General features: G+C 70.7%; 54 protein-coding genes and 2 pseudogenes (1 of these 56 only partly in view). 29 read left to right on the top strand and 27 right to left on the bottom strand.

All coding sequences use genetic code 11. The annotated features are described in order from the left end of the window. Positions 1-77 precede the first annotated feature (77 nt). The 4 genes from AC1DS4_RS12735 to AC1DS4_RS12750 are packed head-to-tail and all read left to right on the top strand — an operon-like array spanning position 78 to position 4,388. A complete protein-coding gene (locus AC1DS4_RS12735) occupies positions 78-1,037 on the top strand; it encodes a carbohydrate ABC transporter permease (RefSeq protein WP_477633371.1) in 960 nt (319 codons plus the stop codon). A gap of 7 nt (positions 1,038-1,044) precedes the next feature. Further along, positions 1,045-1,977: a carbohydrate ABC transporter permease gene (locus AC1DS4_RS12740; RefSeq protein WP_477633372.1), complete on the top strand. Its 933-nt coding sequence runs from the start codon at positions 1,045-1,047 to the stop codon at positions 1,975-1,977. A gap of 2 nt (positions 1,978-1,979) precedes the next feature. Then, the gene (locus AC1DS4_RS12745) at positions 1,980-3,347 is read left to right on the top strand and encodes a GH1 family beta-glucosidase (RefSeq protein ID WP_477633373.1); all 1,368 of its coding nucleotides are present in this window, start codon (positions 1,980-1,982) and stop codon (positions 3,345-3,347) included. A gap of 18 nt (positions 3,348-3,365) precedes the next feature. After that, a complete protein-coding gene (locus AC1DS4_RS12750) occupies positions 3,366-4,388 on the top strand; it encodes a LacI family DNA-binding transcriptional regulator (RefSeq protein WP_477613267.1) in 1,023 nt (340 codons plus the stop codon). An 18-nt stretch (positions 4,389-4,406) separates the two neighbouring features. Here AC1DS4_RS12750 and AC1DS4_RS12755 read toward each other — a convergent pair whose 3' ends face one another. From AC1DS4_RS12755 to AC1DS4_RS12775, 5 genes are all read right to left on the bottom strand, one after another. Beyond that, on the bottom strand, positions 4,407-5,141 hold the full coding sequence (locus AC1DS4_RS12755; protein WP_477633374.1) for a DUF4191 domain-containing protein: 735 nt from the start codon (positions 5,139-5,141) through the stop codon (positions 4,407-4,409). A gap of 19 nt (positions 5,142-5,160) precedes the next feature. Continuing rightward, entirely contained in the window at positions 5,161-6,198 is a 1,038-nt protein-coding gene (gene lipA, locus AC1DS4_RS12760) for a lipoyl synthase (RefSeq protein ID WP_477623613.1), read from the bottom strand. Between the two features lie 170 nt (positions 6,199-6,368). Then, the gene (locus AC1DS4_RS12765; RefSeq protein WP_477613264.1) at positions 6,369-7,022 is read right to left on the bottom strand and encodes a DUF6198 family protein; all 654 of its coding nucleotides are present in this window, start codon (positions 7,020-7,022) and stop codon (positions 6,369-6,371) included. After that, positions 7,019-7,666: a lipoyl(octanoyl) transferase LipB gene (lipB, locus tag AC1DS4_RS12770; RefSeq protein ID WP_477623614.1), complete on the bottom strand. Its 648-nt coding sequence runs from the start codon at positions 7,664-7,666 to the stop codon at positions 7,019-7,021. The genes AC1DS4_RS12765 and lipB overlap by 4 nt, the downstream gene beginning before the upstream one ends. A 10-nt stretch (positions 7,667-7,676) precedes the next feature. Further along, positions 7,677-8,417, bottom strand: coding sequence for a Type 1 glutamine amidotransferase-like domain-containing protein (locus tag AC1DS4_RS12775; protein WP_477623615.1), 741 nt, complete (start codon positions 8,415-8,417; stop codon positions 7,677-7,679). A 69-nt stretch (positions 8,418-8,486) separates the two neighbouring features. Between AC1DS4_RS12775 and AC1DS4_RS12780 the strand changes: the two genes are divergently transcribed. After that, positions 8,487-10,016: a protein kinase domain-containing protein gene (locus tag AC1DS4_RS12780; protein ID WP_477623616.1), complete on the top strand. Its 1,530-nt coding sequence runs from the start codon at positions 8,487-8,489 to the stop codon at positions 10,014-10,016. Here the strand turns inward: AC1DS4_RS12780 and AC1DS4_RS12785 are convergent. The 3 genes from AC1DS4_RS12785 to lpdA are packed head-to-tail and all read right to left on the bottom strand — an operon-like array spanning position 10,013 to position 14,277. After that, positions 10,013-10,924, bottom strand: coding sequence for a TIGR01777 family oxidoreductase (locus AC1DS4_RS12785; RefSeq protein WP_477633375.1), 912 nt, complete (start codon positions 10,922-10,924; stop codon positions 10,013-10,015). The two genes, AC1DS4_RS12780 and AC1DS4_RS12785, sit on opposite strands and share 4 nt — an antisense overlap. Positions 10,925-10,950: 26 nt before the next feature. Continuing rightward, complete coding sequence (sucB, locus tag AC1DS4_RS12790; RefSeq protein WP_477623618.1) at positions 10,951-12,870, bottom strand: 2-oxoglutarate dehydrogenase, E2 component, dihydrolipoamide succinyltransferase; 1,920 nt, start codon at positions 12,868-12,870, stop codon at positions 10,951-10,953. A 15-nt stretch (positions 12,871-12,885) separates the two neighbouring features. Beyond that, a complete protein-coding gene (lpdA, locus tag AC1DS4_RS12795; protein WP_477623619.1) occupies positions 12,886-14,277 on the bottom strand; it encodes a dihydrolipoyl dehydrogenase in 1,392 nt (463 codons plus the stop codon). Positions 14,278-14,492: 215 nt separating this feature from the next. On the opposite strand from lpdA, the gene AC1DS4_RS12800 reads away from it, so the two are divergent. Beyond that, a complete protein-coding gene (locus AC1DS4_RS12800; RefSeq protein WP_477613258.1) occupies positions 14,493-14,828 on the top strand; it encodes a hypothetical protein in 336 nt (111 codons plus the stop codon). A 152-nt stretch (positions 14,829-14,980) separates the two neighbouring features. After that, complete coding sequence (locus tag AC1DS4_RS12805; RefSeq protein WP_477646054.1) at positions 14,981-15,133, top strand: DUF5302 domain-containing protein; 153 nt, start codon at positions 14,981-14,983, stop codon at positions 15,131-15,133. 39 nt (positions 15,134-15,172) lie between these two features. Here AC1DS4_RS12805 and AC1DS4_RS12810 read toward each other — a convergent pair. After that, positions 15,173-16,726: pseudogene (locus AC1DS4_RS12810) on the bottom strand (leucyl aminopeptidase); the annotation flags it as partial. Between AC1DS4_RS12810 and gcvT the strand changes: the two are divergent. The 3 genes from gcvT to AC1DS4_RS12825 are packed head-to-tail and all read left to right on the top strand — an operon-like array spanning position 16,699 to position 19,244. Continuing rightward, positions 16,699-17,805: a glycine cleavage system aminomethyltransferase GcvT gene (gene gcvT / locus AC1DS4_RS12815; RefSeq protein WP_477623621.1), complete on the top strand. Its 1,107-nt coding sequence runs from the start codon at positions 16,699-16,701 to the stop codon at positions 17,803-17,805. The pseudogene AC1DS4_RS12810 and the gene gcvT overlap by 28 nt on opposite strands. Before the next feature lie 35 nt (positions 17,806-17,840). Continuing rightward, positions 17,841-18,356, top strand: coding sequence for an OsmC family protein (locus AC1DS4_RS12820; RefSeq protein WP_477623622.1), 516 nt, complete (start codon positions 17,841-17,843; stop codon positions 18,354-18,356). A 9-nt stretch (positions 18,357-18,365) separates the two neighbouring features. Beyond that, positions 18,366-19,244, top strand: coding sequence for an LLM class flavin-dependent oxidoreductase (locus AC1DS4_RS12825; protein ID WP_477632286.1), 879 nt, complete (start codon positions 18,366-18,368; stop codon positions 19,242-19,244). On the opposite strand, the gene AC1DS4_RS12830 is transcribed toward AC1DS4_RS12825, so the two are convergent. Further along, positions 19,241-20,839 (bottom strand): ABC transporter ATP-binding protein, encoded by a 1,599-nt coding sequence (locus AC1DS4_RS12830; protein ID WP_477623624.1) that lies wholly within the window; start codon positions 20,837-20,839, stop codon positions 19,241-19,243. The genes AC1DS4_RS12825 and AC1DS4_RS12830 overlap by 4 nt on opposite strands. Before the next feature lie 23 nt (positions 20,840-20,862). Between AC1DS4_RS12830 and AC1DS4_RS12835 the strand changes: the two genes are divergently transcribed. Continuing rightward, positions 20,863-21,078: a hypothetical protein gene (locus AC1DS4_RS12835; protein WP_477613251.1), complete on the top strand. Its 216-nt coding sequence runs from the start codon at positions 20,863-20,865 to the stop codon at positions 21,076-21,078. 37 nt (positions 21,079-21,115) lie between these two features. Here AC1DS4_RS12835 and AC1DS4_RS12840 read toward each other — a convergent pair whose 3' ends face one another. Next, a complete protein-coding gene (locus AC1DS4_RS12840; protein ID WP_477613250.1) occupies positions 21,116-21,697 on the bottom strand; it encodes a DUF3043 domain-containing protein in 582 nt (193 codons plus the stop codon). Between the two features lie 95 nt (positions 21,698-21,792). On the opposite strand from AC1DS4_RS12840, the gene AC1DS4_RS12845 reads away from it, so the two are divergent. The 4 genes from AC1DS4_RS12845 (at position 21,793) to AC1DS4_RS12860 (ending at position 26,174) form a co-directional block, all read left to right on the top strand. Further along, a complete protein-coding gene (locus AC1DS4_RS12845) occupies positions 21,793-23,157 on the top strand; it encodes a M20/M25/M40 family metallo-hydrolase (protein WP_477632285.1) in 1,365 nt (454 codons plus the stop codon). Between the two features lie 32 nt (positions 23,158-23,189). Then, positions 23,190-24,443: a saccharopine dehydrogenase family protein gene (locus AC1DS4_RS12850; protein WP_477623626.1), complete on the top strand. Its 1,254-nt coding sequence runs from the start codon at positions 23,190-23,192 to the stop codon at positions 24,441-24,443. Between the two features lie 196 nt (positions 24,444-24,639). Then, positions 24,640-25,203: an RNA polymerase sigma factor gene (locus tag AC1DS4_RS12855; RefSeq protein WP_477623627.1), complete on the top strand. Its 564-nt coding sequence runs from the start codon at positions 24,640-24,642 to the stop codon at positions 25,201-25,203. After that, positions 25,200-26,174, top strand: a complete 975-nt coding sequence (locus AC1DS4_RS12860) for a hypothetical protein (RefSeq protein WP_477623628.1) — start codon at positions 25,200-25,202, stop codon at positions 26,172-26,174. The genes AC1DS4_RS12855 and AC1DS4_RS12860 overlap by 4 nt, the downstream gene beginning before the upstream one ends. Before the next feature lie 110 nt (positions 26,175-26,284). Here the strand turns inward: AC1DS4_RS12860 and nadA are convergent, their stop codons facing one another. Then, a complete protein-coding gene (gene nadA / locus AC1DS4_RS12865; protein ID WP_477623816.1) occupies positions 26,285-27,478 on the bottom strand; it encodes a quinolinate synthase NadA in 1,194 nt (397 codons plus the stop codon). Positions 27,479-27,554: 76 nt separating this feature from the next. Between nadA and AC1DS4_RS12870 the strand changes: the two genes are divergently transcribed. After that, positions 27,555-28,334 carry a maleylpyruvate isomerase N-terminal domain-containing protein gene (locus AC1DS4_RS12870; protein WP_477623629.1) on the top strand — a complete coding sequence of 260 codons (780 nt, stop codon included), beginning with the start codon at positions 27,555-27,557 and terminating at the stop codon, positions 28,332-28,334. 12 nt (positions 28,335-28,346) lie between these two features. On the opposite strand, the gene AC1DS4_RS12875 is transcribed toward AC1DS4_RS12870, so the two are convergent. Next, a complete protein-coding gene (locus tag AC1DS4_RS12875; RefSeq protein WP_477613245.1) occupies positions 28,347-28,568 on the bottom strand; it encodes a hypothetical protein in 222 nt (73 codons plus the stop codon). A gap of 139 nt (positions 28,569-28,707) precedes the next feature. On the opposite strand from AC1DS4_RS12875, the gene AC1DS4_RS12880 reads away from it, so the two are divergent. After that, complete coding sequence (locus AC1DS4_RS12880; protein ID WP_477632284.1) at positions 28,708-29,874, top strand: glycerate kinase family protein; 1,167 nt, start codon at positions 28,708-28,710, stop codon at positions 29,872-29,874. 96 nt (positions 29,875-29,970) lie between these two features. Further along, positions 29,971-30,363: an iron-sulfur cluster insertion protein ErpA gene (gene erpA / locus AC1DS4_RS12885; RefSeq protein ID WP_477613243.1), complete on the top strand. Its 393-nt coding sequence runs from the start codon at positions 29,971-29,973 to the stop codon at positions 30,361-30,363. 66 nt (positions 30,364-30,429) lie between these two features. On the opposite strand, the pseudogene AC1DS4_RS12890 reads toward erpA, so the two are convergent. Beyond that, positions 30,430-31,128: pseudogene (locus AC1DS4_RS12890) on the bottom strand (flavodoxin family protein); the annotation flags it as partial. Positions 31,129-31,200: 72 nt separating this feature from the next. On the opposite strand from AC1DS4_RS12890, the gene AC1DS4_RS12895 reads away from it, so the two are divergent. Together AC1DS4_RS12895 and aat are read left to right on the top strand one after the other, a co-directional pair. After that, a complete protein-coding gene (locus AC1DS4_RS12895) occupies positions 31,201-32,187 on the top strand; it encodes a carbohydrate kinase family protein (RefSeq protein WP_477623632.1) in 987 nt (328 codons plus the stop codon). A 10-nt stretch (positions 32,188-32,197) separates the two neighbouring features. Beyond that, complete coding sequence (aat, locus tag AC1DS4_RS12900; protein ID WP_477613240.1) at positions 32,198-32,887, top strand: leucyl/phenylalanyl-tRNA--protein transferase; 690 nt, start codon at positions 32,198-32,200, stop codon at positions 32,885-32,887. Positions 32,888-32,897: 10 nt separating this feature from the next. Here the strand turns inward: aat and AC1DS4_RS12905 are convergent, their stop codons facing one another. Further along, a complete protein-coding gene (locus tag AC1DS4_RS12905) occupies positions 32,898-33,155 on the bottom strand; it encodes a sulfurtransferase TusA family protein (protein ID WP_477623633.1) in 258 nt (85 codons plus the stop codon). Then, positions 33,152-34,345, bottom strand: a complete 1,194-nt coding sequence (locus AC1DS4_RS12910) for an aminotransferase class V-fold PLP-dependent enzyme (RefSeq protein WP_477623634.1) — start codon at positions 34,343-34,345, stop codon at positions 33,152-33,154. Before AC1DS4_RS12910 ends, AC1DS4_RS12905 begins: the two co-directional genes overlap by 4 nt. Before the next feature lie 62 nt (positions 34,346-34,407). Between AC1DS4_RS12910 and ctaC the strand changes: the two genes are divergently transcribed. The 5 genes from ctaC to AC1DS4_RS12935 all read left to right on the top strand — a co-directional run bounded on the left by ctaC (position 34,408) and on the right by AC1DS4_RS12935 (position 39,958). Then, on the top strand, positions 34,408-35,337 hold the full coding sequence (ctaC, locus tag AC1DS4_RS12915; RefSeq protein WP_477623635.1) for an aa3-type cytochrome oxidase subunit II: 930 nt from the start codon (positions 34,408-34,410) through the stop codon (positions 35,335-35,337). After that, the gene (ctaD, locus tag AC1DS4_RS12920) at positions 35,337-37,133 is read left to right on the top strand and encodes an aa3-type cytochrome oxidase subunit I (protein WP_477613236.1); all 1,797 of its coding nucleotides are present in this window, start codon (positions 35,337-35,339) and stop codon (positions 37,131-37,133) included. Before ctaC ends, ctaD begins: the two co-directional genes overlap by 1 nt. Positions 37,134-37,136: 3 nt before the next feature. Next, positions 37,137-37,538, top strand: a complete 402-nt coding sequence (locus AC1DS4_RS12925) for a cytochrome c oxidase subunit 4 (RefSeq protein ID WP_477613235.1) — start codon at positions 37,137-37,139, stop codon at positions 37,536-37,538. Positions 37,539-37,727: 189 nt separating this feature from the next. Further along, positions 37,728-38,960 carry a L,D-transpeptidase gene (locus AC1DS4_RS12930; protein WP_477613234.1) on the top strand — a complete coding sequence of 411 codons (1,233 nt, stop codon included), beginning with the start codon at positions 37,728-37,730 and terminating at the stop codon, positions 38,958-38,960. 182 nt (positions 38,961-39,142) lie between these two features. Next, a complete protein-coding gene (locus AC1DS4_RS12935) occupies positions 39,143-39,958 on the top strand; it encodes a DUF6299 family protein (protein ID WP_477613233.1) in 816 nt (271 codons plus the stop codon). Positions 39,959-40,034: 76 nt separating this feature from the next. On the opposite strand, the gene AC1DS4_RS12940 is transcribed toward AC1DS4_RS12935, so the two are convergent. From AC1DS4_RS12940 to ctaE, 5 genes are all read right to left on the bottom strand, one after another. Continuing rightward, positions 40,035-40,376, bottom strand: coding sequence for a metallopeptidase family protein (locus AC1DS4_RS12940; protein ID WP_477613436.1), 342 nt, complete (start codon positions 40,374-40,376; stop codon positions 40,035-40,037). 171 nt (positions 40,377-40,547) lie between these two features. Next, the gene (qcrB, locus tag AC1DS4_RS12945; RefSeq protein WP_477613232.1) at positions 40,548-42,314 is read right to left on the bottom strand and encodes a cytochrome bc1 complex cytochrome b subunit; all 1,767 of its coding nucleotides are present in this window, start codon (positions 42,312-42,314) and stop codon (positions 40,548-40,550) included. Beyond that, entirely contained in the window at positions 42,311-43,384 is a 1,074-nt protein-coding gene (qcrA, locus tag AC1DS4_RS12950) for a cytochrome bc1 complex Rieske iron-sulfur subunit (RefSeq protein WP_477613435.1), read from the bottom strand. The genes qcrB and qcrA overlap by 4 nt, the downstream gene beginning before the upstream one ends. Positions 43,385-43,589: 205 nt before the next feature. Then, positions 43,590-44,375, bottom strand: a complete 786-nt coding sequence (gene qcrC / locus AC1DS4_RS12955; protein ID WP_477613231.1) for a cytochrome bc1 complex diheme cytochrome c subunit — start codon at positions 44,373-44,375, stop codon at positions 43,590-43,592. 55 nt (positions 44,376-44,430) lie between these two features. Continuing rightward, positions 44,431-45,096: an aa3-type cytochrome oxidase subunit III gene (ctaE, locus tag AC1DS4_RS12960; protein WP_477613230.1), complete on the bottom strand. Its 666-nt coding sequence runs from the start codon at positions 45,094-45,096 to the stop codon at positions 44,431-44,433. Positions 45,097-45,192: 96 nt separating this feature from the next. Between ctaE and AC1DS4_RS12965 the strand changes: the two genes are divergently transcribed. Continuing rightward, positions 45,193-45,645: a response regulator gene (locus AC1DS4_RS12965; RefSeq protein WP_477613229.1), complete on the top strand. Its 453-nt coding sequence runs from the start codon at positions 45,193-45,195 to the stop codon at positions 45,643-45,645. Between the two features lie 5 nt (positions 45,646-45,650). Then, complete coding sequence (gene trpD / locus AC1DS4_RS12970) at positions 45,651-46,766, top strand: anthranilate phosphoribosyltransferase (protein ID WP_477613228.1); 1,116 nt, start codon at positions 45,651-45,653, stop codon at positions 46,764-46,766. Here trpD and AC1DS4_RS12975 read toward each other — a convergent pair whose 3' ends face one another. The 4 genes from AC1DS4_RS12975 to AC1DS4_RS12990 all read right to left on the bottom strand — a co-directional run bounded on the left by AC1DS4_RS12975 (position 46,767) and on the right by AC1DS4_RS12990 (position 53,077). Continuing rightward, a complete protein-coding gene (locus tag AC1DS4_RS12975) occupies positions 46,767-48,188 on the bottom strand; it encodes a pyridoxal phosphate-dependent decarboxylase family protein (RefSeq protein WP_477613227.1) in 1,422 nt (473 codons plus the stop codon). Positions 48,189-48,274: 86 nt separating this feature from the next. Beyond that, complete coding sequence (locus tag AC1DS4_RS12980; RefSeq protein WP_477613226.1) at positions 48,275-50,848, bottom strand: SCO7613 C-terminal domain-containing membrane protein; 2,574 nt, start codon at positions 50,846-50,848, stop codon at positions 48,275-48,277. A 157-nt stretch (positions 50,849-51,005) separates the two neighbouring features. Next, on the bottom strand, positions 51,006-51,290 hold the full coding sequence (locus tag AC1DS4_RS12985) for an Lrp/AsnC family transcriptional regulator (protein WP_477613225.1): 285 nt from the start codon (positions 51,288-51,290) through the stop codon (positions 51,006-51,008). A 53-nt stretch (positions 51,291-51,343) separates the two neighbouring features. Continuing rightward, the gene (locus tag AC1DS4_RS12990; RefSeq protein ID WP_477613224.1) at positions 51,344-53,077 is read right to left on the bottom strand and encodes a DEDD exonuclease domain-containing protein; all 1,734 of its coding nucleotides are present in this window, start codon (positions 53,075-53,077) and stop codon (positions 51,344-51,346) included. 175 nt (positions 53,078-53,252) lie between these two features. On the opposite strand from AC1DS4_RS12990, the gene AC1DS4_RS12995 reads away from it, so the two are divergent. Then, a complete protein-coding gene (locus tag AC1DS4_RS12995) occupies positions 53,253-53,474 on the top strand; it encodes a hypothetical protein (protein WP_477613223.1) in 222 nt (73 codons plus the stop codon). A gap of 20 nt (positions 53,475-53,494) precedes the next feature. Continuing rightward, entirely contained in the window at positions 53,495-54,835 is a 1,341-nt protein-coding gene (locus AC1DS4_RS13000; RefSeq protein ID WP_477613222.1) for a hypothetical protein, read from the top strand. Here AC1DS4_RS13000 and AC1DS4_RS13005 read toward each other — a convergent pair. Next, the gene (locus AC1DS4_RS13005) at positions 54,808-56,220 is read right to left on the bottom strand and encodes a hypothetical protein (protein ID WP_477613221.1); all 1,413 of its coding nucleotides are present in this window, start codon (positions 56,218-56,220) and stop codon (positions 54,808-54,810) included. The two genes, AC1DS4_RS13000 and AC1DS4_RS13005, sit on opposite strands and share 28 nt — an antisense overlap. A gap of 24 nt (positions 56,221-56,244) precedes the next feature. Beyond that, positions 56,245-56,649 carry the 3' end of an AMP-dependent synthetase/ligase gene (locus AC1DS4_RS13010; RefSeq protein WP_477613220.1) on the bottom strand. Its footprint extends 1,398 nt past the window's final position, so 405 of the gene's 1,803 nt are visible here — the last part of the coding sequence; its start codon lies beyond the right edge, outside the window; it ends in the stop codon at positions 56,245-56,247.

Consider the following 56,649-nt stretch of genomic DNA (forward strand, 5'->3'; position numbering starts at 1 on the left):
CCCCCCCGCCGCCACCACCAGCAACCCCCACTCCGCACCAGCAGCAACCCCCACTCCGCACCAGCAGAGGGAGAGCCGTGACCACCACCACGCCCGAGAAGGTCGTCGGCGCAGCCCCGCCGACGACCGGCTGGCGGCAGCGGCTCCGGCGAGCCGACACCCGCCTGTCGCCCTACGCGATGGTCTCGCCGTTCTTCATCCTGTTCGGGATCTTCGGCCTCTTCCCGCTGCTCTACACGGCCTGGGTCTCGACCCACGACTGGAGCCTCCTCGCGGGAGACCAGGGCTGGCTCGGACTCGGCAACTACAGCGAGCTGATGCAGGACAAGGACTTCTGGAACGCCATGCTCAACACCTTCGGGATGTTCGTGGTGGCCACCGTCCCCCAGCTCGTCCTCGCCATGGTCCTGGCCCAGATGCTCAACTCGCGGCTGCGCGGGGCGACCTGGTGGCGGATGGGCATCCTGCTCCCGAACGTCACCTCGGTGGCCGCGGTCGGGATCATCTTCACGATGATGTTCAGCCGGGACTTCGGGCTGTTCAACTGGATCCTCGGCCACATGGGCGTCGACCCGATCGCGTGGCAGGACCACCGGTGGTCGTCGTGGCTCGCCATCTCGACCATGGTCGACTGGCGCTGGACCGGCTACAACGCCCTGATCCTGCTGGCTGCGCTGCAGTCGGTGCCCACCGAGATCTACGAGGCCGCCCGGATCGACGGGGCGAACGGCTGGCGGACGTTCTGGTCGATCACGGTCCCGATGCTGCGCCCCACCCTCATCTTCGTCTCGGTGGTCGCCACGATCGGTGGCACCCAGCTGTTCAGCGAGCCACTGCTGTTCAACCCCGGAGCGAACTCGATCGGGGGCGGCACCACCGGCCAGTTCCAGACGGCCGCGATGTACCTCATCCAGCAGGCCTTCACGGGCCAGCGGTTCGGGTATGCCGCGACCATCGCCTGGGTGCTCTTCCTCTTCATCGCGGTGTTCTCAGCCGTCAACGTGCTGCTGCTGCGGCGCATCCGGTCGGCGGAGTGAGGCGACGATGACCCAGATCCAGCTCCCCGCCGCGGTGCCCCCCGCCGTCCCCGAGGTCGAGGCGCCCAGCGCCCGCAGAAGTCGGTCGCTGGCCCGGCTGGCGGCCCAGAGCACCGGCGCCACTCCGGCGAGCAAGCTCGTCTACCTGTGCCTGGCGATCTCCGTCCTGCTGTCCGCCGGGCCCCTCTACTACATGGTCGTCATGGCCTCCCGGCCGAACAGCGACATCACCTCGGTGCCACCGCCGCTCACGCCAGGCGACCAGCTCGGCACCAACGTCTCCCGCGTCTTCGCCAACCAGGACGTGATGTTCGGCCAGGCGATGGTCAACTCCGTGCTGGTCGCGGGAGTGGCCACCATCTCGGTCGTGGTGCTGTCCGCGCTCGCTGGCTTCGCCTTCGCCAAGCTCCGCTTCCGCGGACGAAATGCGTTGCTGCTCATCGTGATCGGGACCATGATGGTCCCGGTCCAGCTGGGGCTGGTCCCGCTGTACATGTTGATGGGCAAGCTAGGGCTGGCAGGCACCCTGCCGTCGGCACTGCTGCCCTTCCTGGTGAGCGGGTTCGGGGTCTTCATGATGCGCCAGTACGCCGCGCAGGCGATCCCCAACGAGCTCATCGAGGCGGCCAGGGTCGACGGGGCGTCGACGTTCCGGATCTTCTTCTCCGTCGTCTTCCCGATCCTGCGCCCCGCCGCAGCGGTGCTCGGGTTGCTGACCTTCATGGAGCGCTGGAACGACTTCCTCTGGCCCTACCTGACGCTCGACGCCGAGCACCCGACGGTGCAGGTCGCGCTGTCCCGGCTGTCGGGTGGCTACTACACCGACCAGGCGCTGGTCATGGCCGGGACCCTGCTGGGGACCCTGCCGCTCGTCATCGTGTTCATCGTGTTCGGCCGCCAGATCATCGGCGGCATCATGCAGGGCGGAGTCAAGGGATGACCATGCCGATCCACCACAGCCCACTGTCGCGCGGCGACTTCCCCGACGACTTCGCCTGGGGCGTCGCCACCTCGAGCTACCAGATCGAGGGGGCGACGTCCGAGGGCGGCAGGGGACCGTCGATCTGGGACACCTTCGCGGCCACGCCCGGGCGAGTGGTCGGCGGTGACAACGGCGACGTGGCGGTCGAGCACTACCACCGCTACGCCCAGGACGCGGACCTCATGGCCGGTCTGGGCGTCGACGCGTACCGCTTCTCGATCGCGTGGCCACGGGTGCAGCCGAACGGATCGGGTCCGGTGAACCAGGCCGGGGTCGACTTCTACAGCCGCCTCGTCGACAGCCTGCTGGAGCGGGGCATCACGCCGTGGGCCACGCTCTACCACTGGGACCTGCCACAACCACTCGAGGACCTGGGGGGCTGGCCGGCCCGCGACACGGCATACCGCTTCGCGGAGTATGCCGCGCACGTCGCCGACGCCCTCGGCGACCGGGTCAAGCACTTCATCACGCTCAACGAGCCGTGGTGCTCTGCCTTCCTCGGCTACGGCAGCGGGCGGCACGCGCCCGGTCGGGCCGACGGCGCCGACGCCCTGGCCGCCGCGCACCACCTGATGCTCGGGCACGGGCTGGCGGTGCAGGCGCTCCGCGAGCGGGTGCCTGACGCGCAGGTCGGGATCACCCTCAACCTCTACCCGGTCGCCGGTGCCCACGACGGGCACGGCGTGGACGACGCGGTGCGCCGGATCGACGGCCTGTCCAACCGCTGGTTCCTCGACCCGGTGCTGCGGGGCTCCTACCCCAAGGACGTGGTCGAGGACGTGGCCCACGTCAGCGACCTCGCGTTCGTCGCCGAGGGGGACCTGGAGACCATCAGTGCCCCGCTCGACTTCCTCGGGGTGAACTACTACACCCGGCACGTCGTGGCGCCTGGAGCATTCCCCGGGTCGGGCGTCGTCGACTTCACCGACCGCGGGTTGCCCACCACCGCGATGGGCTGGGAAGTGGACGCCGACGGGCTCTTCGACATCCTCACGAGGGTGACCCGCGACTACGGCGACCTCCCGCTCGTGATGACCGAGAACGGTGCCGCCTTCGACGACGAGGTGGCCCCCGACGGCACCGTCCACGACCCGCGCCGGATCGACTTCCTCGCAGCCCACCTCGAGGCGGCCGCGCACGCCGTGGGGGCGGGCGTCCCCCTGAGGGGCTACTTCGCCTGGTCGCTGATGGACAACTTCGAGTGGGCCGAGGGCTACGCCAAGCGCTTCGGCATCGTGCACGTGGACTTCGAGACCCAGGAGCGGACCGTCAAGGACAGCGGACGTTGGTATGCCGCGTTCCTCGCCCGTGACCGCACGCAATACTGACCCCATGAGGCACAGCTCGTGAGCAGCGGCACCGGCCAGCCGACCCTCGAGGAGGTGGCGGCCCGCGCAGGGGTGGGACGCGGCACCGTCTCGCGGGTGGTGAACGGGTCGCCTCAGGTGTCCGAGCGCACCCGCGTCCGGGTGATGCGGGCGGTCGACGAGCTCGGCTACGTGCCCAACATGGCGGCGCGCGCCCTCGTGACCCGCCGGACCGGCGCCATCGCCCTGGTCATCAGCGAGCCGGAGGAGCGGATCTTCGGGGAGCCGTTCTTCGCCGGCGTCGTCCGCGGCATCACCACCGTGGTGGGGGAGGCGTCGCGACAGCTCGTGCTCGCCCTCGTGCAGACCCGCGAGCAGGTCGACCGCCTCGACACCTACCTCACGCCCCAGCACGTCGACGGGGTGCTGATGCTCTCGGCCCACGACGCGGACACCCTCCCGGGCCGGCTCCAGGGGCGGGGCCTGCCCATCGTCTTCTGTGGCCGCCCGGGACAGCCCGGGGAGATGAGCTACGTCGACGTGGACAACACCGGCGGCGCGCGAGACGCGGTGACCCACCTCGTGTCGAGCGGTCGCAGGGTGGTCGCCCTCATCGCGGGACCGCAGGACATGATCGCCGGTCGCGACCGCCTCGACGGTTACCGCCAGGCCCTAACTGAGGCAGGCCGGGAGGTCGACGAGTCGCTGGTCGAGGTCGGCGACTTCAGCGAGGTCAGTGGTGCCGCGGCCATGACCGCACTGCTCGAGCGGCGTCCTGACATCGACGCGGTGTTCGCGGCCAGCGACCTCATGGCGCTGGGCGCCCTGCGGGTCCTGCGCGAGGCCGGTCGTAGGGTGCCCCAGGACGTGGCCATGGTGGGCTTCGACGACGGCCCCCTGGCAGCGGTCGCGAACCCCCCGCTCACGACGGTGCACCAGCCGATGGAGCAGCTCGGCCGTGAGATGGCGACGATGTTGCTTGCGCAGATCAGCGCTGGGGGGGTGTCCACCCCCGAGCAGCGGGTCCTCGACACGTCGCTGGTCGAGCGCGCCTCGGGCTAGAACCAGGGTCGGTGGGGACTACCGGCCGCGCATGGCCTTGCGGTCGACGCGCGCCCGCATCGGGTCCATGCCGGCGGGGATCGGCGGGCGCAGTCCACCGAGGGACTTGAGGCGCTTGTTGACGGCCGACACCTCCTCCTTGGTGAGGACGGGCTTCATCCGGGTGAGCTTGCCGGTGAGCTTGCGGATCGACACCTCGTCGGCGCCGTCACCGACGACGATCGCGGTCACGGGAACGCCGGGTGCGACGCGCTCGACCTTCTTGCGCTCCTGCGTGAGCAGCTTGGTGCGACGGGCATCGGGGCCCTCGCCGATGAGCACGATGCCCGGGCGACCCAGAGCCCGGTAGACGAACGCCGCACCCGCGACGTCCTCGGGTCGAGTGCCACGTGCACCGTCGACGGCGACCGGCTGCTGGTCGAAGTACCAGCCGCGCCGCAGCGAGCCCAGAGCGGCCCCAGCGGCTCCGGGCTGGCCCTCGAGGGAGCGGTAGGCCGCGCGCTCGGCCATCCGGGACAACACGAGGGTGGCCGCGAGCAGAGCCAGCGGGAAGGAGAGCACGAGGGCGTACTTCCAGTGACCGACGAGCACGCCAATGCCCGCGCCGATGGCGAGGACGGCCAGGAACGCGAGCAGCATCCACCACGGGATCGTGGGGTCGGCCTTGCGCGATGCCGTGAAGACCTGGCGGACCTGGGCGAACCGGCCCGGCTTCTTGGGCGTGTCCGACTGCTGCTTTTCCTTGCGGGCCATGAGGGTCAGGATACGGGTGTCAGGCGGGGGCGCCCAACACGCCCGGCTGGCGTGCGGCGAGGAGGGAAGAGGCCTCCTGGCGGGCGGGGTCACCGGCGGCCTCGGCGAGGTGCTGGAGGTGCTCGGGGATCTCGCGACCCCACTTCTTCATGGCCGTCGCCCAGAGGCGTCCGGCGCGGTAGGAGGAGCGCACCAGGGGGCCGGCCATGACGCCCTTGAAGCCCATCTCCTGGGCGACGTCGCTCCAGTGCACGAACTCCTCGGGCTTGACCCACCGGTCGATCGGGTGGTGCAGCTTGGAGGGGCGCAGGTACTGCGTGATGGTGAGGATGTCGCAGCCCGCGTCGTGCAGGTCGGCGATCGCCTGCTCCACCTCGTGGTCCTGCTCACCCATGCCGAGGATGAGGTTGGACTTGGTGACGAGCTCGGCGTCGCGGGCCATGGACAGCACCTTGAGCGACTTCTCGTACGTGAAGGCGGGCCGGATCTGCTTGAAGATGCGCGGCACGGTCTCGAGGTTGTGGGCGAAGACCTCGGGACGCGCGTCGAACAGCTGGCCCACGAGCTCGGGCTTGGCGCCGAAGTCGGGGGGCAGGATCTCCACACCGGTGTTGGGGTTCTTGGCGTGGATCTGGCGGATCGTCTCGGCGTAGAGCCAGGCGGCGCCGTCGGGCTGGTCGTCGCGCGCGACGCCGGTCACGGTCGAGTAGCGCAGTCCCATCTGGGCCACCGACTCGGCGACCCGCCGTGGCTCGTCGCGGTCGAGTGACTCGGGCCGGCCGGTGGCGATGTCGCAGAAGTCGCAGCGGCGGGTGCAGACGTCACCGCCGATGAGGAAGGTGGCCTCGCGGTCCTCCCAGCACTCGAAGATGTTGGGGCACCCGGCTTCCTGGCAGACCGTGTGCAGCCCCTCGGTCTTCACCATCGAGTGGAGCTTGGTGTACTCCGGGCCCATCTTCGCGGTCGTGCGGATCCACTCGGGCTTGCGCTCGATCGGCGTCTCGGCGTTGCGCGCCTCGACGCGCAGCAGTCGGCGGCCCTCGGGTGCGATGGTCACGAAGACTCCCTTGCCCTCTCGGTGGTGCGCGTGCCCTGTGCAGCGACCCGGTCGGGTCGTCCGGTATGCCGTGGGGCACGGGTGCGCCCGGAGGTCACCGGGCGTCCCTCAAGGGTACGCCTGCCCTCGGAGGACTTTTCCCGCGCCTCACCTCCGGGAGGGGTGGCGGGTCAGGCCGAGACCTTGCGACTGTGGAACAGCGCCCGGGTGAGCAGGTCCACGGTCGGCCCGACCAGGATCGAGACCAGCAGGGTGCCCGGCCCGACGGCCGCTCCCAGGGACCAGCCGCCCACCGCGCTGACCGCCTGCAGCACGGTGTAGCTCCACTTGAAGGGCAGTGGCGGGTCGAACGAGATCGCAGCCGCCTCCGCCGGGCCGGCACCGGTGTGCGACGCGAGGTAGCCGGCCACCCCCAGCGACAGCAGGGCGAACGCCGCCGCCAGCTCCACGAAGCGGGGTCCCAGCGTCGTCGGGGTCGGTAGGACAGGGAGCAGCACGTTGACGGTGGCCCCGACGACGACCATCTGCACGACCGTGCCCACTCCCGGTCGGGTGCCCCGGCTCCAGGCCACCCCGATGAGCAGGATCCCCGCCCCGACGTTGACGACGACGAATGGCAGCCCGGAGGCCTTCGTGAGGCCCGAGATCAGGGTCGAGTAGCCGTCCGAGCCGAGGGCCGCGTCGAGGAGACAGGCCACTCCCGCGCCCAGGACCACGCACGAGAGCACCAGCTGCACCAGGCGTCGTGACAGGGCGGCGGGCGTGGAGCCCTCGGGGGCGACCGACGTGTCCGCGGTGGTCGGGTGCCGGTCGGCGGCCCTCACGCGCCCGAGGCGAGGACGTCGAAGAGGTGCTTCTCGGCATACGGGAGGACGTCCTGGACGGTGACCACGCGCCCGGCTTCGCGGCTGATCGAGCTCACCCCGGCGTCGTCGATCCCGCAGGCGACGATGTTGTCGGCCCAGGCAAGGTCCGCGTCGCAGTTGAGGGCGAAGCCGTGCATGGTGACCTGTCGGCTCACCCGCACGCCGATCGCGCCGAGCTTGCGGTCCGGACGACCACCAGGGGCGTCGTCGGCCAGGGCCCAGACGCCACTGCGACCCTCCACCCGCGTCACGTCCACGCCGAAGTCGCGGCAGGTGCGGATCATGACCTCCTCGAGGCGGCGCACGTGGGCCACGACGTCGATCGGGACACCGTGCAACCGGACGATCGGATAGCCGACCAGCTGACCGGGCCCGTGCCAGGTGATCAGCCCGCCCCGGTCGACGTCGATGACAGGGGTGCCGTCGAAGGGCCGTTGGTGTGCCTCGGTGCGCTTGCCCGCGGTGTAGACCGCGGCGTGCTCAAGCAGTAGCACCGTGTCCTCCGCACCCTCGACGACCGCGGCGTGCACCTCACGCTGGTGGGCCCAGGCAGCCTCGTAGTCGACGAAGTCGGGGGCGAAGCCCACGTGCTCGAAACGCATGCGGGTCAGCCTACGCCCGAGGGAGACGGCGGGTTTCCAGACGCTCCTCGACGGCACCCGCGGCGCTACCAGCGTCGCGACTGACGATGAACGCAGCCTTTCCGTCCCGCTCGGTGACGGCCTCGACGAGCTCGGTGCGGTGGTAGACCAGCCCGACCCCGTCGTCCGTGCAGTGCGTCGTCGGCAGCGTGCCGTCAGCCACGAGGCGGTGCACGAGGGGGCGCCGGCGTTCCTCGGAGTCGTAGTGCACGCCGTTGCCGTACGGCAGGAAGCCCAGGCCGTCGGTCACCGCGCGGAGCTCGGGGCCGAACGAGTCGGTCGTGCCCCCGGCATACCAGCAGATCGAGCCGGCGGAGACGCCGGCGAGGACCACTCCCGCCTCCCAGACCCGTCGGAAGACAGCGTCCAGCTCGTGCACCCGCCAGACCGCGAGGAGGTTGGCGACCGACCCGCCGTTGACCCAGACGACGTCCTGGGACAGGAGGTGGCCCTCCACGTCGTCGAGGTTCGGCATGGGGAACAGGTGCAGGTTCGTGACGGCGAACCCGGCCGCCCGTCCCGCCTCGTCGACCTCGGCGGCGAAGCTCCGCTGGTCCCCGCTAGCCGTGCCGAGCACGGTGACCTCGGGGGTGCCCTCGGCGCCGGAGAGCGCGACCGCGTGGTGCACCAGGGCGTCGAACTCGAAACGGCTGCGCTGGGCCATGCGGTAGCCACCCGAGGTGGCGAGGATGGTCGGCTGGTCTGCAGGCATGCCCCGACTCTAGGAGGGGCCTGTGGACAACTCGCAGGCTGGTGTCGCTGGACTGGGCATAGTGGCGCGATGAGTACCGAGAGCGCTGCGACGCGGCCAGACGTGCCCGGCTACCTACTGGGCGAGCTCTTGGGGCGCGGGGGATCCGGCACCGTGTGGGCCGCGACGCGGGACAGTGACGGGGCGGCTGTGGCCGTCAAGGTGGTGCCGGTCGGCCAGTCCGACCAGGCCGACTCGCTGGCCCGCGAGCTGGCCGTGCTGGCCAGGGTCGACGTCGAAGGGCTGGTCGCGTTCCACGAGGCGGTCGGGTTGCCGGGTGAGCCTGCCGCGGTCGCGTTGGTGCTCGACCGGGTGCGCGGTGGTTCCCTGGAGGGCCTCGTCCGGGCGCGCGGCCACCTGAGCGTGGGGGAGTCGGTGACGATGCTCGCTCCGGTCGCCCGGGCCCTGGCGGGCCTGCACGGGCTGGGCGTCGTCCACGGCGACGTCACCCCGGCCAACGTCCTGGTCGAACGCACGGGGCGACCGCTGCTGGCCGACCTCGGGGTCGCCTCGTTGGTGGGCGAGCTGCCCGGGGAGCTCTGGGGCACCGAGGGCTTCGTCGCGCCCGAGGTCCTCGATCGCGGCGTGGTCACCGCCGCCTCCGACGTGTATGCCGTGGGTGCGCTCGCCTGGTGGTGTGTCACCGGCTCGCCGCCGGCACCGGTGGCCCTGCGTCGACCCCTCGAGGAGCTTGCGCCCGGTCTGCCGCCCGCGTGGTCCGAGATCACGTTGCGTGCACTGCACAGCGACCCACACGCCCGCCCCACCGCTGCTGAGCTGGCCCTGACCTACTACGACTCGGCCCCGTGCGAGCCGCTCCGACTCGTGGTGGGCAGCGACGAGACGTCACTGCTGACCCAGCGCCTGCGGCAGTCCGGGGCGGCAACTCCGGTCGATGGCGCGGAGCGGCGCTCTCGTGAGCCGAGTCGGGCTCCTGCGCTCTGCACCCTGCTGGTGCTGGCTGTCGGACTCGGCTGCGGCGGACTGATGGCCGGCGGCCGCCTCGCCACGCCCGACTGGGTCCACCGGTCGCGGGACGCGGCCGCCCCCTCGAGCGCCTCGCGCGACGGGCTGCTGCCCGTCTCCGCTCCTGGCCCGACGGGTGCGCCGACGCAGGCGGGAGGGGGCGGCGTCTCCCGCGCTCGGCGGGACCTCGCGGCGGACCCGACCGCCCCGCAGACCGATCCACGCGGACTGATGTCCGCACTGGCCGGGTTGCGGGCCGAGGTGACGATGTCGAGGTCGGCCGCGGCACTCGCCCGCCTGGACGTCCCCGGCTCCGCCGCCATGGCCCAGGACACCGCGCTGCTGCGGGACCTCGACACCTCGGGCCAGTCCTGGGAGGGCGTGGCGCTGACAGTGACGTCGGCCCGCACCGTGAGGCACACCGCGACCACGGCTGCGGTCGACGCGGTGGTGGGGACGGCGGCATACCGGGTCGTCGACACCGCGGGTCGGGCCCAGACACGCCCGGCGGTCGCGGGCGAGGAGCTGCGCTACCAGCTGAGGTGGACGTCCGGACGGTGGCTGGTGGACAGCATCACGGGCGACACCCTCTAGGGCCGTTGGGACAACACCCAACGTAAGGCGGACTCGACCGTCGGGTCCTGGTGGACGAAGCCGGACTCGGTGAGCCTCGCGGGAACGGCGCGCTTGCTGGTGAGCACCTCGTCGGAGAAGCCGCCGAGCACCAGCTTGATCCCGAAGGCCGGGGCCGGCAGCAGGGCGGGCCGGTGGATCTGGCGGCCCAGCTCCCTCGCGATGTCGAGCTGGTGGTCAGGGTGTGGTCCGACGAGGTTGACCGGCCCCTCGATCTCGGAGCGGTCGACGAGGTGGGCCAGGCCGCCCACGGTGTCGCGCAACGAGATCCACGGCCACCACTGACGCCCGTTGCCCAGGGGGCCGTTGATGCCGAGCCTGGCCAGCGGCAGCATGCGCGAGAGTGCACCGCCATCTGGCGCGAACACCAGGCCGGTGCGGGTCGTGGCCACCGACAGACCGGCCGCACGGGCCGGCTCCGCTGCCGCCTCGCACGCCCGGACCACCTCGCTGAGAAAGCCTTCGCCGGGAGCGGACTCCTCGGTCAGGACCTCGTCCCCGCGGTCGCCGTAGAAGCCCACGGCCGCGCCGCTGACCAGGCGGACTCGCTGACCCTGCGCGGCCAGGGTCGCGAGGGTGGTGGCGATGGTGGTGGTGCCATCCACGCGGGAGGCCAGGATCTCCTGCTGGTAGGCGGGGGTCCACCGCCTGTCCCCGACACCCGCGCCCGCGAGGTGGACCACGGCCGTCACGCCGCGCAGGGCAGACGGGTCGAGGCGACGGTTGGCCGGGTCCCACTGGACCTCGTCCGGCGCGGAGGGAGCCCGCCGCACCAGGTGGACGACCTCGTCGCCGCGCCCCCGCAGGAACGCCGACAGCGCGCTGCCGATCAGTCCGGAGGCACCGGTGATGGCAACACGCTGCGGCATCTGCTGAACCTGCTCGACCGACTCCGCTACAGACCGAGGTCGGACTCGAAGTTGCCGTCCTCGAGACGCGACTTCATCGTCGTGAGGAAGCGGGCGGCATCGGCACCATCGACGACGCGGTGGTCGTACGACAGCGCGAGGTAGACCATCGAGCGGATCGAGATCGTCTCGCCGCCGTCACCGTCGGACACGACGACCGGGCGCTTGACGACCGCACCCGTGCCGAGGATGGCGACGTTGGGCTGGTTGATGATCGGGGTGTCGAAGAGCGCTCCGCGACTGCCGGTGTTGGTCAGCGTGAAGGTGCCGCCGCCGAGCTCGTCCGGGCCGATCTTGTTGGTGCGGGTGCGCTCCGCGAGGTCGGCGATCTTGCGGGCCAGCCCGGCGATGTTGAGGTCACCGGCGTCCTTGATGACCGGCACGAGCAGGCCGCGCTCGGTGTCGACCGCGACGCCCAGGTTCTCGGTGCCGTGGTAGGTGACCTCGGTGCCCTCGACGCTGGAGTTGACCGCCGGGTGGGCCTTGAGGGCCTCGACGGCCGCGAGCGCGAAGAACGGCAGGAAGCTGAGCTTGGTGCCCTCACGCTGCTCGAACTCGGTCTTGGCCTTGGTCCGGAGTCGGGCGATCTTGGTGACGTCGACCTCGACCACGGTGGTCAGCTGGGCCGACACCTGCAGCGACTCGACCATCCGCTTGGCGATGGTCTGCCGCAGCCGCGACATCTTCTCGGTCGTGCCCCGCTTGGGCGAGACCGAGGCGGCCCCACTGGATGCAGCCGGTGCGGACGTGGCTGCTGCGGCCGGCGCCGGGGTGGAGGCTGCAGCAGGGGCGGGCGCGGCAGCGGCCTCTTCGGCGGCCTTGGCCGCGTCGAGGACGTCCTGCTTGCGGATCCGTCCGCCGACGCCGGTGCCCTTGAGAGAGCCGAGGTCGACGTTGTTCTCCGATGCGAGCTTGCGCACCAACGGAGTGACGTAGGCCGAGGCATCAGTGTCGTCGGATCCCGAGGCAGCAGGTGCCGGCGCCGGCGCCGGTGCGGCGGCGGGGGCGGGGGCGGCCGGGGCCGCGGCGGGAGCCGGGGCTTCCTGGGCGGCGGGGGCCTCCTGGGCGGGGGCTTCCTGCTCCGGGGCCTCCTGCTCCGGGGCCTCCTGGGCGGGGGCTTCCTGGGCGGCGGGCGCCTCCTGGGCGGGGGCTTCCTGGGCAGGAGCCGAGCTGCCACCAGAGCCGCCGATGATGGCCAGGTCGCCACCCACGGGGACGGTGTCGTCCTCCTGGACGAGGATCTTGGTCAGCGTGCCTGCGACCGGCGAGGGGATCTCCGTGTCGACCTTGTCGGTCGAGACCTCGAGCAGCGGCTCGTCGACGTCGACACTGTCGCCCTCGGCCTTGAGCCACCTGGTGACAGTTCCCTCGGTGACGGACTCACCGAGCGCCGGCATCTTCACGGTCTCGCCACCGGAGGCCCCGCCCTGGCTGCTGTCGCCCTGGCTGCCTTCACCGGACTGCTCGGGCTCCGAGGTCGAGGCCTGCGGGGCCTGCTCGGTCGACGGAGCCTCGGCCGGCGGCTCGTCCGACCCGGCGGAGGCCTGCTCCTGCGAGGGCTGTTCCCCAGCGTCCTGTTGCTGCTCCCCGGAGTCCTGCTGCTGGTCCTGCTGCTGGTCCTGCTGCTGGTCCTGCTGCTGGTCCTGGTCGCCGCCACCGGAACCCTCTGAGCCGTCGCCGATGACGGCGAGGTCGGCACCCACCGGGACGGTGTCGTCCTCCTGGGCGAGGATCTCCTGCAGGACGCCAGCCACGGGCGACGGGATCTCGGTGTCGACCTTGTCGGTCGACACCTCGAGCAGTGGCTCGTCAACCGCCACCGTGTCGCCGACATTCTTCAGCCAGCGCGTCACGGTGCCTTCGGTGACGGACTCACCCAGGGCTGGCATGGTCACGCGTTCAGACATCTGCTCGTTCTCCTATTAGTTGTGCGCGTGGAGCGGCTTGCCGGCCAGAGCCAGGTGGGCCTCGCCGAGCGCCTCGTTCTGGGTGGGGTGGGCGTGGATCAGGGAGGCGACGTCGGAGGGCAGGGCTTCCCAGTTGTAGATCAGCTGCGCCTCGCCGATCTGCTCACCCATGCGGGCGCCGATCATGTGCACGCCGACCACCGGGCCGTCCTTCTCACGGACCAGCTTGACGAAGCCCTGGGTCTGGAGGATCTGGGACTTGCCGTTGCCACCGAGGTTGTACTCGTAGGTCTCGATGTCGGCGTACTTCTCGCCGGCCTGTGCCTCGGTGAGCCCGACCGAGGCGATCTCGGGGTCGCAGTAGGTGACCCGCGGGATCCCGAGCTCGTCGATCACTGCCGGTGACAGCCCGGCGATCTCCTCGGCGACGAAGATGCCCTGGGCGAACCCGCGGTGCGCCAGCTGGAGGCCGGGCACGATGTCACCCACGGCATACACACCCTCGACTCCGGTGCGCAGCCGCTCGTCGGTGGTCACGAAGCCGCGGTCCAGGGTCACGCCGGCCTCGGCGTAACCGAGCCCCTCGGTGACTGGTCCGCGGCCGACGGCCACCAGCAGGAGGTCGGCCTCGATGGCGCTGCCGTCCTCGAGCGACACCGACACGGTGTCACCGGACTGGGTCGCCCCGGCGAACTTCACTCCGGTCCGGAACGCGATCTTGCGCTTGCGGAACGACCGCTCGAGCGTCTTGGAGATGGCTTCGTCCTCAGCGGCGACGAGTCGGGGCAGGGCCTCGACGATGGTCACCTCGGAGCCGAACGACTTGAACACGGACGCGAACTCGACGCCGATGACGCCGCCGCCGAGGACCACGACCCGCGGGGGGACGAAGTCGAGGGTCAGCGCCTGCTCGCTGGTCATGATGCGGCCGCCGATCTCCAGCCCCGGCAGGGACTTGGCGTAGGAGCCGGTGGCGAGCACGACGTTGCGACCGCGGACCTGGCGGCCGTCGACCTCGACGGTGGAGCGGTCGACCAGGCGACCGACGCCCTCGACCAGCTCGATCTTGTGTGCCTTGGCCAGGCCCTGCAGGCCCTTGTAGAGACGGGCGATGACACCGTCCTTGTAGGCGTTGACGCCCGACATGTCGACCGACTCGAAGGTCGACTTCACCCCGAAGTGCTCGCCCTCGCGGGCGGTGTCGGCGACCTCGGCGGCGTGCAGCAGCGCCTTGGTCGGGATGCAGCCGACGTGCAGGCAGGTGCCGCCCAGCTTGCCCTTCTCCACGAGAGCGACCCGCAGCCCGAGCTCGGCCGCCCGGAACGCGCAGGCGTAGCCGCCACTTCCGCCTCCGAGGATCACCACGTCGTACGTGGTCTCGTCGATGGCCTCGGCGTCAGCCGGCATGCTCGCTCCCTTGCGTCGTGTGCGTCGGATTGTCGCGTCGCTCACGGGTCGCGGTCAGGTCGTGGCCGGTCCGGGATCGACACAGAGCATCTTGTCACTGATTGCACACCGAGGCGCAAGCAGGTCGACCGATGGTCCGCAGGTCAGGGGGCTGCGGCGGTCCAGTGCCCCGAATGGCGTCGGATCGAAGGACCGCTCCCCGTATCGTTGGCACCATGGCGTGGTGGAAGCGGAGCGGCAAGCGCTCGGACCGGGGACCCTCCGACGGGCCCAACATGGCCGTGGACCAGCAGGCCGTGCGCAAGCACCTGACCGAGTTCGCCACGAGCCGCCGGGGTGTCGAGGCCTATGTCGAGCCGCCGACCAACGTCACTGCCACCACGGTGATCCTGATCGCCTACGACGGCGAGTGGACCCGTCGGGCAGCGGGGTCCCGCGACGCGGCTTTCGCCCTCGCCCGCAGCCTCGAGGTGCCCGTCTACGACGTGCTGCAGACCGGCTACCCCAACAGGATGCGCGAGTGGAACTCGCGCCAGCGCAAGAAGCAGTGACCGTATGCCGCGTGGCTGGCAGAGTGGGCACAGACCTGCGGGCCGGGAACCGGCCCGTTCAGCACCGAGAAGCAGGAGGCACCATGGCCAAGTCCGGTGACGCAAGGAAGTCTGGGGAACAGAAGCCCGGGGGGCAGGGACCGAGCGAGGAGATGAAGCGCAAGTTCCGCGAGGCCCTCGACAAGAAGCAGTCGCACGCAGGTCGCGACGTGTCGGACGACACCGAGCACGGCAAGGTCGACCACGCGCAGGCGGCGGCGACGACGGCTACGCAGCAGATGTTCCGCCGCAAGAGCGGCGGTTGACCGCGCCAGGCTCCCGACGCCAGCAGCGCAGTGAACGCCGGAGGGGCCCGTCCGATGTGGACGGGCCGGTCCGGCGATGTCGACGTGCGCCCAGGGCGTGCCCTTGGTGACGAACTCCTGGAGGAAGAGACCGGCAGTGAGCATCCCGCCCCACCGTTCGCCCTTGTGGGCGAGGTCCGCCACGCCCGAGTCGAGCTGGCTGCGCAGGTCGGCGGGCAGGGGCATCGCCCAGGCCGCCTCGCCAGCGGCCGCAGCTGCCCCGCCGACCCGGTCGCGGAAGGAATCGTCGTTGGCCATGATTCCGGCGACCCGGCCACCGAGGGCGACCATCTGGGCGCCGGTGAGGGTCGCGATGTCGACGATGGCGTCCGGCTTGGCCTCGCCGGCCAGGCAGATGCCGTCACCCAGGACCATCCGTCCCTCGGCGTCGGTGTCGAGGATCTCGACAGTGGTGCCGTTGCGCATCGTCACGACGTCGCTGGGGCGCTGAGCGGTGCCGCTCGGCATGTTCTCCGCGAGGCAGAGGTAGCCGGTGACCTTGACCGGCAGGCCGAGCTCGGCCGCGGCCAGGACGGTTGCCGCGACGGCCGCGGCTCCGGCCATGTCGGACTTCATCGTGAGCATCCCCGTGGCGGGCTTGAGGTTGAGGCCGCCGGAGTCGAACGTGATGCCCTTGCCGACGAGCGCCACCGAGGCTGTGGCCTTCGGGGGGTTCCACGTCAGGGTGACCATCCTCGGCGGGTTGACCGAGCCCTGGCCGACGCCGACGATGCCGCCGAAGCCGCCCTTCTCGAGCGCCTTCTCGTCGAGCACCTTGATGGTGACCTTGGCGGTCGCCGCGGCGTTGCGTGCCTTGACGGAGTCTGCGAACGACTGGGGGAAGAGCTGGTTCGGGGGAGTGTTGACCAGGTCTCGGGCGTAGGCCTTGGCATCGGCCAGGATGCCCGCTCGGGTGGCAGCGGCCTTGACCGCCTTGACGCGCGCGTCGGACGTGGCGACGGTGACCGTGGTGATGCCCTTGGTGGGCTTGGCAGCGGGGCCCCGCACGCCGGCATACCGGTAGGCGCCGAGCGCAGCGCCCTCGGCCACGGCGGCGACGGACTCCGCGCCGGTGGTCGGCAGCGCGACGACGACCTTGGCCGCGTTCTTGAGCGACCTCGATGCGGCCCCGGCAGCGCGCCGCAGCACCTCGTGGTCGAACGAGGCCGTGCGGGCGGTGCCCTTGCCCAAGCCGGTGAGGACCACGCGCGGTGCGGCGACGCCCGGCACCGCGGCGATCGTGAGCACCTCGTCGGCGGCACCCGTGGCGTGCAACGCCGCGAGCTGCGCCGCGACATGGGTGGCGGCGACGCGCGGCAGACCGTGGCCTGCGGCCAGGGCGGCCTTGCCGTCGGAGTCGACCGTGGCAAGGACGAGGGCGTCGGCCTTGAGGTCGTGGGCGGGGCGGTCGGAGACGTTGACGGTCGTCACGTACTCATCCTTCGTATCGGGGCTGGTGGCACCTGCTGCTGCGCAGGATAGCCGTGCCGTGTGAGGTGCAGGTGGAGGGCGGTAGCGTTCGGAGCATGAGCGACGGAGCCCTGAAGACCTCACCCCTGCACGACCGGCACGTGGCCCTCGGGGCCAAGATGGCCGACTTCGGCGGCTGGGAGATGCCCATCGAGTACCCCGGTGGCGGGGTCGTCCGCGAGCACTCGGCGGTGCGCACCTCGGTCGGCATCTTCGACGTCTCCCACCTCGGCAAGGCTCGCGTCTCCGGGCCCGGGGCCAAGGAGTTCGTGAACTCCTGCCTGGCCAACGACCTCGACCGCATCCACGAGGGCAAGGCGCAGTACACCTTGTGCTGCAACGACTCCGGCGGGGTCGTTGACGACCTGATCGCCTACCTGCGCAGTGACGACGACGTCTTCCTCATCCCGAACGCGGCCAACACCGGCGCAGTGGTCGAGCTGCTGGCGGCGGCCGCCCCCGAGGGTCTGACGGTGGAGAACCTGCACGAGGGCTACGGCGTCATCGCCGTCCAGGGCACCAAGAGCGACGAGGTGCTCGCGGCGCTCGGCCTCCCCACGGGGCACGAGTACATGTCCTTCGTCGAGACCGACTGGAACGGCCATCCGGTCATCGTCTGCCGCACCGGCTACACCGGTGAGCGCGGCTACGAGCTGGTGCCGGCGTGGGAGGTCTCCGCCCAGCTGTGGGACGCCCTCATCGAGGCGGCGGCGCCGTACGATGGGCTGCCCTGCGGCCTGGGGGCGCGGGACACCTTGCGCACCGAGATGGGGTATGCCTTGCACGGCAACGAGCTGTCCCCGTCGATCACGCCGGTCCAGGCACGCGTCGGCTGGGCGGTCGGCTGGAAGAAGGAGGCGTTCTGGGGTCGTGAGGCACTCGTCGCCGAGAAGGCTGCCGGCCCCGCGCGGGTGGCCTGGGGCCTGCTCGCGACCGGCCGCGGCATACCTCGGGCGCACTGCGAGGTGAAGGTCAACGGTGAGGTCGTCGGCGAGGTGACCTCGGGGACGTTCAGCCCGACGCTGAAGAACGGCATCGCCCTGGCGCTGCTGGCGCCGACCGTCGCCGCAGGCGACGAGGTCGTCATCGACGTCCGTGGCCGCGAGGTGACGGCCACGGTCGTGAAGCCGCCGTTCGTGCAGGTCGACGTCCGCGAGGACTAGGCCTGCGCACGCACGGGACTCACAGGGGATCGGGTATGCCGGACAAGGACTTTCGCGGACACGTGTACTCCGCGCGGGTCGAGTGGAGCGGGTCCACCGCAGGGGGCTACCGCGCCTATCCACGGGCCCACACGGCGTGGACGCCGCCGGCGACCGAGGGGTTCGACCTGAGTGCCGACCCGCACTTTCGTGGTGACCCCGACCTGCCGAACCCCGAGCAGCTGCTCGTCCTCGCAGCCTCGTCGTGCCAGCTGCTGTCGTTCCTCGCCGTCGCTGCCCGTGGCGGCGTGGACGTCATCGGCTACGCGGACGACGCGTTGGGGGAGATGCCGCCCGACCTGGTGCCTCAGCGGATCACGCGGATCGTGCTGCGGCCGGTCGTGACAGTTGCGGCCGGGACCGATCCGGCGCTGGTGCTGCGGATGACCCACGAGGCGCACGACCAGTGCTACATCTCCAACTCGCTGACCACCGAGGTCGTCGTCGAGCCCGAGATCGTCATGGCCGGAGGCACTGCTCGCGCGCCTCGGACTGTCGGGGGTCAGGCGTAGCTTCGCAGGATGAGATACGGGTTCGTCGTCCCGTTCGCCGACGCCCGCGAGTTCGCCGAGGTGGCGGCGCTCGGTGAGCAGTACGGCTGGGACGCCGTCTTCACGTGGGAGAGCCTCTACGGCGAGCACGCCTGGGTGACCCTGGCCGCCGCGGCGATGCAGACGTCGACGATCCGGCTGGGCACCTTGCTCACGCCGGCCAGTCGACACCGGCCGTGGGATCTCGCGTCGATGGTCAGCTCCGTCGACCGCCTCAGCGGTGGCCGTGTCGTCATGTCGGTCGGCCTCGGTGCGCTGCACCCCGGCTGGACCCGGTTCGAGCCCGACGAGGGCCGGGCGGTGCGGGCGCAGAAGCTCGACGAGTCGCTCGCCGTCTACCGCGGGCCCCTGTCGGGCGAGCCGTTCACCTACGACGGGGTCCACTATCCGGTTCGGCCCGTACGTCCGGGCGCTCCGCCGCTGCCGCCGCCACCGGTCCAGCGACCGCATCCACCGGTGTGGGTGGTGGGGGCCCACCTGCCGGGCCGACACGGGCAGCCGTCGCTGGAGCGTGCCGCGCGCTGGCAGGGGGTGCTCCCGACCGTCGCGGTGCCCGGCGCCCAGCCGGGCAGCCCACACCTCACCCTGGAGTCGGTGGCCGAGGTGCTCGGTGTCGTGCGCCGGCTGCGAGAGGCCCAAGGGCTGCCGTGGGAGGGCTACGACGTGGTCATCGAGGGCGACAGCACGGGCGAGTTCGTCAGGTCGGCGGGGACCCCGCACGAATGGGCCGCGATCGGGGCGACGTGGTGGATCGAGAGCTGGTGGAGCGTCGCCCCCGGTCCGGCCGGGCTGGCCGAGATCCGCCACCGCGTGGAGGCCGGTCCGCCGAACCAGCCGGCGACGAACTAGCCGACGACGTCGGAGACCCGCAGCAGGGGCAGCGGATGCATCACCTTGGCGACCTGCGGCGCGAACGCCGGCGAGTCGCTCAGGATGCGACTCGCGGGACCGTCGGCGACGACCTCTCCTTCGGCGAGGATGACCACCCGGGTGGCGACCTCGGCAGCCAGCTCCACGTCGTGGGTGGCCACGATGATGGTGCGGCCGGCAGCGGCGAGCTGCGTCAGCAGGGAGGTCAGCCGAGCTTTCGCCTGGTAGTCCAGTCCGCGGGTGGGCTCGTCGAGCAGCACCACCTGGCTGCGACGAGCCAGCACCAAGCTCAGCGCCACGCACATCTGCTGGCCCTCGGAGAGCTGGGCGGGGTGGCGGTCGTGGCACAGCCCCGGGACGAGACGCTCGAGGACGGCGGCACTCGACCCCGGTGGCAGGGTGAACACCGCGTCGTTGGCGGTGAGCTGGTCGTCGACGGGGGAGTCCGTCAGGAGAGCGCCGGGGTTCTGCGGCGCGAGGGCCGCGTGACCCGAGAGCGTGGCCCGTCCGGACGTCGGCTGCAGGGTGCCGTCGAGCGCGCCGAGCAGACTCGACTTGCCAGCACCGTTGCGGCCCATCAGGACGACCACCTCACCCGCACCGACCTGCAGGGTCACCGAGCGGAGGGCGACGACCTGCCCGCGGACCAGGCTGAGCCGGCGCACCTCGACGCGCCCCTCGACGCGCCCGTCGACGCGCCCCTCGACCTGCACCTCGCCGGCCTGCTCTTCGGTCATCGCGGCAGCGTCCTCGAGGGAAGCCCGCAGGCCACGAGCCTGCCGGCGGGCTGACCGCACGGAGAGGGGGACCGGAGTCCAGCCCAGCCGGAGGCCGAGCTCGACCACGGGAGGGCGGATGGACGACCGGGCCATCGCCGTCTCGGGATCGAGCGGGCCGGTCACACGACCCGCCTCGACGAGCAGCACGGAGTCGGCGTGGTGCACCACCCGCTCGAGGCGGTGCTCGGCGACGACCACGGTGATGCCGACGTCGTGGACCAGGCGGTGCAGGATCGCGAGGACCTCCTCGGCTGCCACGGGATCGAGCGCGGACGTCGGTTCGTCGAGGACCAGGACCCGGGGCCCGGCAGCTAGAGCCACCCCGATGGCCACTCGCTGTTGTTGCCCACCGGACAGGTCGACCACGCGACGGCCTCGGAGGTCCGCGAGGCCGAGCAGGTCGAGCGTCTCCTCGACCTGTCGCTGGCCGCCGTGCGGGTCGTCCGCGCGCGGCCGCACGCCTGCGGCGATGACGCTTTCCACCGTGCCTTCGACCAGCCCGGAGGCGGGGTCCTGTCGAACCAGCCCCACGACGGCGCCGCCTTGGTCGGCGCCCGCGCCGAGCGGGTCCATCCCGTCCACGAGCACCCGGCCGGTCCGGATGGCTTCGGAGCCGCCGCGGGCGTCGAAGCCCTCAGGAGTCGTCGCGTCGCCCAGGCACCGAAGCAGGGAGGTCTTGCCTGATCCGGTCGGGCCGACCACGAGGACCAGCTCACCCTCGGGAATCGTGAAGGAGGCGTCGCGCAGCGCCGGCTCCCCGGCATACGCGATGGTCACTGCCTCGAACACGATCACGGGCCGAACCCTAGAGTGGAACCATGAGCGATGCGTGGACCTGGACCTACCTCGACGGCGAGGGCAACGCCATGACCGGCGACGAGCTGGTGACGACCGCGTTCCCGTCGCAGTCGGACGCCGAGAACTGGTTCGGCGAGTCGTGGCACGAGCTCACCGACCTCGGTGTCGACGCGGTCAAGCTCTTCCACGAAGGCGCCCTCGTCTACGGGCCGATGAGCCTGCGCGCCGCGGAGTAGGTGCAGACCAGCTGCCCAGGGGCAGCCCCACAGCCGCTCAGACGGGGAAGTCGCCGCGCTTGACCAGGGCCTTCGGCATGCGCGAGCGCCGGAGCTGGAAGCCGCGCATCACGGCGTACATCGCCAGGCCGCGACCGACCTTGTCCTCACCGAACTTGGCGACGAGCAGCTTCTTGAGCCTTCGCCACATGAGAAAGCCGTCGATGGCGGCGGCCAGCAGGAGGCCGTAGACGCCGATCGAGACGGCGGCGAACACGGCCGGGATGCGGATGAACGACAGCGCGAGCACCACGATCATGACCGGGAGCATGAACTCGCCGAGGTTCCAGCGGGCGTCGATGTAGTCCCTTATGTAGCGACGCACCGGTCCCTTGTCGCGAGCGGGCAGGTGGGCCTCGTCGCCCGTGGCCATCGCGGCCCGCTGCTTGAGCTGGGCCTCGCGGCGCTTGACCTTGTCGGTGTCGCGTGCGGCCTTGCGGTCGGTGACCACCAGTGGGCGCCGGTTGGCTGCCTCCTGGTCCTTGCGCTTGGGCGTGGGCCGGTTCTTGGCTCCCTCGCGGGGGGCATGAGTGACCGATGCGGTCTGCTGCTCGTTCAGGGTCTTGTTACGTCCAAACACGAGTTCACTGTATGCCGTGTGGTCACCTTCCCCGGAATCGCGAGCCGGGGGTGACCCCCGAGGTGGCCCCGCAGCCACGCGTTAGGCTCCCCGTCGTGACCGACGACGTGCCGACGACCGACCAGATCTCCGCCCTCAAGACCACTGTCGCGGGCCTCATGCCGAGCCTGCGCAAGGACCTCGAGGACCTCACCCGCATCCCCAGCGTGAGCCTCGACGCGTTCGACCAGGCCTACGTCGAGGCCAGTGCCCAGGCGACCGCCGCGCTGCTGCGGGCCGAGGGGCTCGACGTCGAGATCGTGCGCGAGGGAGGTCGCCCAGCGGTCATCGGGCACATCGACGGGCCCGAGGGTGCGCCCACGGTCATGCTCTACGCCCACCACGACGTGCAGCCGCCCGGTGACGAGAAGGACTGGGACAGCCCGCCGTTCGAGCCCACGGAGCGTGACGGCCGTCTCTACGGGCGCGGCGCAGCGGACGACAAGGCCGGCATCATGGCCCACCTGGCCGCCCTGCGCGCCCACGCCGGCAACCTGCCCGTCGGAGTCACCGTCTTCGTCGAGGGGGAGGAGGAGATCGGCTCCGACTCGCTGCCGACGTTGCTGGAGAAGCACGGCGAGAAGCTGCGCGCCGACGCCATCGTCCTCGCCGACTCCACCAACTGGGCCATCGGCGAGCCGGCCCTCACCACCACCCTGCGCGGCCTGATCCGCGTGGTCGTCACGGTGACGACCCTGGACCACGGCATCCACTCGGGCATGTTCGGTGGGGCCGTCCCCGACGCGATCACCCCGCTCATCCGCATCCTGGCGACGTTGCACGACGATGCCGGCGACGTCGCGATCGCCGGGCTCAAGTCCGGCAAGGCCAGCGACCTGGAGTTCGACGAGACACGGCTGCGTGAGGAGTCCGGCCTGCTCGACGGGGTCGAGGTCATCGGCACCGGCACCCTGCTCGACCGCATCTGGACGAAGCCCACTGCCACCGTCATCGGCATCGACGCACCCTCGGTCGCCAAGTCCTCCAACACCCTGGTGCCCACTGCGAGCGCCAAGGTGTCGATCCGGCTGGCCCCCGACGAGGTGCCCATGGAGGCGTATGCCGCGGTGCAGCGTCACATCGCCGAGAACACCCCGTGGGGCGCGAAGGTCGAGGTCCACCTCGACGACCAGGGCGCCGGCTTCGACGCCGACGCCAACGGTCCCGTCTATGACCAGGCACGCGCGGCGTTCACCGACGCCTGGGGAGTCGAGCCGGTCGACATCGGCGTGGGCGGCTCGATCCCCTTCGTCGCGTCGTTCGCACAGAAGTTCCCCGACGCAGCGATCCTCGTCACCGGTGTCGAGGACCCCGACACGCGCGCCCACGGCGCCAACGAGTCGCTGCACCTGGGGGAGTTCGAGAAGGTCTGTGTCGCCGAGGCCGTGCTGCTCGCGCGGCTCGGCGCCATGCCCCGCTGAACCCTCCCGACCCTAGCGAACGGAAACCCTTCATGAGCGAAGCAACGAACGCCACCCGGACCCACGACCTCGTCATCTTCGGGGCCACCGGCTTCGTCGGCCGGCTCGTGGCGGAGTACCTGGCCGAGCACGCACCGGAGGGTGTCCGGATCGCCCTGGCGGGCCGGTCGCGCGAGCGCCTGGAGGAGGTCCGAGCCGGGTTGCCGGCTCGCGCCCACGACTGGCCGCTGCTCACCGCTGACGTGGCCGACGCGACGTCCTTGCAGCAGCTGGCCGGGTCGACGACCGCACTGGCCTCCACGGTCGGCCCCTACCTGCGCTACGGCATCCCGGTCGTCCAGGCGTGCGCGGAGGCGGGCACCCACTACGCCGACCTCACCGGCGAGGTCCTGTTCGTGCGCAAGGCCATCGACGCCGTCGACACACGAGCCCGCGAGACCGGCGCGCGCATCGTCACGGCCTGCGGCTACGACTCGATCCCGTCCGACCTCGGTGTGCTGTTGCTGCACGAGCGCGCGGTTGCTGACGCCGCCGGTGGTCTGCTCGACACCACACTGCACGCGAAGTCCAAGGGTGGCCTCAGCGGCGGCACGATCGACTCCTCGCGAGCGCAGCTGGAGGCGGTGAGTGAGAATCGGGCCCTGGGCAAGGTCCTCTTCGACCCCTATGCCCTGAGCCCGGACCGGGCTGCCGAGCCGGACCTAGGTAAGGAGCGGGACCCCAGGTCGGTCTTCGCCGACGCCGAGACCGGCGAGTGGGTCGGGCCATTCGTCATGGCCGGTTTCAACACGCGAATCGTGAGGCGCAGCAATGCTTTGCGCGACCACGCCTATGGTCGGCGCTTCCGCTACCGCGAGGTGAGCGCCTATGGCAGGGGGCTGAGCGGGCGCCGCCGGGCCACCGTCTTCACCGCCGCGATGGGGCTGGCTTTCGCAGGTCTGGCCAACCCGCGCACCCGTCCGATCTTCGACCGCCTGGCACCGTCGCCCGGCGAGGGTCCCAGTGAGCAGAACCGCCGTTCCGGCTGGTTCTCCATGAAGATCCGCACCACCACCGAGACGGGGCGGCGCTACCTCGCGACGGTGTCGGCCCAGGGCGACCCCGGGTATGCCGCGACGGCGGTCATGCTGGGGGAGTCCGCTTTGTGTCTGGCCCTGGACGGCGACCGGCTTCCCCCCGGTGCCGGGGTGCTCACCCCGGCCACGGCGATGGGCGATGCACTGGTCGACCGGCTGCGGTCGCGCGACTTCGTGCTGACCGTGGACGAGCTGACCGACCGCCCCTGAAATCTCAGGTCGGGCTGCCCGTCCACGGAAACCGGTGGTGCTCTGCCGGCTCGCAAATCCCTGCGAACCATCCAGTCTGCGCCGGTATGCCTTCGATCGCCTCCACCACCCGACGTAGTGAACTCGGGCGCAGGGCCGTTGGGATTCGTCGTCGCAAGGGGTCAACCTTTCCGGGCTGCGCTGCGACTCTGAGTGTGTGAGCCCCGTCCTGCGACCTGCCGAGCCGAGCGAGTTCGGTCCCGATGCCACTGCCGTGGTGGTCGGGCGCGACGAGGCGCTGCCGCTGCTGTTCAGGGCGCACGGCGCGAGCCTGGTCCGCCTGGCGTACTTCCTCACGAGCGACCGAGGTGTCGCCGAGGAGGCCGTGCAGGACGCGTATGTCTCCCTGTACCGGAACTGGCACACCCTGCGTGACCGCGCGGCGACCCTCCCCTACCTGCGCGCGGTCGTCGTCAACCGGTGTCGGTCCGCGCACCGGCGGCGGGCACGCACCGTCCGTGCGACCGAACCCCTGACGCCGGACCTCGCCTGGCTGCCCGGGGCGGACACCGAGGCGGTCGCCCACGACGAGGCGCTGCGGATCGCCACCGGCGTCCAAGGGCTGCCGACCCGGCAGCGCGAGGTCGTCGTGTGCCGCTACTACCTCGACCTGACCGAGCGACAGACGGCCGACCTCCTGGAGATCTCGGTGGGATCGGTCAAGAAGCACGCCAGCCGGGCGCTGGCGAGGCTGCACGACAAGTTGGAGGTGTCGCTGTGAACGCCATGGAGGGCCGCACCCGCGAGGCGCTGCACCGTGTCGCGGACGGGCTGGTCGTCTCCGAGCACGACCTGGATCGAATGGAGGGGAACCTGATGACACTGCTCGACTCACGACCCACCGATGAACGGACCGCACCCCGACGACAGCGGGGCTGGGTGGTTGCTGCGGTCGCAGCAGCTGCACTCGTCGTGGGGGGCGTCGCGCTGTGGCAGGTGAACAGCCACAGCCCACAGACCCCTCCTTCGGGTCGGCTCGCGCCGAGCCAACCGCTCGTCCCGCCCGAGCTGGTGGGGCTGTGGCAGAACCAGCCCGAGAGCCCGTGGCTCTGGGAGTTCGCATCCGACGGTCGTTTCTGGAACGTCGAAACAGCAGCCGACTACGTGCGCGCCAGTGGCGTCCCCGGTGACAGTCCCGAACGCGTCACCCAGCGCGACGGCGACCTCTACACGATGACCGAATCCGGCAGCCCCAGCAGTCCCGCCAGAGGGTGTACCCAGACGCGTATCCAGGTCGTCGGGGACACGTTCATCCTGAACGACCTCTGCGGCAGCGGTGCCGAGCCCCCGCTGCGCCTGGAACGGGTGTCGCCACGTACAGCGGCCGCTCCCGCCCTCAAGCCAAGGTTCCCGACGGGGGTGGAGCGTACGGTCACCGTGTCCACCCAGGTCGAGGGCTCGTGGCTGCACCCGGCGACGAACCTGCTGCTGGTAGTGGCTCAGCCGGCCCTGGACGATGGGCTCACCTACGTGCTCGACGACGACGGCGACGGCTTGAGCCGTCCCGACCAGCGAGGAGTCCTCAGCGTCTCGTCCGACGGCACAGTGGCCCTGCAACCGCAGACCCGCGGCGGGGGCTGCGTGCTCGGCTTCTCCAAGGCCGTCTCGAACACGGCGACGTTGGTCACCACGAGCTCGGTGAACGGCTGCTTCGCGGCGGGGAGCACGCAGACCTGGCTGCGGCTCAACTGACGACCGTTCGTGGAGGGGGTCTGGCCGCTGCTCTTCGCGGCGGCCACTCCCATGTGTCCCGCCCGGCCTGTCCCGCCGGGACTCTCCGGCCCGAGCCGTCGGGACCGGCGTCAGTCCTTCGAGGTCTCTCCGGGGAGGGCCAGCATCTGGTCGAGGGCCACCCGCGCGTAGTGGGCGACCTCGTCGTCGACCTTGATGGCGTTGACCACCCGTCCGGCCACCAGGGACTCGAGCGCCCAGACGAGGTGGGGCAGGTCGATCCGGTTCATGGTCGAGCAGTAGCAGACGTTCTTCTCCAGGAACGAGATCTGCTGTCGCGGGAAGAGCGCGCCCAGCCGCCGCACCAGGTTGAGCTCGGTGCCGACCACCCACTTCGTGCCGTCGGGGGCGGCAGCGATGGTCTGGATGATCTTCTCGGTCGAGCCCACCTCGTCGGCGGCCTCGACTACCTCGTGCTGGCACTCGGGGTGGACGATCACCTTGACGTCAGGGATCTCGCGACGAGCCTGCTCCACGGCGGCGAGGCTGAACCGTCCGTGCACGGAGCAGTGGCCGCGCCACAGGATCATCGTGGCGTCCTGGAGCTCCTGTCGCGTCAGGCCGCCCATCGGCTTGTGGGGGTCGAACACCACACAGCCGTCGAGCGAGCCGCCCAGGTCGCGCACGAAGGTGTTGCGACCCAGGTGCTGGTCGGGCAGGAAGAGCACCTTGCCGCCGTCGCCTGCCTGCTCCAGGGCCCAGGTCAGCGCCGTCTTGGCGTTCGACGACGTGCAGATCGTGCCGCCGTGCCGACCGGTGAAGGCCTTGATGGCTGCTGAAGAGTTCATGTAGGTCACCGGGACGGTCACGTCGGCCACACCGGCCTCGACCAGGTCGTCCCAGCAGTCCTCGACCTGCCGGATGGCTGCCATGTCGGCCATCGAGCACCCGGCGGCGAGGTCGGGAAGGATCACGGTCTGGTTGTCGCCGGTGAGGATGTCGGCGGACTCGGCCATGAAGTGCACGCCGCAGAAGACGATGTAGGGCGCCTCCGGCCGGGCCGCCGCGTCCTTGGCCAGCTTGAACGAGTCACCGGTGACGTCGGCGAACTCGATGACCTCGTCGCGCTGGTAGTGGTGTCCCAGCACGAAGACCTGGTCGCCCAGCGCCGCCTTCGCAGCGCGAGCGCGCTCGACCAGTCCCGGCTCGGACGGGGCCGGCAGGTCGCCCGGGCACTCGACTCCGCGCTCGGTGTGCAGCTCGGTGCCACGTCCGAGGACGAGCAGCGGCAGGGGACTGGTGGGCCGGGAGTCCGACTGCGTCACAGGGGTGCTCACGGCTCGATCGTATGCCGTGAACGACCGGACCCAGGCGGGCGGTCCGTGCCCTAGGGTCGCCGCCATGGACGACGCAGACCTCGTGGAAGCACTGCTGGCAGCCACGACCGCCATGGTCGGCACGATCCGGGCCGCCGACCCGCAGGCCTCCGTGCCCGCTTGTCCGGGCTGGACCGTCACCGACCTCGTCGACCACCTGGGCCGGGTGCACCTGTGGGCGGCGCACTGTGCGCGCACCGGTTCGCAGCCGGACCCTTACCCGCGACGTGACCGCGAGCAGCCGCTGGCGGACTGGTATGCCGCGTGTGCCGAGACGATCGTGACCACCCTGTCCGGGCTGCCGGCCGAGCACCCGGCGTGGAGCTTCTCGGCGGTGCCGGGACACCAGGACGTCCGGTTCTGGCGACGCCGGCAGTTCCACGAGACGACGGTGCACCACGTCGACGCGCTCCAGGCGCACGGTGTGCTGCCGACCGCCGGCCTCGTTGACACCGTCCCCGCACTGACGACCGAGCAGGCAGCCGACGGGGTTGCCGAGGTCTTCGAGGTGATGGCTCCGCGGAGCCTGGTCCGACACGCCGACCGACCGCCCCTGGAGGTGATCCCGGCCGCCGAGCCCATCGCCTTCTCCTGCACAGACACCAACGCCTCGTGGACCGTGCGGGTCGTCGACGGCGCCGTCTGCGTCCACGACAACGTGGCGCAGGAGGCGGTCGCCCGGGTCAGTGGACCGGCGTCGCACCTCTACCTTGCGCTGTGGCACCGCGCTGACTCAGCGGTGCTCGTGACCGACGGGGACGAGGCTGCCGCCCGCCGGCTCCTGGGTGCTGCGTTGGTGCCCTAGGGGTGGAGGGGTCTAGAGCGGGTGGATCTTGCTGCTGGACATCGCCACGCTGACGGTGTTCTCACCGAACTTCACGTGGATGCGGTCGCCGGTGATCTTGACGACCGATCCGAGCCCGTGCCGGTCGTGGGTCACCCGGTCGTTCACTGCGAAGTCCGGGATGTCCGGCACCGGAGCTGCCCGGAACGGGCTGTTCGGCAGATGCGGTTTCTTGGCGGGCTGACGGGGGCGCATCCATCCATTGTGGACCTGTTTTGCCCCTCTGGCCTCCACGGCGAACAGGAATCCGCCCCGCTCGTGCTCAGCAGCCCGGAAGAATGGGAGCGAAGAAACCCGCCGTGGCACTCGGCGCCCGGGCTGGAAGGATGGGCGCGTGCACGTCGTCATCGCGCCGGACTGCTTCACCGGCACCCTCACCGCCCAGCAGGCCGCCAGGGCCATCGCCCACGGGTGGGCTGCCACCGCCCCGCACGACCTGCTGACCCTGCGTCCGCTGTCCGACGGCGGTCCGGGCTTCCTCGACGTGCTCGCGTCGGCGCTCCCCGAGGCGCAGACCTTGGCCGTGACGGTCGCCGACCCGCTCGGTCGCGACGTGCCGGCCGCGATCCTGATGACGGGCACGGACGGTGACCGCACGGCATACCTCGAGTCGGCGCAGGCGGCAGGGCTGCACCTGCTCTCAGCCGACGAGCGGAACCCCGCGGTGACCAGCACGTGGGGAGTCGGCCAGCTCGTCGACGCTGCCCTGCGCGAGGGAGCCACCCGGATCGTGGTCGGCCTCGGCGGCAGTGCGACCAACGACGCTGGCGCCGGAATGCTCGCGGCACTCGGCGCGGGCGCACCCCAGGACCTCGCGCGGGGTGGGCTGGCCCTGGCCGACATCTCGGACGCGGCCCTCCCGGCGCTCGCGGCCACCCGCGAACGCTTCCGCGGTGTCGAGCTCGTCCTTGCCACCGACGTCGAGTCGCCGCTGCTCGGGCTCCAGGGCGCCAGCGCGGTGTTCAGTCCGCAGAAGGGGGCCTCTCCCGAGATCGCCCAGGCCCTGGAGGGGGCGCTCGGACGGTTCGTCGAGGTGGTCCGTCGCACGCTGCCGGAGCAGACCGACCTGTTGACCGGTACGGGCCGCCGCCTCGACAAGGCGCCCGGCGCCGGCGCAGCGGGCGGCCTCGGCTACGGACTGTCCCTGCTCGGGGGCACCAGGGTCAGCGGGGTGTCGGAGGTCCTCGAGGCGGTGGGGTTCAGAGACCTCCTGCGGGCGGCCGACCTGGTCGTCACGGGGGAGGGCTGCTTCGACTGGCAGAGCCTGCAGGGCAAGGTCGTGGCCGGGGTTGCCGCCATGGCGCTCGAGACGGCCACGCCGAGCGTCCTCATTGCCGGCCAGACCCTCGTGGGGCGCCGTGAGGCGATGACCCTCGGGCTGTCGGGCAGCTATGCCGTGGCGCAGACCCCCGCACAGGTCGAGGCTGCCATGTCCGATCCGGTCGGAACGCTCTCGGCACGCGCTGCCCGGGTGGCGGCCACCTGGTCCCCCCGGAGCTGACCACGACGTACAGTGGGGGGTGCGCGGGGAACATTTCGCGAGAACCGCAGGTTGGCACTGGTGGCCGACCTCCACCGACATGAAGGACTCATCATCATGAGTGTTCAGGACCAGACCGCCCCGGCGACGACCGCCGACGCGACCGAGGCGCCTGCCGAGGCCACGCACGGCGTGCTCCTCACCGACGTTGCTGCCGCCAAGGTCAAGTCCCTGCTCGAGCAGGAGGGCCGCGACGACCTGCGCCTGCGCGTCGGCGTGCAGCCCGGTGGCTGCTCGGGCCTCATCTACCAGCTCTACTTCGACGAGCGCACCCTCGACGGTGACCTCGTGCGCGACTTCGACGGTGTCGAGGTCGTCGTGGACCGGATGAGCGCCCCCTACCTCGTCGACGCGAGCATCGACTTCGCCGACACGATCGAGAAGCAGGGCTTCACGATCGACAACCCCAACGCGGGCAGCTCCTGCGCCTGCGGCGACTCTTTCAGTTGATCGAGCACAGCAGCTGATCACGCACAGCAGCTGAGCAACGCCGAGGGGCCCGTCACCACTGGTGACGAACCGGGCGCCCGCGTCCCACTCGGTGCGCTGGTTGCCGCCCACCGGGAAGCCACCCGCCGCCTTCAACATGGCCGCCAGGTGCATGAGGTTCCACGTCATGAACGTGGTGTTCCGCTGGGTGAACTCGTTCTCGGGGCCGCCGCTGCCCGGGTCGAGGTAGGACGGACCGGGTCCCGCCTCGCCGATCCACCCGGCGTCCGCAGCCGGTGGGATGGAGTAGCCGATGTGCTGGAGGCTGTAGAGGATGTTGGACGAGCAGTGCTTGATGCCGTCCTCGTTGCCGGTGATGATCGCGCCACCGACCTTTCCGTAGTAGACGTACTGGCCTGCCGCGTTGGTCATGGATGACCCCGCATAGAGCCGCTCGATGACCTGCTTGGTGATGCTGGAGTTGTCGCCCAGCCAGATCGGGCCCGCCACCACGAGGATGTCCGAGTCGATGATCCGGGCAAACAGGGTCGGCCACTCGTCGCGGTCCCAGCCGTGCTCGGTCATGTCGAGGTAGACGCCGGTCGCGATGTCGTGGTCGACCGCCCGGATCACCTCGACCTCGACTCCGTGCTTGCGCATGATGGCGGCGCTGATGTCGACCAGGCCCTGCGTGTGGCTCCGCTCCGGAGACCGTTTCAGCGTGCAGTTGACGAAGGTCGCGCGCAGGGCGCTGAAGTCGAAGGCACCGATCTCGGGTTCGCTCATGGAGGTGACTGTGCCGTGTCACGGGGCCAGCAGCAACAGTCATTCGGTGGATGGCACGGTAGGTTTCCCAGAGTGCAGATAGCCATCACGGGTTCCATTGCCACCGACCACCTGATGACCTTCAAGGGCAGGTTCCGCGACAGCCTCGTCGTGGAGCAGCTCGACAAGGTCTCGTTGTCATTCCTCGCCGACGACCTCGAGGTGCGCCGCGGGGGCGTGGCCGCCAACATCGCGTTCGGCATGGCCAACCTCGGCCAGCGCCCGATCCTCGTCGGAGCGGTCGGTGAGGACTTCGGCGACTACCGCAGCTGGCTCGAGCGGCACGGGGTGGACTGCGCATCGGTGCACACGTCCGAGTCCAAGCACACCGCACGCTTCGTCTGCACGACGGACGAGGACATGGCCCAGATCGCGACCTTCTACGCCGGCGCGATGAGCGAGGCAAGGGCCATCGAGCTCGGCCCGATCGCCACGCGTGTCGGCGGGCTCGACCTCGTGCTCATCGGTGCCAACGACCCCGAGGCGATGCTGCGCCACACCCGCGAGTGCCGCTCGCGCGGCATACCGTTCGCTGCCGACCCCAGCCAGCAGCTGGCCTTCGCCGACGGCGCGACGATCCGCCAGCTCATCGACGGTGCCGACTTCCTGCTCACCAACGAGTACGAAGCCGCGCTCACCGAGCAGAAGACCGGCTGGAGTGCCGAGGAGGTTGCCGACCGGGTGCACACCCGCGTCATCACGCGGGGCAAGGAGGGCGTCACCATCGAGCGCAAGGGGGAGGACCCCATCGAGGTGTCGGTGGCGCGCGAGGTCCGGCGCGCCGACCCGACCGGAGTGGGCGACGCGTTCCGCGCAGGTTTCCTCACCGGTCTGGCAGCCGACCTGGGGCTGCGGCACGCCGCCGAGCTCGGGTCGATGCTGGCGACCTACGTCATCGAGACGGTGGGCACCCAGGAGTACACCCTCGGCAAGGCGAGCTTCCTCCAGCGGCTGGCGGACGCGTACGGCCAGGATTCGGCCGACGCCATCGAACCCCACATCGCCTGCATCGCGCCGTAGGACGCCACCGGTGGCGACCGACCCGGTCGAGCCCCTGCCGACCACGTGGGAGTTCGACCTCAGCGAGGTGGAGGACGGCGAGGACATGGTCGCGGTCGGGGGCGACCTGCGGGCTGGGACCCTCGTCGAGGCCTATCGCAGCGGCGTCTTCCCGATGGGCCTGGGCGAACACGGTGCCAGGCCGCTCGGGTGGTGGTCGCCGGATCCCCGCGGCGTGCTGCTGCCCGGTGGCGTCCACGCCAGTCGGTCGCTGCAGAAGTCGTTGCGGCGCTTCGAGATGCGGGTGGACACCGCCTTCCGGCAGGTCGTCGACGCGTGCGCCGACCCGCGCCGGGACGGGCGATGGATCACCGAGGAGATCGCCGATGCCTACACCGAGCTGCACGCTCTGGGATGGGCCCACAGCATCGAGACGTGGCAGGACGGTGAGCTCGTCGGCGGGCTCTACGGAATCACCGTCGGCGGGCTCTTCGCGGGCGAGTCGATGTTCCACCGCGTGACCGACGCCTCCAAGGCCGCCGTGGTCGCCACCGCGGGCTACGTCTTCGCCGACGGCGACCCGCGACGGCTGATCGACGTGCAGTGGGCCACCGACCACCTGCGCAGCCTCGGGGTGGTGACGGTCTCGCGACGTGACTACCTGCGCCTGCTCGAAGACGCCGTCGCCCTGGCGCCACCGACCTTCGGCGCCGCTTCCTGAGGCCGAGGCCTCAGGACACCAGCCGGACCCGGTATGCCGCGTGGTCACCGTCCGTGGGCACCTCACCGAGGTAGTCCTGGCCGCGCATCCGGCACCACGCGGGGATGTCGGCCCTGGCCGCCGGGTCCGTGGCCCACACCTCCATCACGGCTCCAGGTGCCGCGTCGCGCGCGGCCTGTGCCAGGCGGATGACGGGTAGGGGACAGCGCAGGCCACGTGCGTCGACGACGAGGGGCGGGGGCTCCGCTCCGTCCCGGGGAGGGCTCACAACCGGTGTGCTCCGAGCTCGGCGCGGACCGAGGCGACCGCGTCAGCGATCACCTCGCAGAAGGCGTCGACGTGGGCCGCGCGCTCGGGAGCGACCGCCGCGAGGGGCACCGTGATCCGGACGTTGCCGTGCGTCAGGGCACCCATCGCCGCGAGGACGTGGCTGGGTTCGAGCGTGCTGGCCGTGCACGCCGAACCCGAACCCACCCCGAAGCCGCGCCGGTCGAACTCGCGGACGAGCGCCTCACCGTCGGCGTAGAGGGCCGAGAACGTCACGACGTGGGGGAGTCGCACGGTCGCGTCGCCCACGACCTCGACGTCGGGAACGGCTGCCGCGGCGGCCCGGATCCGGTCCACGAGCGTGAAGGTCTCGGCCGCGTCGGACTCGCGCGTCGCCTCGGTCTGTTGCCAGGCCTCCGCGGCGGCAAGGGCAAGAGGCACCCACGGGGTGTGTCGGGTCGGGCCGCTGAGCGCCGCGTCGGGGTCCGGCGCGCCGGGGAGCAGCCACCGGGCGCGCTCGGGCAGCACGACCACCCCGAGGCCGCCGGGACCGCCCCAGGACTGGGCATCGCCCGCAAGGGCGTCGTAGGAGGTGGGGCCGGCCATCCGGCCCAGCGAGGCCTGGGCGTCGACGGCGAGCGGCAGCCCGGCCTCCTGGCAGAGCGCCCAGGCGCGGTCGAGCGGCTGCACGGTACCGACCTCGCCGTTGGCGTGCTGGAGGGCAGCAGCGACGGTTCCGGGAGCTGTGATCGCCCGGGACCACGCCTCGAGGTCCACCCGACCAGCCCCGTCCACCCCGACCGTGGCGAACAACGCCGGGTCGCCGGCGGAGTCCGCGCAGTGGCGGCCCGGGACCAGCACTGCCGAGTGCTCGACCGCGGAGGCGACGACGCGCGCTCCACGACGGCGCGCGGCATACCTGAAGCCCTCGACCATCCAGCGGACGGCGGTCGCGCCGTCGGGGGCGAAGGCCACCTCGGAGGGGCGGACCTGGAGTCCTGCCGCGAGCACTTCACGGGCCTGGTCGAGCAGGCGGCGCGCGGCCCGCGCCTCACGGTGAAGGCGTCGCGGGTCGGCCCACCCTGCATCGATCGCGGCGACGAGGGTCTCCCTGGCGCGGGGGTGCATGGGGCCGGGTGCCGCATCGAGAAACGCGCGGTCGGAACCGTCGTCCGGGGAGGGGTTCGCCACACCCCGACGTTAGTCCCACCCTGACCGGACGACACGCACTCGCTGGAGTAGGGTTTGGCGCGATGGCCCATCACTGTCTCGAAGAAGGTGCACCGTTGCGTCAGCACGACGTCTCTGCGCCGCGCCCACACAGGCGGCGGACTGCAAGCAGGAGATCGACCACGGCTCTCGGGCTGTCGCTCGTGGCCCTCACCCTCTCGGGGTGTGCGGGGCGCGTGCAGGACGGTTTCCTCCCCCGTGCGGTGACCGAGGGCGGCGAACGCGTGACCTCGCTGTGGAACGGCGCGTGGATCGCCGCGCTCCTCGTCGGCGCCCTCGTCTGGGGCCTGATCGGCTGGTGTGTCGTCGCCTACCGCCGGGCCAAGGACGACACGGGTCTGCCGGTGCAGCTGCGCTACAACGTGCCGATGGAGATCCTCTACACGATCGTCCCGGTGTTCATGATCGCGGTGCTCTTCTACTACACCGCGCGTGACGAGGCCGCCCTGCTCGACACCTCCAAGCACCCGGACGTCGTCGTCAACGTGGTGGGCAAGAAGTGGAGCTGGGACTTCAACTACGTCAACGAGCAGACCTACGAGAGCGGCACGCAGGCCGAGCTCACGGGGGAGCCCGGCACCGAGAAGAACCTGCCGACGCTCTACCTGCCGGTCAACAAGCGCACCGAGTTCGTGCTGACGTCGAGGGACGTCATCCACTCCTTCTGGGTCCCGGCATTCCTGCAGAAGCTCGACATGATCCCGGGGCGGGTCAACAAGTTCCAGGTCTTCCCGACCGAGACCGGTGACTTCAAGGGCAAGTGCGCCGAGTTGTGTGGCGCCTACCACTCGCAGATGCTGTTCAACGTCAAGGTCGTCGACCAGGCCGCCTACGAACAGCACATCTCCGAGCTCAAGGCGCAGGGCAACACCGGTCAGCTCGACAACAGCCTGAACCCCGCCAAGGTCATGGACGAAGACCAACACCTCATCCCGAGTGCAGGGGGCAACTGATGGCAGCGGCAACCGAGTCCACCTCGGCCGGGACGTACTACCGTTCCACCGAGGCGACGGCGACCCGCCGGCTCACCAAGGGTCAGACGGTCGTGAAGTGGGCGTCGACGACCGACCACAAGGTCATCGGCAACCTCTACTTCATCACCTCGTTCCTCTTCTTCATGTTCGGCGGCGTGCTCGCCCTGCTGATCCGTGCGGAGCTGTTCCAGCCCGGACTGCAGGTCGTGGACAACCCCGACCAGTTCAACCAGCTGTTCACGATGCACGGCACGATCATGCTGCTGCTGTTCGCGACGCCGTTGTTCGCCGGGTTCGCCAACGCCCTCATGCCGATCCAGATCGGCGCCCCTGACGTCGCGTTCCCGCGGCTGAACATGTTCGCCTACTGGCTCTACCTGTTCGGTGGCCTGATCGCCTCCGCAGGCTTCCTCACCCCCTCGGGTGCGGCGTCGTTCGGCTGGTTCGCGTACTCGCCGTTGTCGGACGCCTCAAACACCCCCGGCCTGGGTGGTGACCTGTGGGTCTTCGGTCTCGCGCTCGGTGGTTTCGGCACCATCCTCGGTGCCGTCAACTTCATCACCACGATCATCTGCATGCGCGCGCCCGGCATGACGATGTTCCGCATGCCGATCTTCACCTGGACGATCCTGGTCACCAGCCTGCTCGTGCTGATGGCCTTCCCGGTGCTCGCATCTGCCCTGCTGGCGCTGGGTGCAGACCGCAAGTTCGGGGCCCAGATCTTCGAGGCCGACAACGGCGGGCCGATGCTGTGGCAACACCTGTTCTGGTTCTTCGGCCACCCAGAGGTCTACATCATCGCCCTGCCGTTCTTCGGCATCATCTCCGAGATCCTGCCGGTCTTCTCGCGCAAGCCGATCTTCGGCTACAAGACGCTGGTCTTCGCGACCATCGGCATCGCGGCCCTCTCGGTGACCGTGTGGGCCCACCACATGTACGCCACCGGCCAGGTGCTGCTGCCGTTCTTCGCAGTGATGACCATGTTGATCGCGGTGCCCACCGGCGTGAAGTTCTTCAACTGGATCGGCACGATGTGGGGCGGAAAGCTGTCCTTCGAGACACCGATGCTCTGGGCGGTCGGCTTCCTGGTCACCTTCCTGTTCGGCGGCCTGACCGGCATCATCCTGTCCAGCCCGGCGCTGGACTTCCACCTCTCCGACAGCTACTTCGTGGTGGCCCACTTCCACTACGTCGTGTTCGGCACCGTGGTGTTCGCGATGTTCGCCGGCTTCTACTTCTGGTGGCCGAAGTTCACCGGGCGGATGCTCGACGAGACGCTGGGCAAGATCCACTTCTGGATGTTGTTCATCGGCTTCCACACGACGTTCCTGATCCAGCACGTGCTGGGTGTCGACGGTATGCCGCGTCGCTACGCCGACTACCTGCCCGAGGACGGCTTCACCTGGGAGAACCAGGTGTCCACCTTCGGTGCCTTCCTGCTGGCCGCGTCGACGCTGCCGTTCCTCTACAACGTCTGGAAGACCTGGCGCACGGCGCCCTTGGTCGAGACCGACGACCCGTGGGGTTACGGCGCCTCCCTGGAGTGGGCGACGTCCTGCCCGCCGCCGCGTCACAACTTCGACGTGCTCCCGCGGATCCGCTCCGAGCGCCCGGCCTTCGACCTGCACCACCCCGAGGCGGCGCCGCTCGGTGGGGTGCACGCCGACCCGGACACCCTGACTCGGATCATGGCCGAGACCCGCACGTCCGAGCACCACGCGACGGGCGAGTTCGACGAGCACAAGCACCCGCGGTTCCACGAGGAGCGTGACTGACCCGTGAAGATCGAGTACAAGCTCTTCGTCATCCTGGCTGCCTTCTTCGCCCCCTTGGGGCTCATCTACGGCATCTTCACCCACTGGCGGGAGCCGGTCGGCCCGGCAGGGCTGTTCCTGTCCGCCGGTCTCGGCGCCATGATCGCCTTCTACCTGTGGGCCACGGCGCGGCGCCTCCCGGAGCGGCCCGAGGACAACCCCAGCGGCGAGATCTGGGAGCAGGAGGGCGAGTACGGCTTCTTCAGCCCGCACTCCTGGTGGCCCCTGGCCCTCGCCGGAGCGTCCGCCCTGTGCTTCCTCGGCCTGGCCGTCGGCTGGTGGCTGTTCATCATCGGGGCGGGCTTCGGGGTCGTCGCCCTGGTGGGCTGGACCTTCGAGTACTTCAAGGGCCCGCACGCCGTCTGACGGCGCTCCATCGACAGCTCGGCCGGGCGTACCACCCCTCGGGGACACAGCTGCATAGCCAACCAATGAGGGCTGCCCGGCGTCTGTTCGGGTGACGGGCATCGTCGGGGCACCATCCGACCGGTCCAGCCGCACACGAACAAGTCACGCACAGGGCGCCACGGTGGCGCAGAGCACAGGAGCACACACGTGGTGGGTAGGACACAGGGGTCACGACGACTGGCCACGGCCTTGGCCGTGGCCGCGTTGGCGGGGGTGACCGTGCTGGCCGGGTGCTCAGGCGCCGTGGACAGCCCGAGCACCGACAACGTCGCAGCCAGCTCGAGCAGCAGCTCGTCCTCCTCGTCGGCGACGCCCACTCCCGCGGAGCTCACGATCAGCCCGGCCCAGGACGCGACCGACGTGCTGCCCACCGAGCCCGTCGTGGTCAAGGCCACCACCGGTTCGCTCGGTGAGGTCGCCGTGACCGACGCCAACGGCGCCACGGTCGCAGGCGCCCTCGGTACCGATGGCTCCTGGACCTCCAGCGCGCGACTGGCACCCAGCGCGTCCTACACCGTCACCGCGAAGGCAACGGGTCCGGACGGCACGCCGTCCACGACGACCTCCACGTTCACCACCCTCAAGCCCAAGGTCACGGCCACCTACGGCATCCTCAACTCGGGCGAGACCGTGGGCGTCGGCATGCCGGTGAGCATCCAGTTCGACTCCGCGGTCGCCACCGCGAAGCTGCGCGGCGAGGTGGAGAAGCTCGTCAAGGTCACCACCTCACCCAAGCAGGCCGGCGCCTGGGGCTGGCTCGACAACCGCCAGCTCATGTGGCGGCCCGTGAACTACTGGAAGCCCGGCACCAAGGTCACCATCAGTGCCCCCCTCACCGGCGTCCAGACCGGCGAGGGCAAATGGGTCGGCAACGACGACTCCGCCAGCTTCACCATCGGCTCCTCGATGGTCTCCACCGTGGACATCAAGCGCCACGTCATGACCGTGACCCGCGGCGGCGCCGTGATCAAGACCATCCCGATCAGTGCCGGGCGCCCGGGCCCGCAGACCGAGACCCGTTCCGGCATCAAGGTGATCATCCGCAAGGAGGGCACCGTCGTCATGGACTCGACGACCATCGGGATCAAGAAGGGCGAGCCCGGCTACTACAAGATCACCACGCAGTCCGCCATGCGCGTGACGTGGACGGGGGAGTACCTCCACTCCGCGCCCTGGTCGGTCGGAGCACAGGGCAGCGCCAACGTCAGCCATGGCTGCGTGAACATGTCCCCCGCCAACGCCGCCTGGATGTACGCCAACTCCAAGGCCGGCGACGTCGTGAAGTTCACCGGCTCGTCCCGGCAGTTCCAGCCCTCTGAGGGCATCGGCGTCTGGCAGTACTCGTTCGCCGGCTGGAAGGCGCAGAGCGCGCTCGCCTGAGCGGCGTCCGAGGGCCCCCAGGGCGTCCTCCGGGTGTCGTCGCGCCGCTCGTCGACGGCAAAGGCTTGGTCGACCGCGAGCAATTTCTTGGTCAAGCATGCAACCGCGAGCCGGTCGGGTGGAGTCAATCCGGGTGTGACCATCCACTGGGGCATGGTCCATCACACAGCTGGGGGATCCACATGTTGTTGATGTCTCGCTCCGCCCTGTCCGCCGCCGCCGCACTGCTCCTGGTGCCGGTGCTGGCCTCCGCCGCCACCGCGGCACCCGCTCCGAACGACACCGCTGCCAAGGCAACCGTCGTCTCGGCCCTGCCCAGCACCTTCGAGCAGGACACCACCGGCGCCAAGACCGATGCCACCGATGCCGCGCTGAACGCGCAGTGTGGAGCGCCGTTCACCAACGCCAGCGTCTGGTTCCGCTACACCGCCGCGACTGACGGTGGCGTCATCGCTGACATGTCGGCCTCCAGCTATTCGGGCGGCTTCATGGTGACCGAGGGCGATCCCGCTGCCGGCAACCTCGTGGCGTGCGGCCCGACCACGGTCGGATTCGCAACCACGGCCGGGCAGACCTACTACGTCGTCGCATTCAGCGACACCACCGCCGTCGGCGGGAACCTGGTCGTCACCTTCGACAACGCCCCGCCGCCGCCGGAGGCGACCATCACCGTCAACCCGCGGGGAGTGGCCAACAAGGACGGCTCGGCGACTCTCAGCGGGACATACTCCTGCACGAACGCCGACGACTTCTTCAGCGACATCGAGGGCACCCTCACCCAGCAGGTCGGCCGGGTCAAGATCAACGGCTTCTTCTTCGTCAACCCCATCCAGTGCGACGGGGCGACCCACACCTGGTCCGGCACCGCCTACAGCGACAACGGCCTCTTCAAGGGCGGCAAGGGTGCGAGCGTGACCTTCGCGTTCGCCTGTGGCGTCTTCGAGTGCGCGGTCGGCTACGCCGAGCAGACGGTCCAGCTCAGCGGCGCGCGGAAGTAGCTCCAACGCACCACCGGTGCCGTGTCCTGTGACCGGGGCACGGCACCTGCGCGTCGTGGGGTGCGCGTGGCAGGGCTCACCCCCAGCCGAGGTCGTGCAAGCGAGCGTCGTCGATCCCGAAGTGGTGCGCTATCTCGTGCACCACGGTCACGGCGATCTCGTCGAGGAGGTCCTCGCGGTCCTCGCACATCCGGGTCAACGGGCCGCGGAAGATCGTGATCCGGTCAGGCAGCGCCCCCGCCCAGCCGTCACCACGCTCGGTGATGGGGGTCCCGTCATAGACGCCGAGCAGGTCGGGGTCGTCCGGTGGCGGTTCGTCCTCGACGAAGAAGACGACGTTGTCCAGCAGCCGCATCAGCTCGGGAGGCACGGCGTCGAGGGCGTCGCCCACGGCCACTTCGAACTCGGCTGCCCCCATCTCGACCACGGGGCCAGCCTGTCACGTGAGGGCCGCAACGCCGAAACACCCCCGGCATCGGTATGCCGCCCGCTCGCGGCCGCACGCGAGGCGTGGGTGGTGAGCGGGCGGCATACCCGGGGGTGTTGGCCTGAGAGGCTCAGGGAGCCTCTGGTGGGCTTGTGACGGGCCTCAGGGACGCTTGGGGGGCTCCCTGCGCGAGCTCTCGAGGGCCGGCCGCGACTCGTCGCTGCTCGGAGCGGCCTCGATCGCCTCGTGGCCATGGCCGTCGTGGTGTGCCGCGGCCAGCTCGGCCGGCGTCACCGGGTTGATGCTGTCGGTGAAGTAGAACCGCGACAGGGCCGAGCGGGCCTTGTCCTTGCGGGCCGTCGGTGAGGCGACGCCGTGGGCGTCGGTTCCCGCCTCGAGCAGCAGGACTTCGTGGTCCTCGTGCTGGACGAGGTTCCAGCGGGTGAACTCGTCGAGCGGCTCGTGCTGCTCGAAGAACTTCCCGTCGGCGGTACGCACGATGCGTCCGGTCTCGCGGCCGTGCAGGACCAGGTCGCGGTCCTTGCGCTGCAACGACAGGCAGATGCGCTTGGTGACCCAGAAGACGATCGGTGGCGCGATGAAGAAGGCTGCCCGCAGGGTGTGGGTGATGTCGTTGATCGACAGGTGCAGCTTGATCGCCATGAGGTCGTTGCCCGCGGCGAACATGAGCACGCCGTAGGCCGTCAACGCTGCCATGCCCAGCCCTGTGCGCGTGGGGTTGTTGCGCGGCCGGTCGAGCAGGTGGTGCTCGCGGTGGTCGCCGGTGACCCACTTCTCGAGGAACGGGTAGGCGCCCATCAGGCCGTACATGACCGGGATCAGGAGGATGGCGCCGATCATCACGTTGAACGAGAACGTGAAGCCGAAGGCGGTGAACTCAAGCCAGCCGGGCAACAGACGCAGCGCGCCGTCGGCGAAGCCCATGTACCAGTCGGGTTGGGCTCCTGCCGTGACCGGCGAGGGGTCGTAGGGACCATAGGCCCAGATCGGGTTGATGGTGACCAATCCAGAGATCAGCGAGATGACGCCGAAGACGATGAAGAAGAAGCCACCGGCCTTCGCGGCATACACCGGCATGACCGGGAAGCCGACGACGTTGTCGTTGGTGCGGCCGGGCCCGGGGAACTGGGTGTGCTTGTGCACGAACACCAGCCCGATGTGGGCGGTGAACAGTCCGACCAGGATCGCCGGGAGCAGCAGCACGTGGATCGAGAACAGGCGGGGGATGATCGCCTCGCCGGGGAAGGGGCCGTCGAACAGCGCGAACGACAGGTAGGACCCGAGCACGGGCACCGAGCGCATGAAGCCTTCTGCGGCGCGAAGGCCGGTCCCGGAGAGCAGGTCGTCCGGCAGGGAGTAGCCGGCGAAACCCTCGATCAGGGCCAGCATCGACAGGATGCAGCCGATCACCCAGTTGATCTCACGCGGCTTGCGGAAGGCACCCGTGAAGAACACGCGCAGCATGTGGACCGACAGCGCGACGATGAACATCAGCGCCGCCCAGTGGTGGATCTGGCGGATGAGCAGACCGCCGCGGATGTCGAAGGAGATGTCCACCGTCGACCGGAACGCCTCCGACATCGTGATGCCACGCAGGGGCAGGTAGCTGCCGTCGTAGACGACCTGACCGGCGCTGGGGACGAACCAGAAGGTAAGGAACGTGCCCGAGAGCAGGCAGATGATCAGGGAGTACATGGCGACTTCGCCGAGCATGAAGGACCAGTGCTCGGGGAAGACCTTCTTCATGAGGTAGCCGACCGGCTTGGCCGCTCCCGTGCGGTCGTCCAGCCAGCCCGCCACGCCCCCGACGGCCTTCAGGCCGGGGTTGGTGGGCTCCTCGGGCTGGGGGTCGTCCCTGCGGAGGCGGTCGATCGGGTCGCGGCCGGTCGGGTTGCGGTCGGTGCTCATGCGGAACCACGCTCCCAGAAGCTCGGACCGACGGCCTCGCGGAACGGGGCGTCGGCGATCAGGTAACCCTGCGCGTCAACGGTGATCTTCAGCTGCGGCAACGGACGCTTGGCCGGCCCGAAGATGACCTTGCAGTCCTGCGTCACGTCGAACGTCGACTGGTGGCAGGGACAGAGCAGGTGGTGCGTCTGCTGCTCGTAGAGACCAACCGGGCAACCGACGTGGGTGCAGATCTTGGAGTAGGCGACGATGCCCTCGTGGCCCCAGTCACGCTCCTTCTGGGGCTTGATGTCCTCGGGGTTGAGGCGCATCAGGAGCACGGCGGCCTTGGCCTTGTCCTCGAGCACGTGCTCGGAGTCCTTGATCGACTCGGGGAGCACGTGGAAGACCGAACCGATGGTGACCTGATCCGCCCGGATCGGGGTGCGCTCGGGGTCGCGGACCAGCCGGTCACCCTTCTTCCACATCGTGGTGGAGAGTTGGTTCTTCGGCAGGGGACCGAGCCCGCCCACCAGCGGCAGCAGGATCGCCAGCGGCGGCAGCGCGAGGGCGCCGACCAGCGAGAACTTGATGAGCGGGCGACGGCCGAGCTGGGCCTTGTCGCCGCCGTCCATGAGACCGGTGACCACCCGCGTGCGGTCCTCGTCCTTGGCCCGCAGGGGGTGTCGCTCCTCGACCGACTCGACGTCGGGCATCAGGGTCTTGGCCCAGTGGACCGCCCCGACACCGCAGCCGAGGAGGGCGAGAGCCATCGTCACGCCGAGGACGACGTTGTAGATGCTTGCGTTGCCGATGCCGGGGATGAATCCCGACCGCTCGGGGTCGATCGCGAAGTAGGCGACGATGAACAGCACCGTGCCCAGGCTGGAGAGGCCGAAGAGCGCGGCGACCTGCTTCTCGGCCCGTTTGGCTGACTTCTCGTCGAGGTCCGACATCCGCGCGGCGTGCGGCGGCAGGCCCGGGTTCTGGAAGTGCGCCGGAAGGCCGCCGGTGCCCTCGACATGGCCCTGGTCCAGCCGGACCGCAGTGGAGCCGTAGCCGTCGCCGTGGCCGTCGCTCTGGCCGGCCATGTGGCCAGCGCCGTGGCCGTCGCTCGTGCCGACGACCGCGCCGTGCGGCGTGTCGTGTTCGCTCATCGTGTCGTCGATCCTGTCGAGTCGCGGTGGTCAGTTCCAGTGTCGCCCCGGGCGATGGTCTGGGCCAGAGGGTGTGACCGACCCGTCATGGCCGTGTGTGCCCTCTGTGCCCTCTGTGCCCTCTGTGCCGTCGGAGCCATCAGGCGGCCTTCCGGCCGAGCCAGACGGCGAAGCCGACCATGATGCCGAGCCCGAAGATCCAGGCGAAGAGCCCCTCGGACACGGGGCCGAGGTTGCCCAGCGCCATCCCGCCGACGTTCTCCTGCTCGTCGACCGCGTGGAGGTAGGCCACGATGTCGTTCTTGGACTCCGGGGAGATGTTGTCGTCGCTGAAGACGGGCATCGACTGGGGGCCGGTGACCATGGCCTCGTAGATGTGCTTGCCCTCGACGTTGTGCAGGCTCGGGGCGTACTTGCCGCGGGTCAGGGCGCCGCCGGAACCGGCGAAGTTGTGGCACATCGCGCAGTTGACACGGAATAGCTCGGCGCCGAGGGCGACGTCGCCCCCTTCACCGTTGGTGTACTCGGCCTCGGGGATGGCGGGTCCGGGGGCCAGCGACGCGACGTATGCCGCGACCGCGGAGATCTGGTCCTGCGTGAACCGGACCTGCTCCGCGCGGGGGGCCTGGACGTTCGGCGCAGCCATCGGCATGCGGCCGGTGCCCATCTGGAAGTCCACGGCAGCGGCGCCGACGCCCGGAAGGGCCGGACCGGCCTTGGTCCCCTGGGCCTGCAGCCCGTGGCAGGTCGCACAGTTGGCGAGGAAGAGCTTCTTGCCGTCCTCGACGGTGCTGGCGGCTGCCGTGGCGGCGTCGGCCTTCTTGGGCGCGAAGGCGGAGTAGGCGACCCCGGTGAGGATCAGGCCCAGGAGCAAGAGCAGGGCGATCGCGGCCGGGTGGCGACGGCGGGCGGCCAAGGCGTTCACAGTGCGGTCCTGTCGATGGAGGCGGGCAGGGCGGGCTGGGAGGTCATCGTGCCGGTCACTTCAGCAGGTAGATCGTCGCGAACAGCGCGATCCACACCACGTCGACGAAGTGCCAGTAGTACGAGGTCACGACCGCGCCGGCAGCCTGGGCGTGGCTGTAGTGACGGGTCGTGAAGGTGCGCCCGATGATCAGCAGGAAGGCCAGCAGGCCCCCGGTGACGTGCAGCGCGTGGAAGCCGGTCGTGAGGTAGAAGACCGAGCCGTACGCGGTGGAGGAGAGGGAGATGCCCTCGTGCACCAGCTCGGAGTACTCGAGCACCTGACCGGAGACGAAGATCGCGCCGAAGATGTAGGTGAGGACGTACCACTCGCGCATGCCCCAGCTCGGGACGGCGAGGAGGCTGGCGTCGCCGCGGTGCGGTTTGCCGTGCTCGGCCGCGTGGACGCCGAGCTGGCACCAGACCGACGAGACGACGAGGACGATCGTGTTGATCGTCGCGAAGGGCACGTTGAGCACCCCCGTCGACTCCTTCCACAGCTCCGGCTCCACCGAGCGGATCGTGAAGTACATCGCGAAAAGGCCCGCGAAGAACATCAGCTCGCTGGAGAGCCAGACGATGGTGCCCACCGACACCATGTTGGGTCGGGACACCGGCCCGTGGCCGGGGATGCTGCCGGCTGAGCGGGCGGGTTCAGAGGTCACTGGAGATGCGGTCGCCACGTGCGCCAGATTAGCCACATTCGCAGCGCGGCACACCGTCGACCCCCCGATGGGTGCGTGGGCGTGCCGAAACGCCGCACCGGTAGCATCTGCGACATGACCGCTTCGCACGCGACCGCCGCCGACGCACCGACCTCGTCGGGGTCCTCGGCCCGCCAGATCTCCGTGCTGTTGTACAGCGACGACAAGACCACGCGCGACGCAGTCCGGGTCACGGTGGGACGTCGTCCGGCGCGGGACGTGGAGGTCGTGTCGTGGCGTGAGTGCGCGACCGCGGCAGCGGTGATCGAGGCCGTCGAGAACGCCCGCTTCGACGTCCTCATCCTCGACGGTGAGGCAGCGCCGATGGGTGGGCTGGGCCTGTGTCGCCAGCTCAAGAGCGAGATCTTCGAGTGCCCGCCGGTCCTCGTCCTGACCGGACGACCTCAGGATGGCTGGCTCGCGACGTGGTCCCTCGCCGACCTCGCGGTCCCGCACCCGCTCGACCCGATCGCCTTGGCCTCCGCCGTGGCCGAGCTGGGTCGCGGCGCTCGCCCCAGCGCCTCCTGACCGGCATGAGCGTCCCTGAGCCGGCTGGTCCCACCTGGCCGGACCTGCTCACCCTGCTGATCGCGCGGAACCACCTCTCCACCGACCAAGCGGCGTGGGCGATGGACCAGATCATGAGCGGCGAGGCCTCGCCGGTCCAGGTGGCCGGATTCCTCGTGGCGCTCCGCGCCAAGGGCGAGAGCGTCGAGGAGCTACGTGGCCTCGCCGACGTGATGCTGGCGCACGCCAACCGCATCGAGGTCCCGGGTCCGAGCCTCGACATCGTGGGCACCGGCGCCGACCGGTCCAACACGGTCAACATCTCGACGATGGCCTCGATCGTCATCGCTGCCAGTGGTATCCGAGTGGTCAAGCACGGCAACCGGGCCGCGTCGTCGGCCTCTGGTTCGGCGGACGTGCTCGAAGCCCTGGGCGTCAACCTCACCCTCAGCCCGCAGCGGGTGGCCGAGGTGGCGACGGATGCCGGCATCACGTTCTGCTTCGCCCAGGCCTTCCACCCCGCGATGCGACACGCTGCCGTGGCGCGCAGCGGGTTGGGTGTGGGCACGGCGTTCAACGTCCTCGGGCCCCTCACCAACCCCGCCCAGCCCACGTATGCCGTCGTCGGGGTCGCCGACGCGCGCGTGGCGCCGCTCATGGCCGGCGTGTTCGCCGGGCGGGGCAAGGATGCTGTGGTCTTCCGCGGCGACGACGGCCTCGACGAGCTGACCCTGAGCACCACCTCGACGGTGTGGTGGGTGCATGGCGGTGAGGTCACCCAGCGTGTCTTCGACCCCCTCCACGTCGGCCTCCAGCGCCAGCCGGTCGAGGCCCTGCGCGGGGCCGACGCGACGCACAATGCCCAGGTGGCGCGAGACCTGTTCGCCGGGCAGCGTGGGGCGGTCCGCGACGCGGTCGTGCTCAACGCAGGCATGGCGCTGGCCCTGGCCGCACCAGATCTCGCCGCCACCCCCGACGCGTCGGGTGGGGCGGGCGACAGGATCGAGCACGGCGCCTCGGACGAGACCTTCGCGGCGGCGGTGCGATCGGGCATGGACCGGGCCGAGGCTGCCCTGGACTCCGGGGCGGCCGCCGCCCAGCTGGACCGGTGGGCCGCGGCGACGCAGAGCACACCGGCCTGACTAGACCAGCTGGTCCTCCGCGTCCGGATCCGCCCCGTCCGGCTCCACCTCAGTAGCGGCCACTCGCAGGATCGCTGCGACCGACTGGTCCACGTCGGCTTCTGTCGTGGACCAGTTCGACACCGATACCCGCATCAGTCGACGGCCCCGCCAGGTCGTGCCGCCGAGCCAGCAGGTCCCGTCTCGCTGCACCCCTTCGATGACCTTGTCGGTCCGTGCGTCGCTGCCGAAGCTGACCAGCACCTGGTTGAGGACCACGTCGTTGACCACCACGGCGCCGCCTGCCTCGAGCCCGGCGGCGAACCGCTGGGCCAGTGCGCAGCACCGGTCGACGAGGTCCGCGACACCGTCACGGCCCAGCTCACGCAGGGCGGCCCAGACGGCGAATCCCCTTGCCCTTCGTGACGACTCGGGGACGAGGTCACCCAACGCGGGCGTCGCTCCACCCTGCCCGGTGAGGTATGCCGCGGTGTAGGACAGTGCCGCGGCGTGCACCTGGGGGTGGGCGCAGATGGCGAAACCGCAGTCGTAGGGGACGTTGAGCCACTTGTGGCCGTCACAGGACCACGAGTCGGCGAGGTCGATCCCGTCGACGAGGTGCGCCTTCTCGGGCGAGGCGCCGGCCCAGAGGCCGAAGGCCCCGTCGACGTGCACCCAGGCACCGTGCCGCCGGGCCACGTCACAGGCGGCCCGGAGGTCGTCGCAGGCACCGGTGTTGACGTTCCCCGCCTGGAGGCAGACGATCGTCGGTCCTGGCGCGCCCCGGTCGAGGACCGCCGAGAGGTCGTCGACGTCGATGGCGCCGTTGACCTCGGCGCCCACCGACTCCACCACCGCAGTGCCGAACCCGAGCAGCCGCAGCGCCCGGTCGATCGTCGCGTGCCGCTCGGCGCCGGCGACCACGCGCACGGCCGGGGCGCCACCCAGCCCGTCACGCCCGACGTCCCACCCGACCGCGGCGAGGACGTGCTGACGAGCCGTGGCCAGGCAGACGGTGTTGGCTCCCTGCGCACCGGTGACGAAACCGACCGATGCGTCGACGGGTAGCCCCATCAGCTCCTTCAGCCAGCCACCGGCGACCTCCTCGGCGACGGCGGCTGCGGGGGAGAGGGTGGCGTTGAAGGCGCACTGGTCCCACCCGACCGCCACCATGTCCGCAGCAGTGGCCGAAGGCAGGGCGCCGCCGATCACGAAGCCGAAGAACCGGGGCCCCGGGGTCGCGGCGAGCCCCGGTGTGAAGGCCGTGACCAGCTCGTCGAGGACCTCGACCGCGGGTGTTGCCGCATCGCGCAGCACGGCGTCCACCTCGAGCCGCAGCGTCGCCGCGTCGACTGCCGGGGCCACCCGGGTCACCGGCAGCCCCGACCGGTGGCGTGCCGCCACGTGGGCGGCGCGCTCGAAGAGGAGGGTCAGATCGTCCATGCGGTGAAGGTACGCCGACTCGTGCCACGGCAGCCTCCGCCGTCGGGGTGAGCGGCTCGTGCCGTGCTGGCCGACGACCTGTCGACCTACGACATCCCGGCCAGCCAGCTCACCGCCTGGCGGGCATCGGCCCGGCGCTGCTCGTACCTCGCCCCGACCGCCAAGAGGGCGACACCCAGCGTGCCCAGCGTGAGGTAGCGCGGTAGCTGGACCGCATAGGGGCCGAGCTGGGTGAGCGCGATGACGATGGCTGCTGCGGCACCCAGGACGACAGGTGCCTGCCACCGTCGCAGCGCGCCGGCCACGAGGACGAGCACCGCTGCAGTGACCGTGACCAACGAACGCAGGAGGCCGTCGTCGACCGCGGTGTACAGCGCGGAGGGGAGCAGCGCCACCGCCAGGCCCGGTCCGGCGGTCAACCAGGAGTGGTCGCCGAGCTCGCGATGCGACCACAGCCCGGCGGCGAGCACCAGTGCGGCCAGTGGCAGCGTCCAGGCCTCCAGCGTGGTCACCTGGGCGCGGTCGAGCTCGAGCCAGGCTGCCGCCGTGAGCCCGACCACGGCGAGGGCGACCGTCGCGCGCCGGTGCGGCAGGGCGGCATACGCGACGGCGACGAGCCCGTATGCCGCGGCGACGGCTGCTGCTGCATGCGGCCACGACCGGTCGACGGCGACGGCGACGGTGGTGACGGCGACGAGACAGGCGAGGGTGCCGAGGACGACCTCCTCGGGACGGCCGCGTCGCCACTGGGCCAGGGCCACGAGAACCAGTGCGGCGGCGACGAGCACGGTCCACTGGGTGCGGCCGCCGACGAGCCCACCCGCCAGCCACAGCGCCCAGGCGGCTGCCGCTGCACTGACACCTGCGGCGACGGGGCGAAGGACAGGGCGCAGCACGGCGGTCGCCGCCGCGGTCAGGGCGATGGCCACCAGGAGGGTGATCACCACACCGTCACCGAGCCCGACCCCCACCGCGCCCAGCAGAGCGCCGAACAGGGTGAGGTGGCCAACGGCGGCCAACGGCGCCTCTTCGGGTTCCGAGCGCCGTGCCAGGGCTCCGGCGACGAGGGCAGCACCCGCAGCGGAAGCGGCCAGCACCTCGACGTCGAGGGAGACAATGGATCCGCTGATCGTGACGCCCGCCACCGCTGCGACTGTGCCCACAGCGGTCGCCTGCACCCGCCACCCCGGCCGGTGCACAGCCGCCGTCGTGGCAGCCAGGGCCACGCCGGTGAGGGCGACGATCGTCGCAGGACGTGAGTCGTGGACGATCGCAACAAGGACCAGGACCGCGAGGGCCAGGCCGGTCTGGGCCTCGCACCAGGCCGTGCCCAGCGACGTCGTCCGGATGCGGGCGGCCGCCAGGACGGTGGCGAGCACCGCGGTGAGCAGGGCCAGCACCGCGGTCCAGAACGCGCCGACCTGCAGGGCGAGGCACAGGACAGCCGTCGGGACCGCTGCGGAGGCGACCAGGGCGACGATGCCGAGGGCGCGCCAGTCGCCGGACAGCGGTCGGGCGACCCAGTCGGCTCGGACCGCGCCCCGGCCGCCGAGGCGTGTCGCCCGCACGGCGACGACCCGCCTGACCACCAGCGCGCCGGCAGCGGCCAGGGTGGCCAGGAGGACCACGCACGCTGCGCCGTCGAAGGTGATTGCGCCGACCCCGGTACCGGACGGGGTGTCCAGGGCATCGGCCGACGCCGTGGCCGCGCCCACTGAGGCCGCGGCGAACGAGAGCGCCGCCCACCCGGCGGCGGGGCCGGTGGCGGCGCGGCGGGTCAAGCCGAAGGAGGTCGGCACCACGAGGTGCACGGCTCCGAACAGCACAGCTCCGAGGAGGGAGAGCGCCGCACCGCCGGCAGCAGTCGAGGCGTAACCGACGATTCCTGCCCAGCCGATCGAGGCTGCCGTCAGCGACAGCACGGCGAAGCCGGCGACGCGGCGGTCGTGACGGTGCACGGCGGCCAGGGCGAGGGCTGCGACCAGGCCGGTGACGGCGGTGTAGGCGCGGGCGTCCAGGGCGTCGAGGTCAGCCAGGCCGAAGCGTCGCGCGGCACTGACGTCCAGGAGCAACAGTCCGCCCGCCACCAGGGCCAGGGCTTCGGCGCTGCTGGGCAGCCGACGGCGCGATAGCTGGAGCGAGGCCACGGTCGCGGCAGCGGTGAAGCCACCCATGACCAGCATCTGACCGGTTCGGCCGATGACGAACCACGCGATGGCCAGGGCGATCGACGCGGCGACCAGGACGAGCAGGACACCGACTGCGAGGAGGGTCTGCTGGGTGGTCCAGCTCCTCCGCGGGGCCGTGGCAGGTGCCGGCAGGGGTGGGGCGGAGGAACCGGACAGGGCGACGTCCGAAGGTGACTCCGAAGAGAGCTCCCTCAGCTCCCAGGGCAGCTCCGAGGGCGGCTGGGACACCCGTTCCGCCGTCTCGGCCGGGGCGGGCGGGGCGGCCGGCGCTGCCGCGGACGCGGGGGCGTCAGCCGTGGCGCGCAGTGACGCGAGAAGGAGGCTGCGTTCGCGCTGGAGGGCGGCGAGACCCTGGTCGACCTGCCACAGCCGCACCGCGTCCGGGCCGGTGAGGGGCAGGTGGCAGGCGGGGCACGAGGTCGACGCCTCGGGCAGGAGCCGGCCACAGGCGGGGCAGGGGATCGGCGACATCGGTCCTCCGGAGGGTGCGGGCGCGAGTGCACCGTGTCACCCGAGTGTGGGGGTCGGCCGGGGGTCGCGGAAGGGCGTTGCTACTCAGATCGGCCGTGTGGCCGAGCAGGCGCGGGAGGAGTGCCGCGCATCGACAGGGAGTCGTGGACGCCGGTGCTCAGTCCCCGTCGAGGCCAAGGCTGAAGGCAGCCTCGAGGTCGTGCTTGGAGTAGGTGCGGAACGCGATGTGCGTGTTGGTCCCGATGACGCCCTGCACCTTGTTGAGCCGGTCGGCTATCACGTCGTTGAGCTGCTCGTGCTCCTTGACCCGGATCATCGCGATCAGGTCGGCGTCGCCGGCGACCGAGTAGACCTCGGACACGCCTTCGAGCTCGGCGATGGCCTGCGCCACCTCGGGGATGCGGTCGACTTCGGCGTTGATGAGCACGATGGCGGAGATCACCTCACCAATGTATCGGTCCGGGCTCGACGAGAGCAGCGCACTCTCGCGGCGCGTCAGGAGGCCGCGACGAAGCCGGCCACCGCGTGCCGCGCCACCACCTGCGGCTCGAGCTCGGCACGGGCGCCACCGGCGCCCCCTACTGGGCAGGTCCACTCGCCATCGAGGTCGACGATGCGCACGCCGGGCGACTCCAGCCAGCGCAGGATCTTCTCGGTCTCCTCGGGGGTGGCCGCAGGGGCCGGCCAGTGGGCCGGGAGCACGACCTCGGCACTGTCACGCACTGCATCGACATAGGGCATCGGGTCAGCCCCTCGTGGCGAGATGGTGCTGGCGGCGAGGCGGCCGTGCCGGACCACCACGATCTCCCAGCCGCCGGACGTGGCCGGACGCGCGGCGATGATCTCGGGGCTGGCGGCCAAGGGTGCGATCCGCTGGGCCCGGGCCATGCCGCGCACCAGTGCGAGCATGCGGTCGCGCAGCGTGCCCGCGTCCTCGAACCGCTCCTGGTCGGCGAGCGAGCCCATCCGGGTGCGCAGTGCCGTCACCACCCCGCGCGAGTCCCCGGCGAGGGCGTGCACGGCGTCCTGCACCACCGCGGCATACTCCTGCACGCTCTGGGCCCCCGTGCACGGAGCGCCGCAGCGGCCCATGTCGGCCAGGGCGCACGAACCGACGGGTCGGGTGGGGGACAGCCGCTGCACGCACTGGCGCAGCGGGATGACCTCGTGGACCGCCGCCACGGCGTCCTCCGCCGAGCTGCGGCTGCCGAACGGGCCGATGTAGCGGGCACCGTCACCGCGGACCTCGCGCACGATGGACAGGCGAGGGAAGGCCTCGACGGTGAGCTTGACCCAGGTGGCTCGCTCGGGGGTCTTGGACCGCCGGTTGTAGCGCGGTTTGTGCTCGGCGATGAGGCGCAGCTCGCGGACCTCGGCCTCGAGGGTGGTGGCGCAGACGATCGGGGTGACCGACTCGGCCAGGCGCACCATCTCGGCCATGCGGGTGCGCTGCTCGGACGCCGTGAAGTAGCTGCGGACCCGGGTGCGGATGTTGACCGACGTCCCGACGTAGAGGACCCGACCGTCGCAGTCCTTGAACAGGTAGACACCCGGCTCGTTGGGCAGGCCGTCGGCCAGCCACCGCTTGCGCCGCTGGGCGGGGCTGACCCGCGAGGTGTAGCTCGCGAGCTCCTCGAAGGTGTGGACACCGAGACTGCCCACCCTGCCGATGAGGGCGTGCAGGACGTCGACGGTGGCCTGCGCGTCGTGCAGGGCGCGGTGGTCTGGGGTGGTCGTGGCACCGAACAGGGCGGCCAGCGTGGACAGCTTGTGGTTGCGCGCCTCGTCGCGACTGACCAGCTGGCGCGCGAGGTGGACCGTGTCGAGCACCGCGTGCCGTGGCCAGTCGATGCCCTGGTCGCGGGCAGCCATCTTGAGGAACCCGATGTCGAACCCGGCGTTGTGGGCGACGAGCACCGCGCCCTGGGCGAACTCGAGGAAGGCCGGTAGAGCGGACTCGATGCGTGGAGCGTCGGCCACCATCGAGGTCGTGATGCCGGTGAGCGACTGGATGAACGGCGGGATCGGCAGGTGCGGGTTGACCAGCGTCTGGAACTCGCCCAGCACCTCGCCGCCACGCACCTTCACGGCGCCGATCTCGGTGATGGCCGAGTCAGCCGGGCTGCCACCGGTCGTCTCGAGGTCGACGACGACGAACGTGACCTCGGCCAGCGACGTGCCCAGGTCGTCGAAGGTGCCCTGCACCATCTGGTCGTCGGCCGTCTGCATGGACCAGACGGTAGGCCGGTGGTGTGACAGCCCGTGGCAGGCGCGCCCTCGGCACGACGTCGGGTGTGCCGGCGTCGCTGGCGTTGTCAGTGCCCTCACCTAGCGTCGTCGACAGGTGACACGACAGCAGTCCCCAGACGGACAGGGTCCCAAGACAGAGAGCGAGGTGGTCGCGATGATCATCGAATGCCAGAGCTGCCCGGTGCGCGACCTGCACTGCGCCGACTGCATGGTGACGGCCATGCTGGTGCCGCAGGGCGCGCACCTGCCCCTCGACGCCGCTGAGCGGGCGGTCGTCGCGAGGTTCGCCGACGCGGGGCTGGTCAGTGCGCACGAGGCCGCCTCGGCCAGCGCTCGCCGTGAGCCCTGGGCCGCCCACGTCCGCGCCGTCGGCTGATCGCTCCCTACGATGGCTGGATGAGCCGGCCCACCCCGTCCCGTGGCGGTCGCCCGGGCCGCGCGGCCGCCGGTGCCGGGCTCATCGCGCTCGTCGTCACCATGCTGGTCGGCTGCTCCTCCGACGAGCCACCGGCCGTCCGCACCTCGACGACGTCGCAAGCCTCCCAGCAGAACGCCCCCGAGCCCTCCGTCGCTCGAGAGGACGCCCTGACCGCCCTGCTCTCCCAGCGCGCCTCGGCGGTCCGCGCCCACGATCGGTCGGCGTTCGCCACCACCCTGGACGACCCGACCTCAGGCTTCGGGCTGCGCCAGCTCGCGCAGTTCGACGCGCTCGCGCAGCTCCCACTGAGCACCTTCAGCTATGGCACGCCCGAGCCAGCTCCCGCGCTGAGCACCGAGCGGGCGGCCCAGGTCGGCCCTGATGCGTGGGTCTCCCGGGTGGCCGGCCGCTACCGCCTCGGGGGCTTCGACACGGCGACGCGCGAGTTCGAGTCCTACTTCACCGTCGTACGACGTGGTGACCACTGGCGGTTGGCCGACGACACCGACGGCGGCACCCAGGTGCAGCTGTGGGACCTGCCGAGGTTCACGGTGGTGCGCAGCGCGACCACCTTGGTCGTCGGATCGGGTCCACGGAGTCGGCTGCGCCCCTACCTCGCCCTCGGCAACCTCGCCGTCAAGCGGGTCGACGCCGTCTGGACGCCGCAGTGGAACAGCCGCCTGGTCCTCGTCGTCCCCGGGACTGCGGCGCAGATGGCCGAGCAGGTCGGACAGGACAAGGATCAGGTGGCGCAGGTCGCCGCTGTCACGGACGGCCCGTTCGACCTCCAGGGCCGGGCTGGCGCCGACCGGGTGGTGGTCAACCCGAGTGCCTTCGCCCGCCTGGTGCCCCGCGGCAGGCAGGTCGTCGTGACCCACGAGGCGACCCACGTCGCCATCCGGGCCTCGACCAACCGTCCAGTGCCGCTCTGGTTGTCCGAGGGCATGGCCGACTTCGTCGGCTACCGCGACAGCGGCGCGACGCGCACCCAGGTGGCCGCAGCCCTGCTCGCCCGGGTCCGCGCCGGCACGGGGCCCAAGGCGCTGCCCTCCGCCGCCGACTTCGACCCCTCACGCACGACCATCGCGCCGAGCTACAACGCCGCGTGGCTGGCGGTCAACCGCATCGTCGACCGGTACGGCACTTCTGCGCTGGTGCGCTTCTACCTCGCGGCGGCCACGAGTCCCGACGCCTCGTCCAGCACCAGCAGCGACCCCGACGCCAACGTCGCCACAGCCTTTGCGGCCGTGCTGCGCACCTCGCAGGCGGCGTTCACCAAGGAGTGGCTGGCCTACCTGCGGACCCTGGCGAAGTCCTGACCGCTGACGCGCCCGTCCTGCGGGGCGGGCGCGCCACCGCGTCCGGCACCCGCCACCCGACCCGACTGGGGGAGGACCAGCGAGACGACGACCAGGGCGCCCACGAACCAGAACTGGTTGTAGAAGGCCTGCTTGTTGACGAGGTTCGCCACCAGCAGGACCAGGGCCAGCCAGCGCAGCACGTCGGCCAGGAGGGGTTGGCGCCGCCAGACCGTCCAGCAGACGGCAGCGAGGGTGCCGAGCACAGCCACCCCCGTGACGGCGAACGGCAGGGTCACACCAAAGGTGTTGAGCGCCAACAGGTAGAGCGTGTTGGCGAACTTGATCGGATGGAAGCCCACCAACAGGCTGATGGTGTCGTGGACGAAGTCCGGCGGGCTCGTGAGGAACCACGGGGCGATCAACAGACCGGTCAGCGCACCCGTCGCGATGGACCTGCGCCAGCCGAATGGACGCCACAGCAGCAGGACGGGCAGCAGCAGGGCCAGGTGCTGCTTGCTGGCACACGCCAACGCCAGCGGGATGACAGCCCACCAGGCCCGGTCGCGCTGCACCAGGACGGCCCACGAGAGGATCCCGGCGAGCAGCAGTGGCTCCGTCCAGGACTGGTCGAGCTGGGTGAGGGTCCCCGGGGCGAACACCAGGAGCGCCGTCACCGCCGCTGCCGTCCAGACCCAGCCGCGCCCGACGCCGGTTCCGGTATGCCGCGGCGCCGTCCCGCGCGCGAGCAGCCAGACCCCGGCCACCGCCACGAGCGTCCAGGACGCGAGCGCCCAGCGGACATCACCGAGGAGCCAGCGTCCGGGCGCGAGCAGCACCGTGGTCCACGGCAGGTAGGGGAAGGCGTCCTTGACGCCGGGGGAGCCGGTCCACGTCATGGAGTAGAAGTTCTCCCCGCGTCCGAGCGCGTCAGTCGCCTGCTGGAGGACGACCCAGACATCGATCCGCGGTCGAGGCGAGGAGATGACGGCGGTGGCAGCGCAGGCGGCATACCCCGTCACGGCGACGAGGCCGGCTGCCCACGGGGCGCGAGGACCGTTGGTGCACAACAGGACCGCCGCCGCGAGCGGCGCGACGACGAGCAGGGTCGTGGCCAGTGCGAGGCCAGTCGGTGCGAGATAGCTGAACAGCGGGACCGCCAGCGTGGCCAGCGCCGAGCCCCCAAGCATGACGGCCACCGCCGGACGGGTCAGCTGGATCCGCCAGCCGGCCCACTGCCACAGGGCGAGCGCCGCCGTGGCCGCCGTCAGGGTCGCCACGATGGGGATGCGGTAGCGCACCACGCTCCACTGCAGGGCAGTGAAGAACAACAGCCAGCCGAGGGCGAACGCCAACGAGGACACCGCCACGGTCCGAGTGGACGATCCGTGGCGGTGTCGGCGCATGGCTAGACCCTAGAGGTCGCCCGGCTACTCCTTGCCGCCGCCGGCGTAGAGGGACTCCACCTCGTCGTGGAAGTCCTTCATGACGATGTTGCGCTTGAGCTTCAGGCTCGGTGTGAGGTAGCCGTTGTCCTCGGTGAAGTCCCCGGGCAGGACCGCGAACTTGCGGATCGACTCGGCCTTGGAGACCGACTTGTTGGCGTCGTCGACGGCCTTCTGGAGCTCGGCGAGCACCGTCTCGTTCGTGAGGGCCTGGTCGAAGGTCACCCCCGTGAGCCCGTTGTTCTTGGCCCAGCCGGGGAACATCTCCTCGTCGAGGGTGAGCAGGGCGCCGATGAACGGCTTCTGGTCTCCGACGACGATGCACTGGGAGATGAGCGGGTGGGCACGCAGCCGGTCCTCCAGGGCGGCCGGTGCGACGTTCTTGCCGCC

This window comes from Pedococcus sp. P3_C7 (assembly GCF_056402615.1).

Bases quoted from the DNA above. Each gene is read 5' to 3' on its own strand.
- AC1DS4_RS12740 (WP_477633372.1), top strand. From the start codon at position 1,045: ATGACCCAGATCCAGCTCCCCGCCGCGGTGCCCCCCGCCGTCCCCGAG.
- AC1DS4_RS12745 (WP_477633373.1), top strand. From the start codon at position 1,980: ATGCCGATCCACCACAGCCCACTGTCGCGCGGCGACTTCCCCGACGAC.
- AC1DS4_RS12755 (WP_477633374.1), bottom strand. From the start codon at position 5,141: ATGGCCCGCAAGGAAAAGCAGCAGTCGGACACGCCCAAGAAGCCGGGC.
- lipB (WP_477623614.1), bottom strand. From the start codon at position 7,666: ATGCGTTTCGAGCACGTGGGCTTCGCCCCCGACTTCGTCGACTACGAG.
- AC1DS4_RS12775 (WP_477623615.1), bottom strand. From the start codon at position 8,417: ATGCCTGCAGACCAGCCGACCATCCTCGCCACCTCGGGTGGCTACCGC.
- AC1DS4_RS12780 (WP_477623616.1), top strand. From the start codon at position 8,487: ATGAGTACCGAGAGCGCTGCGACGCGGCCAGACGTGCCCGGCTACCTA.
- AC1DS4_RS12785 (WP_477633375.1), bottom strand. From the start codon at position 10,924: ATGCCGCAGCGTGTTGCCATCACCGGTGCCTCCGGACTGATCGGCAGC.
- sucB (WP_477623618.1), bottom strand. From the start codon at position 12,870: ATGTCTGAACGCGTGACCATGCCAGCCCTGGGTGAGTCCGTCACCGAA.
- lpdA (WP_477623619.1), bottom strand. From the start codon at position 14,277: ATGCCGGCTGACGCCGAGGCCATCGACGAGACCACGTACGACGTGGTG.
- AC1DS4_RS12800 (WP_477613258.1), top strand. From the start codon at position 14,493: ATGGCGTGGTGGAAGCGGAGCGGCAAGCGCTCGGACCGGGGACCCTCC.
- AC1DS4_RS12805 (WP_477646054.1), top strand. From the start codon at position 14,981: ATGAAGCGCAAGTTCCGCGAGGCCCTCGACAAGAAGCAGTCGCACGCA.
- gcvT (WP_477623621.1), top strand. From the start codon at position 16,699: ATGAGCGACGGAGCCCTGAAGACCTCACCCCTGCACGACCGGCACGTG.
- AC1DS4_RS12820 (WP_477623622.1), top strand. From the start codon at position 17,841: ATGCCGGACAAGGACTTTCGCGGACACGTGTACTCCGCGCGGGTCGAG.
- AC1DS4_RS12825 (WP_477632286.1), top strand. From the start codon at position 18,366: ATGAGATACGGGTTCGTCGTCCCGTTCGCCGACGCCCGCGAGTTCGCC.
- AC1DS4_RS12835 (WP_477613251.1), top strand. From the start codon at position 20,863: ATGAGCGATGCGTGGACCTGGACCTACCTCGACGGCGAGGGCAACGCC.
- AC1DS4_RS12850 (WP_477623626.1), top strand. From the start codon at position 23,190: ATGAGCGAAGCAACGAACGCCACCCGGACCCACGACCTCGTCATCTTC.
- AC1DS4_RS12870 (WP_477623629.1), top strand. From the start codon at position 27,555: ATGGACGACGCAGACCTCGTGGAAGCACTGCTGGCAGCCACGACCGCC.
- AC1DS4_RS12875 (WP_477613245.1), bottom strand. From the start codon at position 28,568: ATGCGCCCCCGTCAGCCCGCCAAGAAACCGCATCTGCCGAACAGCCCG.
- erpA (WP_477613243.1), top strand. From the start codon at position 29,971: ATGAGTGTTCAGGACCAGACCGCCCCGGCGACGACCGCCGACGCGACC.
- ctaC (WP_477623635.1), top strand. From the start codon at position 34,408: ATGGCCCATCACTGTCTCGAAGAAGGTGCACCGTTGCGTCAGCACGAC.
- ctaD (WP_477613236.1), top strand. From the start codon at position 35,337: ATGGCAGCGGCAACCGAGTCCACCTCGGCCGGGACGTACTACCGTTCC.
- AC1DS4_RS12935 (WP_477613233.1), top strand. From the start codon at position 39,143: ATGTTGTTGATGTCTCGCTCCGCCCTGTCCGCCGCCGCCGCACTGCTC.
- AC1DS4_RS12940 (WP_477613436.1), bottom strand. From the start codon at position 40,376: ATGGGGGCAGCCGAGTTCGAAGTGGCCGTGGGCGACGCCCTCGACGCC.
- qcrB (WP_477613232.1), bottom strand. From the start codon at position 42,314: ATGAGCACCGACCGCAACCCGACCGGCCGCGACCCGATCGACCGCCTC.
- qcrA (WP_477613435.1), bottom strand. From the start codon at position 43,384: ATGGCCGGCCAGAGCGACGGCCACGGCGACGGCTACGGCTCCACTGCG.
- AC1DS4_RS12965 (WP_477613229.1), top strand. From the start codon at position 45,193: ATGACCGCTTCGCACGCGACCGCCGCCGACGCACCGACCTCGTCGGGG.
- trpD (WP_477613228.1), top strand. From the start codon at position 45,651: ATGAGCGTCCCTGAGCCGGCTGGTCCCACCTGGCCGGACCTGCTCACC.
- AC1DS4_RS12975 (WP_477613227.1), bottom strand. From the start codon at position 48,188: ATGGACGATCTGACCCTCCTCTTCGAGCGCGCCGCCCACGTGGCGGCA.
- AC1DS4_RS12980 (WP_477613226.1), bottom strand. From the start codon at position 50,848: ATGTCGCCGATCCCCTGCCCCGCCTGTGGCCGGCTCCTGCCCGAGGCG.
- AC1DS4_RS12990 (WP_477613224.1), bottom strand. From the start codon at position 53,077: ATGCAGACGGCCGACGACCAGATGGTGCAGGGCACCTTCGACGACCTG.
- AC1DS4_RS12995 (WP_477613223.1), top strand. From the start codon at position 53,253: ATGATCATCGAATGCCAGAGCTGCCCGGTGCGCGACCTGCACTGCGCC.
- AC1DS4_RS13000 (WP_477613222.1), top strand. From the start codon at position 53,495: ATGAGCCGGCCCACCCCGTCCCGTGGCGGTCGCCCGGGCCGCGCGGCC.
- AC1DS4_RS13005 (WP_477613221.1), bottom strand. From the start codon at position 56,220: ATGCGCCGACACCGCCACGGATCGTCCACTCGGACCGTGGCGGTGTCC.